General features: G+C 69.4%; 46 protein-coding genes and 1 pseudogene (1 of these 47 running past the window's edge). 24 read left to right on the forward strand and 23 right to left on the reverse strand.

All coding sequences use genetic code 11. From position 1 onward, the window contains the following. Positions 1–363 precede the first annotated feature (363 nt). Positions 364–1,464, forward strand: coding sequence for a DNA glycosylase AlkZ-like family protein (locus tag ACT53R_RS15095; RefSeq protein ID WP_476172726.1), 1,101 nt, complete (start codon positions 364–366; stop codon positions 1,462–1,464). A gap of 4 nt (positions 1,465–1,468) precedes the next feature. Here the strand turns inward: ACT53R_RS15095 and ACT53R_RS15100 are convergent, their stop codons facing one another. The 4 genes from ACT53R_RS15100 to ACT53R_RS15115 form a co-directional block, all read right to left on the reverse strand. Further along, on the reverse strand, positions 1,469–3,022 hold the full coding sequence (locus tag ACT53R_RS15100) for a phage tail sheath family protein (RefSeq protein WP_476172727.1): 1,554 nt from the start codon (positions 3,020–3,022) through the stop codon (positions 1,469–1,471). A 95-nt stretch (positions 3,023–3,117) separates the two neighbouring features. Next, positions 3,118–3,948 (reverse strand): hypothetical protein, encoded by an 831-nt coding sequence (locus ACT53R_RS15105; protein ID WP_476172728.1) that lies wholly within the window; start codon positions 3,946–3,948, stop codon positions 3,118–3,120. A 175-nt stretch (positions 3,949–4,123) separates the two neighbouring features. Beyond that, positions 4,124–4,333, reverse strand: a complete 210-nt coding sequence (locus ACT53R_RS15110) for a cold-shock protein (protein WP_476172729.1) — start codon at positions 4,331–4,333, stop codon at positions 4,124–4,126. A gap of 253 nt (positions 4,334–4,586) precedes the next feature. After that, positions 4,587–5,819, reverse strand: a complete 1,233-nt coding sequence (locus ACT53R_RS15115; protein WP_476172730.1) for a hypothetical protein — start codon at positions 5,817–5,819, stop codon at positions 4,587–4,589. On the opposite strand from ACT53R_RS15115, the gene ACT53R_RS15120 reads away from it, so the two are divergent. After that, positions 5,818–6,003 carry a hypothetical protein gene (locus ACT53R_RS15120; protein WP_476172731.1) on the forward strand — a complete coding sequence of 62 codons (186 nt, stop codon included), beginning with the start codon at positions 5,818–5,820 and terminating at the stop codon, positions 6,001–6,003. The genes ACT53R_RS15115 and ACT53R_RS15120 overlap by 2 nt on opposite strands. Here ACT53R_RS15120 and ACT53R_RS15125 read toward each other — a convergent pair. Then, positions 5,991–7,538 (reverse strand): hypothetical protein, encoded by a 1,548-nt coding sequence (locus ACT53R_RS15125; protein ID WP_476172732.1) that lies wholly within the window; start codon positions 7,536–7,538, stop codon positions 5,991–5,993. The genes ACT53R_RS15120 and ACT53R_RS15125 overlap by 13 nt on opposite strands. 197 nt (positions 7,539–7,735) lie before the next feature. Here ACT53R_RS15125 and ACT53R_RS15130 point away from each other — a divergent pair, with 197 nt between their 5' ends. After that, on the forward strand, positions 7,736–9,451 hold the full coding sequence (locus ACT53R_RS15130; protein WP_476172733.1) for a hypothetical protein: 1,716 nt from the start codon (positions 7,736–7,738) through the stop codon (positions 9,449–9,451). A gap of 95 nt (positions 9,452–9,546) precedes the next feature. Here ACT53R_RS15130 and dbpA read toward each other — a convergent pair whose 3' ends face one another. Further along, the gene (gene dbpA / locus ACT53R_RS15135) at positions 9,547–10,938 is read right to left on the reverse strand and encodes an ATP-dependent RNA helicase DbpA (protein ID WP_476172734.1); all 1,392 of its coding nucleotides are present in this window, start codon (positions 10,936–10,938) and stop codon (positions 9,547–9,549) included. A 130-nt stretch (positions 10,939–11,068) separates the two neighbouring features. Here dbpA and ACT53R_RS15140 point away from each other — a divergent pair, with 130 nt between their 5' ends. Beyond that, positions 11,069–12,472 carry a M20/M25/M40 family metallo-hydrolase gene (locus tag ACT53R_RS15140; RefSeq protein WP_476172735.1) on the forward strand — a complete coding sequence of 468 codons (1,404 nt, stop codon included), beginning with the start codon at positions 11,069–11,071 and terminating at the stop codon, positions 12,470–12,472. A gap of 103 nt (positions 12,473–12,575) precedes the next feature. Here ACT53R_RS15140 and ACT53R_RS15145 read toward each other — a convergent pair whose 3' ends face one another. Beyond that, positions 12,576–14,651: a tetratricopeptide repeat protein gene (locus ACT53R_RS15145; RefSeq protein WP_476172736.1), complete on the reverse strand. Its 2,076-nt coding sequence runs from the start codon at positions 14,649–14,651 to the stop codon at positions 12,576–12,578. Between the two features lie 172 nt (positions 14,652–14,823). Here ACT53R_RS15145 and ACT53R_RS15150 point away from each other — a divergent pair, with 172 nt between their 5' ends. Next, positions 14,824–15,372, forward strand: coding sequence for an RNA 2'-phosphotransferase (locus ACT53R_RS15150; protein WP_476172737.1), 549 nt, complete (start codon positions 14,824–14,826; stop codon positions 15,370–15,372). Positions 15,373–15,394: 22 nt separating this feature from the next. On the opposite strand, the gene ACT53R_RS15155 is transcribed toward ACT53R_RS15150, so the two are convergent. Then, on the reverse strand, positions 15,395–16,858 hold the full coding sequence (locus ACT53R_RS15155; RefSeq protein ID WP_476172738.1) for a hypothetical protein: 1,464 nt from the start codon (positions 16,856–16,858) through the stop codon (positions 15,395–15,397). A gap of 289 nt (positions 16,859–17,147) precedes the next feature. Between ACT53R_RS15155 and ACT53R_RS15160 the strand changes: the two genes are divergently transcribed. Next, entirely contained in the window at positions 17,148–20,831 is a 3,684-nt protein-coding gene (locus tag ACT53R_RS15160) for an alpha-1,6-glucosidase domain-containing protein (protein WP_476172739.1), read from the forward strand. 42 nt (positions 20,832–20,873) lie between these two features. Here the strand turns inward: ACT53R_RS15160 and ACT53R_RS15165 are convergent, their stop codons facing one another. After that, positions 20,874–23,294, reverse strand: a complete 2,421-nt coding sequence (locus ACT53R_RS15165) for a Tle-like phospholipase domain-containing protein (protein WP_476172740.1) — start codon at positions 23,292–23,294, stop codon at positions 20,874–20,876. A gap of 124 nt (positions 23,295–23,418) precedes the next feature. Between ACT53R_RS15165 and ACT53R_RS15170 the strand changes: the two genes are divergently transcribed. Next, positions 23,419–24,429: an ankyrin repeat domain-containing protein gene (locus ACT53R_RS15170; RefSeq protein ID WP_476172741.1), complete on the forward strand. Its 1,011-nt coding sequence runs from the start codon at positions 23,419–23,421 to the stop codon at positions 24,427–24,429. A gap of 84 nt (positions 24,430–24,513) precedes the next feature. Here the strand turns inward: ACT53R_RS15170 and ACT53R_RS15175 are convergent, their stop codons facing one another. Further along, positions 24,514–25,509 carry a thrombospondin type 3 repeat-containing protein gene (locus ACT53R_RS15175; RefSeq protein WP_476172742.1) on the reverse strand — a complete coding sequence of 332 codons (996 nt, stop codon included), beginning with the start codon at positions 25,507–25,509 and terminating at the stop codon, positions 24,514–24,516. Between the two features lie 220 nt (positions 25,510–25,729). Further along, positions 25,730–26,779 (reverse strand): DUF4034 domain-containing protein, encoded by a 1,050-nt coding sequence (locus tag ACT53R_RS15180; RefSeq protein WP_476172743.1) that lies wholly within the window; start codon positions 26,777–26,779, stop codon positions 25,730–25,732. Between the two features lie 148 nt (positions 26,780–26,927). Between ACT53R_RS15180 and ACT53R_RS15185 the strand changes: the two genes are divergently transcribed. Beyond that, on the forward strand, positions 26,928–27,890 hold the full coding sequence (locus tag ACT53R_RS15185; RefSeq protein ID WP_476172744.1) for a polysaccharide deacetylase family protein: 963 nt from the start codon (positions 26,928–26,930) through the stop codon (positions 27,888–27,890). On the opposite strand, the gene ACT53R_RS15190 is transcribed toward ACT53R_RS15185, so the two are convergent. Further along, complete coding sequence (locus tag ACT53R_RS15190) at positions 27,891–28,715, reverse strand: MOSC domain-containing protein (protein ID WP_476172745.1); 825 nt, start codon at positions 28,713–28,715, stop codon at positions 27,891–27,893. 117 nt (positions 28,716–28,832) lie between these two features. On the opposite strand from ACT53R_RS15190, the gene ACT53R_RS15195 reads away from it, so the two are divergent. The 3 genes and pseudogenes from ACT53R_RS15195 to ACT53R_RS15205 all read left to right on the forward strand — a co-directional run bounded on the left by ACT53R_RS15195 (position 28,833) and on the right by ACT53R_RS15205 (position 31,359). Further along, positions 28,833–30,104 (forward strand): putative DNA modification/repair radical SAM protein, encoded by a 1,272-nt coding sequence (locus ACT53R_RS15195; protein WP_476172746.1) that lies wholly within the window; start codon positions 28,833–28,835, stop codon positions 30,102–30,104. Positions 30,105–30,111: 7 nt separating this feature from the next. Further along, positions 30,112–30,918: pseudogene (locus ACT53R_RS15200) on the forward strand (TIGR03915 family putative DNA repair protein); the annotation flags it as partial. A 51-nt stretch (positions 30,919–30,969) separates the two neighbouring features. Further along, positions 30,970–31,359: a VOC family protein gene (locus ACT53R_RS15205; protein WP_476172747.1), complete on the forward strand. Its 390-nt coding sequence runs from the start codon at positions 30,970–30,972 to the stop codon at positions 31,357–31,359. Between the two features lie 13 nt (positions 31,360–31,372). On the opposite strand, the gene ACT53R_RS15210 is transcribed toward ACT53R_RS15205, so the two are convergent. Further along, positions 31,373–32,863 (reverse strand): KAP family P-loop NTPase fold protein, encoded by a 1,491-nt coding sequence (locus ACT53R_RS15210; protein ID WP_476172748.1) that lies wholly within the window; start codon positions 32,861–32,863, stop codon positions 31,373–31,375. Between the two features lie 54 nt (positions 32,864–32,917). Next, positions 32,918–33,688, reverse strand: coding sequence for a glucose 1-dehydrogenase (locus ACT53R_RS15215; RefSeq protein WP_476172749.1), 771 nt, complete (start codon positions 33,686–33,688; stop codon positions 32,918–32,920). 65 nt (positions 33,689–33,753) lie between these two features. On the opposite strand from ACT53R_RS15215, the gene ACT53R_RS15220 reads away from it, so the two are divergent. Then, on the forward strand, positions 33,754–34,545 hold the full coding sequence (locus tag ACT53R_RS15220; RefSeq protein WP_476172750.1) for an SDR family NAD(P)-dependent oxidoreductase: 792 nt from the start codon (positions 33,754–33,756) through the stop codon (positions 34,543–34,545). 48 nt (positions 34,546–34,593) lie between these two features. On the opposite strand, the gene ACT53R_RS15225 is transcribed toward ACT53R_RS15220, so the two are convergent. From ACT53R_RS15225 to ACT53R_RS15255, 7 genes are all read right to left on the reverse strand, one after another. After that, a complete protein-coding gene (locus ACT53R_RS15225) occupies positions 34,594–35,118 on the reverse strand; it encodes a hypothetical protein (protein ID WP_476172751.1) in 525 nt (174 codons plus the stop codon). Positions 35,119–35,197: 79 nt separating this feature from the next. Beyond that, a complete protein-coding gene (locus ACT53R_RS15230; RefSeq protein ID WP_476172752.1) occupies positions 35,198–36,220 on the reverse strand; it encodes a hypothetical protein in 1,023 nt (340 codons plus the stop codon). A gap of 129 nt (positions 36,221–36,349) precedes the next feature. Next, on the reverse strand, positions 36,350–37,447 hold the full coding sequence (gene rodA / locus ACT53R_RS15235) for a rod shape-determining protein RodA (RefSeq protein ID WP_476172753.1): 1,098 nt from the start codon (positions 37,445–37,447) through the stop codon (positions 36,350–36,352). Beyond that, positions 37,444–39,459, reverse strand: coding sequence for a penicillin-binding protein 2 (gene mrdA, locus ACT53R_RS15240; protein WP_476172754.1), 2,016 nt, complete (start codon positions 39,457–39,459; stop codon positions 37,444–37,446). Before mrdA ends, rodA begins: the two co-directional genes overlap by 4 nt. Before the next feature lie 7 nt (positions 39,460–39,466). Beyond that, the gene (gene mreD / locus ACT53R_RS15245) at positions 39,467–39,946 is read right to left on the reverse strand and encodes a rod shape-determining protein MreD (protein WP_476172755.1); all 480 of its coding nucleotides are present in this window, start codon (positions 39,944–39,946) and stop codon (positions 39,467–39,469) included. After that, positions 39,943–41,001: a rod shape-determining protein MreC gene (gene mreC / locus ACT53R_RS15250; RefSeq protein WP_476172756.1), complete on the reverse strand. Its 1,059-nt coding sequence runs from the start codon at positions 40,999–41,001 to the stop codon at positions 39,943–39,945. The genes mreD and mreC overlap by 4 nt, the downstream gene beginning before the upstream one ends. A 186-nt stretch (positions 41,002–41,187) precedes the next feature. Next, positions 41,188–42,234, reverse strand: coding sequence for a rod shape-determining protein (locus ACT53R_RS15255; protein WP_476172757.1), 1,047 nt, complete (start codon positions 42,232–42,234; stop codon positions 41,188–41,190). Positions 42,235–42,571: 337 nt separating this feature from the next. On the opposite strand from ACT53R_RS15255, the gene ACT53R_RS15260 reads away from it, so the two are divergent. The 11 genes from ACT53R_RS15260 to ACT53R_RS15310 all read left to right on the forward strand — a co-directional run bounded on the left by ACT53R_RS15260 (position 42,572) and on the right by ACT53R_RS15310 (position 52,346). Then, positions 42,572–43,504 carry a carbohydrate kinase family protein gene (locus ACT53R_RS15260; protein WP_476172758.1) on the forward strand — a complete coding sequence of 311 codons (933 nt, stop codon included), beginning with the start codon at positions 42,572–42,574 and terminating at the stop codon, positions 43,502–43,504. Positions 43,505–43,645: 141 nt separating this feature from the next. After that, positions 43,646–44,035, forward strand: a complete 390-nt coding sequence (locus ACT53R_RS15265) for an MAPEG family protein (protein ID WP_476172759.1) — start codon at positions 43,646–43,648, stop codon at positions 44,033–44,035. Between the two features lie 502 nt (positions 44,036–44,537). Next, positions 44,538–44,945 (forward strand): helix-turn-helix transcriptional regulator, encoded by a 408-nt coding sequence (locus ACT53R_RS15270; protein ID WP_476172760.1) that lies wholly within the window; start codon positions 44,538–44,540, stop codon positions 44,943–44,945. 92 nt (positions 44,946–45,037) lie between these two features. Beyond that, positions 45,038–47,383: a protein-disulfide reductase DsbD family protein gene (locus ACT53R_RS15275; protein WP_476172761.1), complete on the forward strand. Its 2,346-nt coding sequence runs from the start codon at positions 45,038–45,040 to the stop codon at positions 47,381–47,383. Further along, a complete protein-coding gene (locus ACT53R_RS15280) occupies positions 47,380–47,649 on the forward strand; it encodes a hypothetical protein (RefSeq protein ID WP_476172762.1) in 270 nt (89 codons plus the stop codon). Before ACT53R_RS15275 ends, ACT53R_RS15280 begins: the two co-directional genes overlap by 4 nt. A 25-nt stretch (positions 47,650–47,674) precedes the next feature. Next, the gene (locus ACT53R_RS15285) at positions 47,675–48,268 is read left to right on the forward strand and encodes a TlpA family protein disulfide reductase (protein WP_476172763.1); all 594 of its coding nucleotides are present in this window, start codon (positions 47,675–47,677) and stop codon (positions 48,266–48,268) included. A 294-nt stretch (positions 48,269–48,562) separates the two neighbouring features. Beyond that, positions 48,563–49,015: a roadblock/LC7 domain-containing protein gene (locus ACT53R_RS15290; RefSeq protein WP_476172764.1), complete on the forward strand. Its 453-nt coding sequence runs from the start codon at positions 48,563–48,565 to the stop codon at positions 49,013–49,015. A gap of 340 nt (positions 49,016–49,355) precedes the next feature. Then, complete coding sequence (gene aroQ, locus ACT53R_RS15295; protein ID WP_476172765.1) at positions 49,356–49,805, forward strand: type II 3-dehydroquinate dehydratase; 450 nt, start codon at positions 49,356–49,358, stop codon at positions 49,803–49,805. Positions 49,806–49,859: 54 nt separating this feature from the next. Then, entirely contained in the window at positions 49,860–50,345 is a 486-nt protein-coding gene (gene accB, locus ACT53R_RS15300; protein WP_476172766.1) for an acetyl-CoA carboxylase biotin carboxyl carrier protein, read from the forward strand. 10 nt (positions 50,346–50,355) lie between these two features. Next, a complete protein-coding gene (accC, locus tag ACT53R_RS15305) occupies positions 50,356–51,723 on the forward strand; it encodes an acetyl-CoA carboxylase biotin carboxylase subunit (protein WP_476172767.1) in 1,368 nt (455 codons plus the stop codon). 155 nt (positions 51,724–51,878) lie between these two features. After that, positions 51,879–52,346 (forward strand): hypothetical protein, encoded by a 468-nt coding sequence (locus tag ACT53R_RS15310; protein WP_476172768.1) that lies wholly within the window; start codon positions 51,879–51,881, stop codon positions 52,344–52,346. Positions 52,347–52,349: 3 nt separating this feature from the next. Here ACT53R_RS15310 and ACT53R_RS15315 read toward each other — a convergent pair whose 3' ends face one another. Next, a complete protein-coding gene (locus ACT53R_RS15315) occupies positions 52,350–52,793 on the reverse strand; it encodes a hypothetical protein (RefSeq protein WP_476172769.1) in 444 nt (147 codons plus the stop codon). 263 nt (positions 52,794–53,056) lie between these two features. Here ACT53R_RS15315 and ACT53R_RS15320 point away from each other — a divergent pair, with 263 nt between their 5' ends. Next, positions 53,057–55,297: an AAA family ATPase gene (locus ACT53R_RS15320; protein ID WP_476172770.1), complete on the forward strand. Its 2,241-nt coding sequence runs from the start codon at positions 53,057–53,059 to the stop codon at positions 55,295–55,297. A 33-nt stretch (positions 55,298–55,330) separates the two neighbouring features. Here the strand turns inward: ACT53R_RS15320 and ACT53R_RS15325 are convergent, their stop codons facing one another. Continuing rightward, positions 55,331–57,671 carry the 3' portion of an IPT/TIG domain-containing protein gene (locus ACT53R_RS15325; protein WP_476172771.1) on the reverse strand. The gene runs 317 nt beyond the window's last position, so only the last 2,341 of its 2,658 coding nucleotides appear in the window; the start codon falls outside the window, past its right edge — the gene reads right to left on this strand; it ends in the stop codon at positions 55,331–55,333.

The raw sequence follows: 57,671 nt of genomic DNA on the forward strand, positions 1-57,671 counted from the left end.
AACACCGCCTCGATACCGGCGGCATCCATCGGGCCCGGGATCCACTTCTCCAGCAACTCGGCCGGAATGTCGAGGGGCGCCCCGGTCACTGCGGGTCTCTTCTTGCGTGGCATACGACCTCCTCTGGGTCATGGTATGCCCCGACACACAAAATTCCTGACACCCTCGCAACGTTGGCGAAAAAAGCGGCACGCGCGCCCCTCTGACGCGCACGCGCGACCGTCCGCGGGTCGACGTTGCACCCAAATGGGGCATGCATGGCGAACGTAGGGTGGCGGCGTGTGTGCGCAGCGGACGGGACACGCCTGCGCGCATCGCGTCGGCGGTGAGATGATCCGTGCTCGCTTCGCCCGCGGACCCGCCATGCCCCTCACGCTCGACCACCTGCGCCGCCATGCGGTGGCGCGCACGCTGTTCAGGCCGACGACGCTGATGCGGGCGATCGAGCGGCTGGGGTTCGTGCAGGCGGATCCGATCCGGGCGCCGGCGCGGGCGCAAGACCTCACGCTGCGGCATCGGGTGAAGGACTACCGGGCCGGCGATCTGGAGCATCGTTATCCGACGCTGCCGGTCGAGGAAGACTTCTTCGTCAACTACGGCTTCCTGCCACGCGCGCATCACGCGCTGATGCATCCGCGCACCGGGCGGACGGCGTGGACGCCCGCGCGGCGCAAACAGGCGCAAGCGGTGCTGGATTTCATCGCCGAACGCGGCACCGCGCATCCGCGCGAGGTCGACGCGCATTTCGCGCACGGCAAGGTGACGAACTGGTTCGGCGGGTCGTCCAACGCCAGCACGCAGCTGCTGGACGCGATGCACCATCGCGGCCTGCTGCGCGTGGCGCGGCGCGACGGCGGCACGCGCGTGTATGCGCCGCGCGAGGGCGACGCCGCCCCCGTCGACAGCAACGACGCGGACGCGCGCATGGACGCGCTGGTCGACGTGATCGTGGGCAAGTACGCGCCGCTGCCGGCGGCGAGCCTGGCGCAACTGGTGCGTTTCCTCGGCGGCGGCGTGCCGCAGTGGGAGGCACGACGCGCGTCGGCACTCGCACGCGCGAAGCAGCGGCTCGGCACGGCGCGCAGCGATGGTGTCGACTGGTACTGGCCGGCGGACGAAAGTCCGTCGTCGAAACGCTGGGCACCCGACGACGCGGTGCGGCTGCTCACGCCGTTCGATCCGATCGTGTGGGACCGCCGACGTTTCGAGCTGCTGTGGGGCTGGACGTATCGCTTCGAGGCCTACACGCCCGCGCCGAAGCGGAAACTCGGCTACTACGCGCTGCCACTGCTGTGGCACGACCGCGTGATCGGCTGGGGCAACCTCTCGCTGCGCGACGGCGCGCTGGCGAGCGAGTTCGGCTACGTCGCCGGCAAGGCCCCGCGCGATGCCGCGTTCAAGGCCGGGCTGGAGGCGGAACTGGCGCGGATGCAGGCGTTCCTGGTGCCGGCATCGCGCACCTGACGCATCAATCGGACGGCGCCTGCATCTGCTGTTCGAGCGTGGTGACGAGGAATTCGGCGGGCCGCATCAGGGCCACCCGTGCGGTCAGGCGCATGCAGCCGTCGAGGATGTCCTGTGCGGTCATCGTGGTGCCCAGTCCGGTCGACACCGCGAAGGCATCGGACGGCGTGGTGCCCACCAGCCCGCCCTGCCGCCACAGCTCGGTCAGGAACGCGCTGGCCTGCATGTTCACGAACGACCACGTGTTGGCGTCGTTCGGCATGAACACGCAGGCGCGCATGATGTCGCGCAACGTCGCGTTGATGTAGTCCATGGTGCGGCGCGCGGGGACGTAGCGCCAATCCTGGCTGTTGCCGTCCAGCGTGCGTGCGCCCCAGACCAGGATGCCGCGACCGGTGAACGCGCGGATGGCGTTGATCGATTTCCCGGTGACCGCATCGACGTTGAGGCCCACCTGCTGCGTGTCGTTCAACCGGATCGGCAAGTCGGTCACACCGACGATGCCGACGTTGGCGGGCGCGACCCACACGCCTTGGGTGTTGTCGTTGTTGGCATACACGCCTGCCATCGCGCCGCTGGCAGGCACCGTGCCCGCGGCGGTCTGCACGACCTGCATGATCTGCACGTACGTGCGGCTGGCGGCGAGCAGTTGCTGCTGCAGGGCCGGACGCTCGGCCGGCGTGGCGGTGCCGATCGAGGCGAGGATCGACGCGACGGCCGGATCGGGGCCGTCGCCAAGTTCGAGCAGCGCGGCGAGGCGTCTGGTGTCGCCGCCGAACAGATGCGTGAAGTCGATCAGGTCGTCGAGCACGCCGTTCGTGACGATGAAGGGGTAGTAGCACGCGCCGCGATCGAGCCCGACGGTGCCGGTCGCCTGCCGGAACGCGGCGATGTCCTGCGCGTAGCCATCGGCGGTCGGGTGGTCGCCGTTGATCACGTCGAGCAGGCACAGGACCGTGCCCAGCGTGTCGGCCTGCGCCAGCATGGCCTGCATCAGCACGGCGTTGTCCTGCGGCGACAGCAGCGTGGCATCGGGGCAGACGTACAGCGTCGGCTCGGTCTGGTCGCGCAGTGCGTCCAGTGCCTGCAACAGCGCGGCGAGCGACAGGTTCGGATTGACCGGTGGCGTCGACGCACTCTCGACCGGCTGCCCCGTGGGCGCGCCGCAGAGGCCGGCGGAGACGATCCACGCATCGCCGCCACCGTTGGCGTAGAACAGCGCGACGCTGGCGTGCAGGTGGTACAGCGTGCCGGGATCCGGCAGCACGGCGAAACACTGCGCGCCGATGTAAAGCTGCGGACCGACCTTCGGCGGCGTGGCCTGCGGCACGAGGTGGTACTGCGGGCGCGCCGGCGCGGACGCGGCATCGGGCTCGGCGAAGTACGCCAGGAACTCCGCGTACGAAGTGATCCTGACCGGCGTGCCCACGAGTGACCGTCCATGCCCGTCATCGGCGCGCTGCGTGTAACCCACGAAGGCGGGCACCGCCGTGGCGACCGGCGCCACCGCCGGCGGGCCGGCAACATCGGCGGGCAGCGGGATCACGGGTGTCGACATCGGTGTCACGGCGGAACCTCCTTGCAGGGATGTGGCGCAGGACGCGTCGCGCGGCGACCGGCATGGTGCCGGCCGTCGATCGAAAGCGGATGCGCTTACCGCGCCGCGCGTGCGGATTCTTCCGCCAGGCGCTTGCGCGAGTGTTCGTCGCCCAGTGCGGCGCCGCGTTCCAGCAGCTTGAGCGCGGCCTCATGGTCGCCGTCGGCGGCGCGTTCGAGGCGCATCAGCGCGGCGTTGTAGGCGGCGATGGCGCTGCCCTTGCCGGCGGCGCGCTCGTAAGCGGCCAGGGCCTCGCCGGGGCACAGCATGAAGACATCCTTCGCGACGCCGACGCGCATCAGCAGTTCCGGCTGATCGTCGGGAATCTGGTCTTCGACGTAGGCCGGCCAGCCATCGGCCAGCGCCACCAGCACGTCCTGGCCCTTCGGCACGAAGTACGAGCCCGCGCCTTCGCGCGCGGTGAAGGCCTGCCGCGTGGTGTGGCGCGAGCCGTCGGCGGAGAGCCAGAGGAAGCCGTCCTCTCCCTGCACGGGCAGGCCGTCGAGCGCCGTCGACAGGCGATCGGCCTGTGACGGCACGCCGGCCGCGGGCGACACGCCGGTCCACGAGCCGATCAACTCGATGCGCTTCACCTTGCCGTCGAGTTTGGGGCGCAGCATCGCGGCCAGGTCGTCCACGGTGAGGATGCGCATGTCACCGTCATAGAGATGCCACGGGCTGGCCTGCAGACCGATCGTGTACACCTCGTCGGAATCGGGGACCTTGTCCATGTACGCGTGGACGGCATCACCGGCGTACAGGCAATCGGCGGACTCGGTCGGGCTGCAGGTCGGCACCGTCACCGTGCCGGACAGCGGCAGATGGACGTCGTTGCAGGCGAACGCGGCGGGGCTGAGCAGGCACAGCGCGAGCAGGAGCGGTTTCACCGGCGGTCCGCCTCGGAGATCGTGAAGCGGAGAGCTTACGCGCGCCCGGCGCGATGCGCGCGCGGGAGGCACGCGCGGGAGATCCGGGCGACACCGCTCCCCCGAAACGCAGAAAGCCCGGCCGAAGCCGGGCTTTCCGAAGATTCACGCGTTGGCGCGGATCAGAGCAACGTGATCAGATCACGGTGACCTGGTCGGCCTGCATGCCCTTCTGACCCTGGGTCACGATGAACGAGACGCGCTGGCCTTCCTGGAGGGACTTGAAGCCCGAGCCCTGGATCGAGCGGAAGTGCACGAAGAGGTCGGGGCCGCTTTCCGGGGTGATGAAGCCGAAGCCCTTGGCGTCGTTGAACCACTTCACGGTACCGGTCTGTTTCTGGGACATGTTCTTTTCCTTGGAGCAGGATGGATGTGGAGCCGCACGAGGCGGCAGGAGCTGGCGGCAAGGAAGGAAACGAGGGAAACGACGCAGGGACGATGAAGCTCGGTCTACAGCGGCAGGCCACGATTCACGGTGACCCTTGACATTCAGCGGACGACACTATGGGGCCAGCGGGCCCGCAATGCAAATCGGCCGTCCCGGACCGACCCGGCCGGCGCCCCCGCGGGCGGGTCGGCGCCCGCCTCCGAGGGCCCGTTCAGGGCAGCGATTGCACCTGGAGCGTGATCACCCAGACCTGCTTGCCGTTGACCTGCTGCGCTTCGACCGACTGGACGAGGAAGCCGGTGCCGGGCGCGAAGGTGTACTCGATCTTGGTGGGATCGTCGGACAACGGCGTGATGTAGCTCACGGCCTCCCACACCGCGGTGCCCGGCGCCGGGTTGGCGACGAGCACGATGCCGTTCTGGTACTGCATGGCCTCGTCCATCGAATCGCCGAAGCTCCAGACCATCTTCGTGGTGATCGTGGCGCCCGGCACGATGTACGTCGCGATGGCGTCGGCGAACGGGATCTCCAGCGGCACGCCCGCGGGGCCGGCGTTGAGCGGGCATTGCAGGAACTCGATGCCGAAGTGCTCCATCCCGAGCTGGTAGATGTCCATCTGCCCGCTGAAGAGCTGCGGCTTGGCGACCACGCTGGTGCGCGGCATCGAGGCGAACGCAGCGGCCAGCACGCGGTTCTCGACCTGGCTGAGCTGGTACAGCGACGGCCACACCGCGTCCAGTTGCGCCTGCACGTCGGCCAGCGACGACGCCGGCATCATCATGAAGGAATGCATGTAGTCCGCATTCTGCGGGGTGTAGCTGCCCCAGTTCGATTCCCAGATCGCGTCGGCGATGCTGTCGAGGTCCAGCGGATACGGCGCGATGCCGATGTCCGTGTACTGGAAGATCTTCATCAGCACCATGCGCGTGAACGAGGCCGTGGTCCAGTCGTACAGGCACATCGCCAGCTGGAAGCTGCTGTCGGTGTACGGAAAATACTGCAGTCCCAGCGCGCGGATCTCCTGGTCGCTCTTGCCCGGCGCGTCGGGGATGTCCTGGTAGGGGATGTACTTCTCCGCCATCATCCGGTCGATGAAGGCGATGTCGTCGGGATCGATGACCGGCAGCGGCTTGATCGTGCCGGACACGATGACGCCGTTGCCCAGGTTCGTGGCGATGAACGTGCCGTTGCCCGGCAGCGCCAGTCCGATGGCGATCTCGGGGCTGGGCGTGTAGTCGAGCGTGGCGTCGTTGAGATTGACGAAATCCATCACCGGCCCGGTCGGGAAGCCGTTCTGGAAGTCGGTGAAATCGATGAAGCCCTGCCCGCCGACGATCAGCCGCGACGAGGTGCCGCTGCCGCCGCGCGTGGCGTTGATGGATTCACCGTCGCTGAACCACAGCGGGGCGGAGGTGGGGTTGTCGACGGCTTGCAGTGTCCACATGGCGATCGTCCTTGAAGAGGCGTGGCAGGCATGGCGATGCCGGTTCCATGGCATCGATGCCAGCGTGCGGCAGGCGGCGATGTCCCGCAAGCCCCTGCGCGTGCCGACGGCGGAATCCGGCACGCCTTGCGTCGCGACCGATCGCCACCGTCGATGGCAGGCGGGCGAACGTCAGAAGGTGTAGCTGACGTCGACGTCGTGCTGTTCGAGGCGACCGACGCGATCGACCGCGGCGCGCACATCGTCGCGGGCGAGCAAGGCGCGACGCGAGGCCATGACCGCACGATCGCCCGGCAACGGCGACGGCCGCCGTGTGTCCTGCAGTTCGAACAGCGCATCGGCGCGTTCGTCTTCCGACGCCAGTCGCTCGATGTAGAGCCGCGCCGCGTCATCGACCCGCCCCAGCAGCAACAGCGCGTCGAGGTAGGTGGACTGGGAATCGTCGCGGTGCGTCCGGATGAAGTCGAACGCGGCACGCCGGGCGTCGCGGTCGCCGAGGGCCACCGCGGCATACAGGCGGACGCTGGCGAACTGGGTCCGTCCGTAGTCGGACATGCCGGCATCGTCGACGCGGGCGATGCTGGCGAGTGCGTCCCGCGGCCGGCCGAGCTGGCAATGGAACATGCCGATGTTGATCGCCTGGCTGACGTTGGGCTGGCCGTCCTCGGGATCGTCCCGGATGCGCTCCATCAACGCGAGTGCCTCGTCGATGCGGCCGAGCCGACGCAGCGCGATCGCGCGGGTATTGAGCAGCCAGATCAGTTTGCCCGGATCGTCGTAGGGCGGCGCATCGCCGGCGGTGTCGATGGCTTTCCGCACCTGATCGGACAGGTCGAGCACGTCCTGCAACGCATCGGCCTGCAACAGCGCCGACGCCAGCGCCTGCCGCACGTCGAGGCTGCGCGGATGGCGCTCGGCCTTCTCGCGCAGCGCGGCCACCGTGCGCAACGCCGCCGCCTTCGCGTCGAATGCCGGCGTCCCGCGATCGACGAGCGCGTCGAAGCGCCTGTCGTCGCGCAGCCGGATCACGAACTCGGGCGCGATCACGCGTCCGATGGCGGCCCGCGCGCGCTCGGGTTCGCCCAGGCGCACGCGCGCGAGGGCGAGGTCGTACCAGAGCGACGAACTGTCGTGGAACGGGTCGTCCCACTGCGCGTCGAACAGCGCTTGCAGATAGTCGGCCTGCGCCCGGGGCTGGTCCTTCAGCGCGTTCGCGAGCCGGTACAGGACGGGCGCGTCCAGGTCGGCGAGGACCTCCGGATGGCGCTTCGCCAACGCGATCACGGCGTCGGCCGCCTCGGCGGGACGGTCGAGCCGCGTGAGGAACGTCACCACGCGCGAGACATCGAAGGCTTCGTCCGGCTTCAGGGCCTGCGCGCGGCGCGCGAACGCGAGGCCTTCGTCGAAACGCTGCAATCGCCATGACACGACCGCCGCACGCACCCAGACGGTGTACTGGCGCGACACGCGCAGCGTCGCGAACGCCGGGGATGCGGTCACCGCGGCATAGGCATCGGCGGCGGCCGCGTTGTCACCGGCGTCGTAACGCGCGTCGGCTTCGGCCAGCAGGCCGTCGAACGCGGCATCCGCGACATGGCGTTTTTCCTTGTGCGGCGGATCGCCCGACGGCCCGAGGACACGCACGGGTTCGGCAGCGGCGATCGGCGCCGCGAACAACAGCGCAATGGCCAGCGACAGGGACGGAAGCGGCGATGCCATGGGCAGGCTCCGGGAACGGTGGCGGCACTGTAACGGCCGCGCGCATGCGGCGTCACGGCCTTCGCGCGGAAGGTCGGCGCCGCGATCTCGGGGCCTGCGACGGCATACCGGCATCCTGTCGTGGCCTGCATCGCCACCCGCCACGTCGCGGCGGCGGCGCTGCGTGCACCCATCCGCCATCCCGAGGATCCGACACGATGACATCCCCTTCCGCTGCGCGCGCCACCACCGCTGCCATGCCCGACCGACTGCGTGCCCTCACCCTCGGTTGCATCGCCGCCCTGCTGCCGGCATCGGCCATGGCCTTCCCGGCCGATCGCACGGCGACGTTCGCGCACGGTTTCAGCCCGGCCATGGGCCAGGCCTGGACCGGTGCGATCCAGCCCGACGGCAAGATCCTCTTCGGCGGCTGGGTCGGCAACGCGCCGCCCGGCACGCTGGTGAACACCGACGCGATGCTGGCGCGCCACCTGCCCGACGGCAGCGTCGACACCGCGTTCGGCACCGGCGGCACCGGCAGCGCGCGCACCGACGTCTACGGCTACGGCGACGCGGTGCTCGACATGGTCGAGACCAACGCCGGCCTCTACGCGCTGGGCTACGCCAACGACTACACGATCTTCCACAACGTGCTGTTCCGCTACACCGCCAGCGGCCAGCTCGACACCACGTTCGGCAGCGGCGGCAAGCTGGTGCTCGCACTGCCGTCCACCGATCGGCTGCAATCGCTGTCGGTGCAGGAGGACGGCAAGCTGGTGCTCGTCGGCACCGCGCAGGTCGGCGGCAGCCTCGATTACCTCGTGCTTCGGCTCAACCCGGATGGTGCGTTCGATCCGGGCTTCGTCAACGGCGGTCGCGTCACCTATTCGGCCAGCAGCGGCAACGACGTGGCCTACACCTCGACGCTCCAGACCGACGGCCGCATCCTGGTGGTCGGCGAGACGGGGATGAACGAAGCCGCGGTGATGCGCCTGAACACCGATGGCAGCACCGACACGACGTTCGGCAGCTACGGCATCGCGCGCCTGTCGATGCCGACGCGTCGCCTGATGGGCCGCTTCGTCGTCCACGTGCCGGAAGGCCTCGTGCTCGTCGGCTCCGACACCGTGAACTACGCGAACGGCACCGGCGGCACCTGCGTGTCGCGACTGCGCAACGACGGCAGCCTCGACACGCTGTTCAACGGCAGCGGCCACCAGTGCGGCGCGTATCCCGCCGGCACCGGCAACCAGCTCTCCGGCATGCAGCTGCTGCCGACCGGACAGACGCTGGTCGCCGGCATGATCACGATCGACTACGGCGGCGGCAACGGCAACCGGGTGATGTTCAGCGGTCGCTACACCGAAGGCGGCGCGATGGACACCAGCTACGACAGCGCCGGCACCGGCATGTCGATCGGCGGCTTCGGTTCGGCGCTGAACGTGTCGACCGGCGTCGGACACCTCGGCCTGTTGCCGGATGGCCAGTTCCACATCGGCGGCTTCAGCGATGGGCTGCTCTACGGCATGCGGTTCCAGGGCACGCCGATGGATCTCGTCCCCGACGCGCCGACGGTGCCGGGCGTCGAGAACGTCGCACGCTCGACGGTGCAGACCAGCCCGCTGTTCTACGTCAGCGGGCTGAGCCAGGGCGCGGTCGTGCCGTTCACGGTCAGCAACGGCAGCTACATCCGCAACGGCTTTCCCGCCACCAGCCGCATGGGCTACGTGGCCAACGGCGACTGGATCAGGCTGGTCCACACCTCGGCATCGACCTACAACACCACCGTGACCACGACCGCACGCTTCGGCGGCGTGTCGCCCGCGAACAACCGCACGCGCGCGATCGGCCCGCAGGCAACGGCGAGCTTCACCTCCACCACGCTGCCGCTGCTCTCGCCGCCACCGGGTCGCGACCCGGGCACCGAGCGCTGAGCGCGCGACGTCTCGATCGCCGAGACACCTTCGCGACCATCGCATGACACCCCGCATGGCGCGCCTCCGGGCGCGCCATGCGTTTTCGGGCCGCGTCAGAGCCGGTTCACGCGGAACTTGCGTCCCTTGATCTTGCCGCTGCGCAGGCGTGCGAGCGCGGTGTCGGCGACGTTGCGTGCGATCGCGACGTAGGAGCGCGTCGGATACACGTCGATCTTGCCGACGGCGTCGGCCTTGAGGCCGGCGTCGCCGGTCAGCGCGCCGACGATGTCGCCGGGGCGCAGTTTGTCGGTGCGGCCGGCGTCGATGCGCAGCGTGACCATCGCGGCGGCGGGCACGTGCGGCGGCCGGCCGGCGAGCGGCTCCATGCGCTCATAGCGCAGCGACTTGCCCATGCGCTCGCTGATCGCCTTCTCGCGCGGCAGGTCGGTGGGCACGCACAGGCTGAGCGCGAGGCCGTCGCGACCGGCGCGGCCGGTGCGGCCGATGCGGTGCAGGTAGGTGTCGGCGTCGCTGGGCAGGTCGAAATTGATGACGGCGCCGAGGTCCTCGACGTCGAGCCCGCGCGCGGCCACGTCGCTGGCGACCAGCACGGTGCAGCTGCGGTTGGCGAAGCGCACCAGCACTTCCTCGCGATCGCGCTGCTCCATGTCGCCGTGCAGCGCCAGCGCGGTGAAGCCGTAGTGCGACAGCGAGCCGACCACTTCCTCGGTGTCCTTGCGCATGTTGCAGAACACCACGCACGACGCGGGCTTGTAGCGCAGCAGCAGCGCGGCGAGCAGCGGCATCTTTCGCGCGGGTTCGATCTCGAAGAACAACTGTTCGATCGTCGCCGGTTCGGCACCGCCGTCGATGCTGACTTCCACCGCGTCGCGCAGCATCGCGTTGGCGAGCGTGCGGATGGCGTCGGGGAACGTCGCCGAGAACAGCAGCCCCTGCCGGTTCCTGGGGATGCGCTTGACGAGGTCGCGGATCGCCTCCTCGAAACCCATGTCGAGCATGCGGTCCGCTTCGTCCAGCACCAGCGTGCGCACGCCGTCGAGGCGCAGCGCTTTCTGCTGCACCAGTTCCTGCAGCCGGCCGGGCGTGCCGACGACGACGTGCGGCTCGTGCGCCAGCGAGGCCAGCTGCGGACCCAGCGGCATGCCGCCGCAGAGGATCGAGATCTTGAGGTTCGGAATGCCGGTCGCGAGCTTGCGCAGTTGCTTGCCGACCTGGTCGGCGAGTTCGCGCGTGGGGCACAGCACCAGCGCCTGGGTGCGGGTCGATGCGGGATCGAGCCGATGCAGCAGCCCGAGGCCGAACGCGGCGGTCTTGCCGCTGCCGGTAGGCGCCTGCGCGATCACGTCACGGCCGTCGAGGATGGGCGGCAGGGCCTGCGCCTGCACCGGCGTCATCGTGGTGTAGCCCAGCGCGTCGAGGCCCTGCGACAGGGCGGGCGACAGCGGCAGGCTGGAAAAATTGGGGGCTTCGGCGGGCGTGGTCATCCGGACATGATCGCAGACCGCGGCGGCGCAGGCGCGCCGGGGTGACCCCGGACAGTGACCTCGTGCAGGTCCTGCGGCCGCAGGCGAGGGGCTAAGATCGAGGTCACCCTCTGGTCCCCGGAATGCCCGCATGCGCATCGCCCTGCTCGCCCTGGCCCTCGCGGCCGCCGTCCCGTCCGCACACGCCCAGGCGTCGGCCGATCCCTGGCACGCGAAGGCGCGCGAACTGCTGGGCCATGCCATCGCCGCACCCACCGTCGCCGGCCGCGGCAAGGTGCCGGAACTGGCGCAGTACCTCGGCGACCAGTACCGGGCCGCGGGCTGGGCCGCCGGCGACATCCACGTGCTGCCCTACGACGCTTCGCCCGACAACCACACCGCGGCGCTGGTCGTGCGCTGGCCGGCGGCGGGCAAGCCGAAGGCGAAGCCCATCATGCTGATGGCGCACATGGACGTGGTGGAGGCGAAGCCCGAGGACTGGTCGATGGACCCGTTCGCGCTGGTCGAGAAGGACGGCTACTTCTACGGCCGCGGCACCAGCGACATCAAGCAGGGCGTGGTCGCGGTGACCGCCGCGCTGCTCAAGTTGAAGGCAGAGGGCTTCAAGCCGAAGCGCGAGCTGATCGTGTTCTTCAGCGGCGACGAGGAAACCGGCGGCATCGGCGCGCTGAAGGGTGCCACCGACTGGCGCGCGCTGCTGAACGTGGAATACGGCCTCAACGCCGACGGCGGCGGCGGTGGTTTCGCGCCGGACGGCAAGCCGATCGGCTTCACCTTCCAGACCGCGGAGAAGACCTACGCCGACTACGCCTTCACCGCACGCAATCCCGGCGGCCACAGCTCCAAGCCGCGGCCGGACAACGCGATCTACCAGCTGTCCGACGCGCTGGTGCGGCTGTCGCAGTACCGCTTCGAACCGAAGCTCAACGAGACCACGCGCGGCTACTTCGACGTGCGCCAGCGCAGCGAACCCGGCGCGCTGGGCGACGCGATGCGCGCGTGGCTGAAGAATCCCGCCGACGGCGCCGCGGCCGACGCGATCGAAGCCGACATCGGCGAGGTCGGCCTCACCCGCACGCGCTGCGTCGCGACCATGCTGACGGGCGGCCATGCGCCCAACGCGCTGCCGCAGCTGGCGCGCGCGACGGTGAACTGCCGCATCCTGCCCGGCGTCTCGCCCGACGCCATCCGCGACGAACTGCAGCGCATCGCCGGCGACAAGGTCGAAGTCACGCGCCTCGACCAGGAAGTCGCGTCGCTGGCCTCGCCGGTGCGTCCGGACGTGCTGAAGGCGTACACCGACAGCGTGCACGCGATGTTCCCCGACGCGCCGATCCTGCCGGAGATGAGCACCGGCGCCAGCGACGCGCGGCCGTTCCGCGTGCACGGCATCCCGGTGTACGGCGTCGACGGCTCGTGGGGCATCGTGCCCGACGACATGCGCGCCCACGGCCGCGACGAACGCCTGCCGGTGAAGGCGCTGGACGACGACATCGACCACTGGGTGCGCATGCTGCGCGCACTGGCGGGCTGAACCGCGCGGCACGCATCGCACCCCAACGCGACGGGGCGGCCGAAGCCGCCCCGTTGCATGACCGGCGGGCGCGACGTGGCGCCCGCGATCGTCGGGCCCCGGATCAGGGCTTGCGGTAGAACCGCATCAGCACCGACTGCATCTGCGGGATCGCCGCGTCGCCACCGTAGGCCATGCGCGAGAGGCGCTCGGCCACGGAATTGCCGTCGTTGCAGCGCTGGCCCGGGTTCACCTGCAACTTGGCCAGCGCGACGAAGCCCTTCACGTTCTTCGTCGCCACCGCATAGCACAGCGGGGTGTCGCCAAGCAGCGACTGCTGCGGACGGCCGAGCGCGATCGGATCGCCCCCCGGGGACACGACGCGCAGGACGTCGATCCGCTGCCAGCGCAGCGAGCACACGGTCAGCGCCGTGGCGGTGGCCCTGGGATTCGCCGACGCATCGACGTACAGCTGCGCGATCTTGGCGTCGGCGCCGGCGCGGCAGATCGCCTCGGACAGCGTGGCCGGATCGGGATTCAGCGCAATCGCGCGCTTCATCGCGGCCAGACTGTCGGCCACCGGCGCGCCGGTCTTCTTGTCCAGGCGTTCGGTCGACTTGCGCACCAGCGCGGCCGACAGCACCGCGAACTTGCGCACCGGCAGCCAGGTGTCCGGCACCGGATCGACCACGGCGACGATGCGATCGGACTTGATGCCCGGCGTGGCCATCAGGAAGTCTGCGTAATCCAGGCGGACGTTCCAGTACTCCGGATGCTGCGCGAGGAAGGCGTCGGCCACGCGCGGGAAGTCGGCGGCGCGGTTGCCGCGGCGCATGGCGCTCATCAGGTGCGCCATCGTGGTGTCGTACACGAACGGCAGGCCTTCGGGCTTGGCCAGGGCCGCCTGGTAGTAGCGCATGGCCTTGGTGTAGTCGCCGCTCTCGAAGATCAGGTCCGCGTTGAAGAGGTTGAGGTAGGGATGCTCTTCGTTGATCTCGCCGGCGCGCTGGTACAGCGGCCCGGCCTCCGCGTCGCGGCCCTGCAGGTAGCGCAGGCGCCCCAGCCACATCAGCGTGTCGGCGTCGTCGGGCGCCAGTTCCAGCGCCTTGTTGAGCTCCTGCTCCGCGACGTAATAGCTCGGCGCGTCGATGACCGCGCGCAGCTGGTCCTGCTGCAGCGGCATCGGCGGCGCGCTCTTGATCGCGGCCTCGCCGATGAGCCGGCGCACCAGCGCGTTGCGCGGGTCGATGCGCTCCACTTCCTGCAGCATCGCCAGCGCCTGCGCCGCGGCCGGCTGCGTGCCGACGTTGACCAGCAGTTGCCGCGCCTGGGCGATCACCGCGTCCTTGCCGCCCGGGGCACCGCCGGGGAGTTCGCCCGGCGCCGCGGCTTCGCGCATCTGCTGGTAGAGCTGGCTGTACCAGTCGCCGTTGCGGAAGTCGTAGGCCGCGGCCAGCGCGACGTAGTAGTCCGCACCGGTGGGGCTCTCGGCGAAATTCATGAAGGTCTCGATGTCCTCGTCGGACGTCTTCACCAGCGCCGGCACCAGCCACTTGTCGAGCAGGACGTGGCGGTCGATGCGCTCCTTCGGCGCCGCCGCAGGCAGGCTGAGCACGGCGGCGTCCAGCGCGGCCACCAGCGCGGCGGGCTCGGGGCCGAGGCCGGCGTTGCGGTTCACCTGCACCTGCTCCAGCGCCATCGCGGTGTAGATGTCGCGCATGCGATCGAGCCGCTTGGGCGTGTTGGGCACCGGATCCTCTTCGGACGGCACCGGCGCACGGTTCCAGATCGACTTGTTCACCGCGTGCATTTCCGGGGACATCGACCAGGCGTCGATGGCACGCACCGCGCCGCCCTTGGCGGCGATGGCGGCGAATCCGCAGGCCGCGCGCGCGCGCAGCGTGTCCTGCGAGAACTGCTTGTCCAGCACCGGCTTGAGCTTCTGCACCAGCGCCGGATCACGCTTGGCGAGCTGCGCCTCCACTGCCTTGCGGTAGTCGAGGAAGGTCTGCGTGACCGCGGGCAGATCGCCGGCGCGGTCCATGGCGTGCACCAGGCGCGTGAAGGACTTGACCCCTTCCGGCGGGATCTCCTTGCATTGCGGGATCGGCAGGTTCGGGGTCTTGGGCGCTTCCGCCCGCTTGCAGCCCGACGCCAGCAGGATCGTCGCGATCCCGACGCACACCAACACTGAACGCATCATTCCCCTCCGGTTCCCTGCGGAAGCGTCAGGATACGGCGAAAAGCCCGTGCGATCAGCAAGTTCCGGACGGAGACGGCCGCGGCGACCGGCAAAAGCGTGACGGTTGCCAGCCGCGGAGCCGGCCCCGTCGGCGGCCCCGGACCTGCGGCCGCCGGATATCCTGACGGCCATGTCCGACCCCGTCATCGCCGCCAGCAAGTTCCTGGCGCTCGTGTTGCGCCACCGGCCGGAGGCCATCGGTCTCGTCCTCGACGACGCCGGCTGGGCCGACATCGACACCCTCATCGCCTGCGCGGCGCCGCACCACCCGCTGACCCGCGGCCTGATCGAACGGGCGGTGGCCGGGAACGACAAGCAGCGCTACGCCATCAGCGACGACGGCCGCCGCATCCGCGCGCGGCAGGGACATTCGATCGACGTCGACCTCGCCCTGCCGGCGCTGGCGCCGCCGCCGGTGCTGTACCACGGCACCGCGACCCGCTTCCTCGACGCGATCCTGCGCGACGGGCTGACGAAGCAGCGCCGCCACCACGTGCACCTGTCGGCCGACGTCGCCACCGCCACCCAGGTCGGCGCACGCCACGGCCGGCCGGTGGTGCTGCGCGTGGACGCCGCGGCGATGGCGGCCGCGGGCCACGTCTTCCACCGCTCGGAAAACGGCGTGTGGCTGACCGATGCGGTGCCGGCCGCGTTCCTCGCGACCGACGCCGCCGGATGACACGAGCTGCCTTGCGCGGGCCTCAGGGCACCGGCACCGCGAACACGCCCGAGTTGGACAGCGCGTTGTTCGCACCGCCGGCCGGGTGGATGGCGTAGAGGTAGATCTTTTTGCCCTGGTGCGCCTGGCGCACCGCCTTCGGCAGGCGGATCGAGAACCGGTAGGCCAGGCCATCGGAGCCGCAGGCGCTGGCCACCGCGGGTTCACTGGCGAAATCCGACGGGTAGCCGCCGATGATCGTGCCCGCACCGGGCGGCCCGCCGACGTACAGGTGCACGTCGACCGGAATCCGCGCGCCGTAGGAACAGGCCCAGCCGTTGACGCGATTGTTCGACACGCCGTCGATGACGCCCCGGGTCGCACCGAAGCTGCCGGCGACCGCGGTCACCGAGGTGTTGGCGCGCAGCGCGGCGATCGAGCGCTTCAGCAGGTCGTGGTACAGCGCGCCGGAACGCACCGACGGTTCCAGGTCACGGTTGTACTCGTCGTTGTATTCGTCGGTGAAGAGCCTGTCGCCGTAGGACTGCCCGGTCTGCGGGTCGGTGTAGGACACGCGCTGCACGACCCACTCGTTCCAGCCGGTGATCATCACGTACGGGCGGTTGGAGAGACGGGCGGTTTCCATCTGCTGGAGCAGGGTCATGCCGTTGAACTTCGGCACCGCGGTGGACGAGTAGCTGATCCAGTTCAGCGCGAACGCCGGCACCACCGAGATCTGCTGGCCATCGGCGCTGCCGCGCTGGTTGCAGGCCGCCTGCGCGCGCGCCGCCTTGAATCCGGACCAGTCGGCGCAGCGCGAGATGAAACCCCATTCGTCGGCGGCACCGCCGTTGGGGTCCTGGGCCCAGAACTTCACGGTGGTGAGCGTGGTCGCGTAGCTGCCGATCTTCGTGGTCGCGTAGGCACCATCGCGCGGCGCGACGAAGACCACCGGCTTGTTGTTGAACAGGAACGCCAGCGCGTTGCCGCTCATCTTCTGCCTCGCGTACTCGATCGTGTCGATGGCACCGGCCGGCGGCGCGTTGGCCGACACCGCCACCCACGGCACCACTTTCGGCGCGTTGCCGGCGCCCATCGACCCCCACACCGCCAGCAACCGCTCGAACGGCTTCACGATCATGTTGTCGGCGTCGATGTTCTTGGTGTCGGGCCAGTTGGTGATGTCGACGTAGACGTAGTCGACACCGGCCGACTTCAGCAGCGTGGCGTGTTCGCGCAGCAACGCGTCGTTGGCGGACAGACAGTAGTAGCCGGCGCGCGGCTTGCCCCACCAGTGGAAGGCGCCGACCGGGCCGAGCGCATCCGGCGTGTCGCTTTCGAGGATGTCGGTGAGGTTGTAGCTGCCGGACTGCGACGGGCAGTGCCACAGCGCGTAGAAGATGCCGACGGTCCGCGCGGTCTGCGCGGAAGCCACCGGGGCATGGGTCATGCACAACACCCCGAAAGCCAGCGCCAGCGCCTGCAGGGATGCGGAAACACGGTTCATCGATCGGTCCTTGTCGTCTCGGCGGCAGATGCCGTCGAAGGCAAAGGTCGCCACCTGCACCCGGGACAGGACATCGGGACAGGACGTCCGGCGGTGGCGGCGTTACTCGCTGCGCGGGAATACGTTTTCAACTGCCATGCCGTGTCTTGTCGGTCGTGACGCGATCGTCGACAGTGCATCGCCCGTCGTACCGGCATCGGGAAACCGCTGTTTTTCCCGCGGTTTTTGCTGCATCGCAACATCCGCCCGCCGGCACGGTCTTCCCGATCGGACTCTCCCGGAGGCCAGGATGCGTACGCTCTTCTCCCGCTTGGACCGCGCGCTGCCGGCGCTCGCGATGTGCGCGCTCACGCTGCTGCTGGCGGCCTGCGATCCGCCGTGGAAGGCGTCGCTGACCGGGGACGGGCTGGAAGCCTCGGTCGGCAAGGTCGACGCCGCGGGCCTGCTCGCCAAACACGGCAAGGGCAGCAACGACGATCGCGGCCAGCCGGGCGGCGTCAGCGACATCTGCGATGCAAGCAACACCAGCCTCGTGCTGACGCCGGTGCCGTCGCCACCGCGCGACGGCGCGCCGGTCGACGTGCGCGTGCACTACCACCGCGACGACGGCAACTACGCCGACTGGGGCCTGCATCTGTGGCAGGTGAACGCCGCTGGCCAGTACGTCGCCGACTATCCCGGCGTGAGCTGGGGCGCGCCGTTCGCGCGCACCGGCCTCGACGCCTACGGCGCCTACTTCGATCTGCCGGCAAGCGCCTTCACCGATCCGAACGCCTCCGGCTTCGGCTTCATCGTGCATCCGCCGGGCGGGGCCGGCGATCCCGGCGTCGACCGGATCTGGAACTTCGGCGACGGCGGCGAGTTCTGGCTGCGTTCGGGCGACGCGACCGTGTACCGCAGCAACCCGACCGGCGTGGTGCCCGACATCGACACGGTGCGCGTGCATTACAAGCGCTTCGACAATAATTACGCGCCGTGGGGCCTGCACCTGTGGAACGGCAGCGGCCTGGACACCGCGCGCCTCGCCGGCCTGACGATCGAACAGTGGGGCGCGCCGGTGCCGTTCGCGTCGATGCCCGGCTACGCCGCTGGCAGCGGCGAGATCGTGTTCGACCTGCCGGTACTCAATCCGCGCGGTGATGCCGCGCGCACCGGCGTGGAGTTCATCATCCACGGCCTGCCGTCGAACCCGAACGGCGGCGTCGACAACAAGGACGGCTGGAGCGCGAACATCCGCGTGAGCTACGCGGCGCTGGACATCGACCAGCACGTGGGCCAGGTGTGGCTGGTGCAAGGCACCCCGACGGTGTTCACCGCGCCGCCGGACACGCGCCGCGTCTCCACGATCGACGCGCGCGCCGCGTGGCTCACCCGCTCGCTGCTGAAGTGGCCGCTGGTCGATGCCTTCGGCACGTTCAAGCTGTACCACGCCGCGACGGGGCTGATCGTCGCGCAGCGCGGCCAGCCGGTGCACGGCGCCGACGGCGCGCTGACGCTGTCGATCGGCGGCAGCGTGCCGGCCGATGCGGCCGAGCGCTTCAAGTACCTCGACGCCGGCGTGGTGCTGGCGGTCGCGCCTGCCGACATCCCCGCGCTCGACGCACTGATGAAGGGCCAGCTGGTGCTGGTGCAGGAAGACGCGCAGGGCCGCGTGCTGGGCGCGACCACGCCGCAGCTGGCCGGCTTCCTCGACGATCGCTACGTCGCGGCGGAAGCCATCGACGATCTCGGCGCGGTGACCCGCCACGGGCGCACCGGCTTCGCGCTGTGGGCGCCCACCGCGCGCAACGTCACGCTGTGCACCTACGGCGCGCAGGGCGTCTCGCACGAGACGATCCCGATGACCCGGGACGCCGCCACCGGCGTGTGGCGCGCGACGCCGCGCAGCGAACGCCGGGGCCTGTACTACCGCTATGCCGTGGAGGTGTTCGTGCGCGGCATCGGCGTGGTGCGCAACCTCGTGACCGATCCGTACTCGGTCTCGCTCAACGCGGATTCGGAGCGCAGCTACGTCGCCGACCTGTCCGCGCCGTGGCTGATGCCGCCCGGCTGGCGGCATCGCATGGCGCCGGCGCCCGCGGCGGCGCCGGAAGACATGACGATCTACGAGTTGCACATCCGCGATTTCTCGGCCAACGATCCGACGGTGATCCCGAACCACCGCGGCAAGTACCTCGCCTTCACCGAACGCGATTCCGACGGCATGCGCCACCTGCGCGCGCTGGCTGCCGCAGGCGTGACCGACGTGCACCTGCTGCCGACGTTCGATTTCGCCAGCACACCGGAAACCGGCTGCACGACGCCGACGATCCCGGACGCCGCGCCGGATTCCGACGCGCAGCAGGCCGCCGTCGAAGCGACGCGCGGGACCGACTGTTTCAACTGGGGCTACGACCCGTGGCACTACACCGCGCCGGAAGGCGGCTACGCCACCGATCCGGACGACGGCGCCGCGCGCATCCGCGAGTTCCGCGCGATGGTGATGGGCCTGAACGCCGCCGGCCTGCGCGTGGGCATGGACGTGGTCTACAACCACACCAGCGCCTCCGGCCAGAACGCGAAGTCGGTGCTCGACCGCATCGTGCCCGGCTACTACCACCGCCTGAGCGCGGCCGGCGAGATCGAGCGTTCGACCTGCTGCGAGAACACCGCCACCGAGAACCGGATGATGGGCAAGCTGATGATCGACTCGGTGAAGACCTGGGCGACGCAGTATGGCATCGATTCGTTCCGCTTCGACGTGATGGGCCATCAGCCGCGTTCGGTGATGGAGAAGCTGCGCGACGAGCTGGCGGTCGCGGTCGGGCACCCGGTGCCGTTGATCGGCGAAGGCTGGAACTTCGGCGAGGTCGCCAACGGCGCGCGCTTCGTGCAGGCCTCGCAGCTGTCGCTCAACGGCAGCGGCATCGGCACCTTCAGCGATCGCACCCGCGACCACGTGCGCGGCGGCTCGGGCTTCGACAATGGCGTGTCGCTGCTGCGCAACCAGGGCTACATCAACGGCCTGTGGTACGACGACAACGGCAGCGGCGGCGGCAAGACCCGCACCGACCTGATGTGGTCGGCCGACGTGCTGAAGGTCGGGCTCGCCGGCTCGGTGCGCGACTACGTGATGACCACGCACTGGGACGCCACGCTGCGGCTGGACCAGATCGACTACGGCGGCCAGCCCGCCGGCTACGTCGTCGATCCGCAGGAAGTCGTGAACTACATCGAGAACCACGACAACGCGACGCTGTTCGACAACGACGTCTACAAGCTGCCGCTGTCGACCAGCGGCGAAGACCGCGCGCGGGTGCAGATCCTCGGCGCGGCGATCGACGCCTTCAGCCAGGGCGTGGCGTATTTCCACGCCGGCGTCGACACCCTGCGCAGCAAGTCGCTGGACCGCAACAGCTACGACAGCGGCGACTGGTTCAACCGCCTCGACTGGACGTATCGCGACAACGGCTTCGGCGCGGGCCTGCCGCCGCAGGGCGACAACGGCGCCAACTGGGACGTGATGCGCCCGCTGCTGGCGAACGCGGCGATCAAGCCGACCGGCGCCGACATCCGCTGGACCCGCGATGCCTTCCGCGACCTGATGCGCATCCGTGCCAGCACGCGCCTGTTCCACCTGCGCACCAGCGACGAGATCCGCCAGCGGCTGGCGTTCCACAACACCGGCAGCACGCAGGTGCCCACGGTGCTGGCCGCGCATCTCGATGGCCGCGACTACGCCGGCGCGAACTACAGCGACGTGCTGTATTTCATCAACGTCGACAAGGTGGCGCAGACGCTGACGATCCCGCAGGAAGCGGGCAAGGCGTACCGACTGCATCCGGTGCACCTCGCGGTGAACGCGGCCGATCGCCGCGCCGCGCAGGCGACGTGGGATGCGGCCAGCGGCCGCGTCGTCCTGCCGCCACGCACGGCTGTGGTGTTCGTGGTGCCGTCGACCCTCAAGCGCCTCGGACGCGACGACCGGCGATGAGCCGGTGGCGTGCGGCCCCCGGGGGGAGCCGCACGCAGGCGGTCAGGCCACCTTCGGCGCGCTGCGCGCCGGTTCGCCCTGCTGCTGCGTCGGCTGCGGCGTGGCCTGCTGTTCGGCGACGCGTGCGTTGGTGCGGTCCACCTGCTCCGTGCTGACCGCCAGCGGCTGCTGGATGCCCTGCTGCACGCCGGTGAAGGCCACGCGCTGGTGCGCGGCGTTCGGATCGGGCGTATCGACGGCGAAGATACGGCTGGCGTCGCGGCTCAGCTCGACGCGACCGATCCGGGTGAAGCCGGCGTCGTGCGCTTCGGCGGTCAGCGCCCCGGCGAGCCGATCGCTGCCGGCGTCCGGCGCGCGGTTGAAGCGCTGGTCGATGGCGTGCACGCCCTTCTGCGCATCGCGGAACAGCGCGTGGTTGGGATGCGCGGGATCGTCGAGCAGCGGCGGCGCCGAGATCGGCGCCACCGGCGCGCGCGGCGCGACGCCGTCGGGCTGGCGCGCGGCGGGCGCATGCGCATCGGGCTGCTGCGGATGCGCGGCCAGCGCCTTGCGCGCCGCCTGCTCCTGCTGCTGCACCGAGGCATCGAGGCTGGGGATGACCGAACCGACCATGCCGTGGCGGAACACCGCCTCGCCTGCCACCTGCTTGCCGTTCTGCAGCACGGTGATGGTGTTGTAGAGATTGACGGTGTTGTGCACGTTCACCGGCAGGTGGGTGGCGACGGTGGAACCGATGCCGCCCACGGTGCCGCCGACCATGGTGCCGGCCAGCGGCGCCTTGTCGGTGACGCCACGGATGGTGTGGCCCGCACCGTCCGCGTTCTGCTGCAGCCACGCACCGGTCTGGCGCCCGCTCTCGCGCTGCGCATCGGCCAGGACGGTGGCGCCGTGGTCGATCCGGCCGGCGAGGCCCTGCGTGCCCTGGCGGATGGTGGTGGCATCGCGCTGCGCGGCGTCCTGCGCCTGGCGCGCCTGCTGCTCGTTCTGCTGCATCGCCTGCCGGCCGTAGCTTTCGATGCCCTGCGCCTGCTGGCCGACCCACTTCTCCGAGCCTTCGGGCAGCGGCTTGGCGAGGAAGCGCATCGCGCTCGCGGTCCACGACGTCGCGGTCTCCTGCGCCTTGCCCTGCACGTGATCGATGCCGGCCGACACGTTGCCGGCCTGCAGCCGCACCTGCGCGGTGAGTTCGCCGCCGGCGTTCACGGTGCCGCTGACGACCTTGCCGGTGGTCCCGGTCACGAACGCATTCGCCTGCCCGTGCAACTGCGCGGTGTAGTTCAGGCCCTGGCCGACGACGTGCAGCCCCTGCTCGGTCATCTGGCCCTGCGCCTTCACCACTTCGCCGACGTTGCGGCCGACGCGCGCGCTCATCGCGGTCGCGCTCAGCACGTCGGTCAGCGGACCGGCGTAAGCGCCGAGTTCACTCAGCGCCATCTGGTCGGGACGATTCACCAACCGGCCCTGCTCGTCGCGGGTCTTGGGCGAGAGCAGCGGCTGCAGCTCGCCGGCGGCGGTCGGCAGGTTCTTCAGCGCCTGGTTGCCGGAATGGGTCGACAGGTAGTCGATCGCGCCCATCGCCGATTTCTGCGCCTCCGGCGGCAGCATCCCCGCCAGCTTGCCGGACACGAATTCGCGTGCGCCGGGCTGCGCCATCAGCGAGGTGACGTCGTTCGCCAGCCGCCCAGCCTCGGCGCGGCGGGCCGCATCGAGTTTCTGGATACCGGTCTGGCCGTCGGTCAGCATCTCGCCGCCGACCTGGTAGGCATCGACGTTGCGCCTGGTGTCGTACACCTGCAGGCCGTGTTCCTCGGCATAGCGTTTGGCGGTGTTCGGATGCAGGCCCGCGGCGTTGAACGTGGTGGTTTCCACGCCGGTGACCGCACCGGCCGCCGAGGCCATGCCGCCGCCCAGCGAGTGGCCGGCGATCTCGAACTGGAAGCCCTGCACGCCTTTCAGTCGGGTCGCGGCATCCATCGCGCGATCGTAATAGTCGGTCTTCAGGCCCAGCCCCTGCGGGACGTTGTTGGCCAGGAAGTCCTCGGCCGCGCTCTCGCGCTTGCCGCCCGGCGCCGACGGATCGACGATCAGGCCGGTCGAGCCCTTGAACACGAGGACAGGCTTCGCGTCGGCGCCCAGCACCGACTTGTCGGGCAGGTAGACCTCGGCACGATAGCCGGAGCCCGGCGGGTGCAGCATGTTGTCGATCTGGCGACGATCGAGCCCGGGCGCGAGCGCCTGCAGCATTTCGGGATGCTCGCTGGCCCGGGTCCAGCCCACCGGGGGCTTGCCTTCGCCGCGGGCCGAGACGTAGACGTCGGCGGCCAGATCGGCCATCCGCTGCGCGTGGTAGCCACCGGCCAGCCGGTCGGCGCGACCGGTCTCGCCGGCGGCGCGCAGGTCGGACACCAGCTTCTCCTGCGCCTCGCGCTCGGCGCGGACGCTCTCCCGGGTGGGCTCGGTCATGGCTTCGGTTCCCTGAATGCTGGGTGGACCATCGTCGCAAAGCCCTTCCCGGGCCACAAGCCGGCCGATATCGCCGGTCGGGGTTTTCTGCTATCTAGGCCGCATCCCCCGATCCGATGCCGCCATGTTCCCGTCTTCCGTCCGCCGGGCACCGCCCCGCTGGGCCGCCTCGATCGCCCTGTGCCTGGGGCTCTGCGCCTGCTTCGGCCCGCTGCCCGCGGCCAACGACGCCAGCCGCTCGCAGCACGCCGCCGAACACTACTTCGATGGCAAGGCGCTGGACCTCGCGATCGCGGCCGAGCACGGCGATGCCGACACCGTCCGCCGGCTGATGCGCGACGAGAAGGTCGACCCGGACACGATCTTCGCCAAGGGCGAGATGGGCGAGGGCATGCCGCTGGTCGCCTGGCCGGTCTTCACCGAAAACCCGGAAGGCCTGAAGGCGATGCTGGAGAACGGTGCCGACCCCAACGCGCGCCGGCCCGAGCGCATCGACAAGCGCTACGACGACGGCACCGAAAGCCACAAGTTCCGCTACAACAACGCGCTGATCTACGCGGCGCAGGCCGACGACCCGGTCTACCTGAAGCTGCTGCTCGACCACGGCGGCGACCCGAACACGGTCAACACCAACGACGAACCGCTGACCTTCGTCGCCTTCCTGCACCAGAACCAGTGGCAGAACGTGAAGCTGCTGATCGAACGCGGCGCGAAGGTGAACGACGATTCCGTCTACCCCGGCTCACCGCTGGATTGGTACGCCGGGCGCGGCGGCTTCGAGCAGGTCTACTGGCTGCTGCAGCACGGCGGCGACCCGACCAAGAAGGTGCGGGGCACCGCGCTCGCGCCGACCGACGCCAAGGGCACGCCGCTGCCGCAGCCGGACGCGCCCGCCGACGGCTTCGCCTGGGTCAAGTACGGCAAGGACGGCAAGCCGGTCTACGTCGACGGCATGCCCATCGTCGAGAACATCTACTGGCATCCCGGCGGTCCGAAGACGGTCGAGTGGCAGCGCAAGTGCCAGCACTGGCTGCGCGACCACGGCATCGCGCGGCCGCCGATGCCGGCGAGCATCCGCACGATGCGCAAGGCGTTCGGTTTCCCTACGGAAGAGAAGGATATCCCGCTGCTCTGAGTACTGCATGCGACCGACATCGACATCGCGCACACACGAACGGCGGCCATCGGGCCGCCGTTCGCGTTTCGGCATCCGTTGCGGTCAGTGACCGCAGAACTTGCCGCACTCGGTCGGCACCTGCGGGTTCGGCAGGTCGGGCCGGGTTTCCGGCTGCGCCGTGTCCACGCGCGGCACGTCCTGGACGATGCCACCGTAGTCGGCGTATTCCGGATCGATCAGCACGATCAGATCGCGCGGGTTCTCGATGCCGTCCGGATCGACCGTCGGCGGCTCGTGGCCCTGCACGGTCAGGATCGTCGCCCCGTGGACGCGCTCCCAGGCCTTGATCTGCTCGTCCGTCGGCGGGCCGCCCGCGCCGGTGTCGGCATCGGGATTGACGTACCAGTCGTCGAGGATCTTGCCGTTCTTGTCCTGACGCACACCGTGGCCGTCGGCGCCATCGTAGATCCAGTCGCCGTTGGTCAGCAGGTAACCGGTGGAGCCGTCGTCGTAGTTGAAGATCTTGTCCACCTCCGGCAGATCCAGCGGCTCGTCGTCGGCACCGGCGCTGATCAGGCTGATGTCCATGCCGCCGACGCGGCGGTACGGCGCGCCGCCCTTGCTGTCGAATTCCTGCACCAGCGTGAAACCGTCGCCGACCTCGATGCCGTGCGCGGCCATCAGTTCGGCGGACAGGCCCAGACGCGTCATCGCGTCCTTGCGCTGGCCCAGCGGGAACGTGGCGAGCGGGTCCTGCTGGCCGGCCTCGATCGTCTCCTGCAGCTTCTCCGGATACAGGATCACCTTGCCGAGGCCGAACTCGAAGCTCGGCAGCATCTGCTTGCCGACGAGCGTGGCGATGATCTCCGGCGCGGGACGACTGTTGGCGTCGTGCGGATCGGTGCCGGCGACGAGTTCGTCGGCATCGCAGACGCCGTCGCCGTCGGAATCGACGACGTTCCAGGCGTAGTAGCAGTACGAGGTGTCGCACAGGCGCACGTGGCGCAGGGTCTCTTCCTTCGCCTGGGCAGTGCCCGCGAGCGCGGTGATGGCGATGGCAGCCGACAGGGCGGCCGACAGCGTGGCGTGTCTGGTCATGGTCCTTGATCTCGATCGTTGCGGAAGATGTGTCGCCCCCTGCGACACCCCAACGCAAACGACGAAGTCCCGACGTGCCGGACAGCGCGACACACGATTGCCGCAGGGAAGGCGATCGTCGTCACATCCGCATCGATCGCATGCCGAAGCGTGTCCGCGATCGACGTCGTCTGCCGTTGTGCGCGGGCGCACGGTCTCCGCAGTGACGGCAACGAGGCGACTATCGGTGCGGACGCGCCGCGCGGCCCGGGATGACACGCCCGGGCAACGCCCTGGGCATCGGCTTGCCGGCGCGACACGCCTGGAACTCCCCGCGATCGCGATTCCACACGTCGACATCGGGAATGTCGCCGACGCGCGCGGCCAGCGCCTGCGCCTCCGCGCGATCGCCCGCGAGGCAGGCGAAGCGCGCGAAATTGTTGAGGTTCCAGGCATCCGGATAGCGCGCGAGCACGTCGTGGATGCCGCGCTTCATCGTCGGCCAGTCGACCTTCGACTGCCTGAACAATTCGTCGTGGTACTGCACCTGCGCGGCATACCAGTAGATGCGCGCATACATGCCCTCGCCCTCGGTCTTGCGCGTGCGCTTCACCGCCGCGCGCGCGAAATCCTCGACCGCCTGCGCGTTGCCGCCGGATCTCGGGGCGTAGTACGCAAGCGCCTTGAAGTAGAGGTCGTAATACCCTGGATGCCGGGTCAGGCCTTCGTCGATCATCTTCTCGAATTCGGCGCGCGGCCAGCGCTGGTAGCCCGCGATCTCGGCCATGTATTCGTACCAGCGCGGGTCGACGGCCGCGATCTTCTTCTGCGATTCCAGATAACTGCGCACATTCTGGATCGCGACGAGGAAGGCCTTGCGCTCCGCGGACGAAGCGTCTTCCGGACCCCGGCAGCCGCAATGCGTCCAGGCCCGCTGGATCATCAGCCTCGCCTGCGCGAGGCGCGGCGAGGCAGCCTTCGGATAGGCGGCGATCCAGGCCTCCACGTTCCTGCGGCGCGGTTCCCAGACGGCGAGGCTCTGCGTCCTGCCGCTGAACGCGCTGTCGATGCCCGCGTCGAAGATCGCGAGCTTCCACACGCCACTGGAGGTCCGGGCCTGCGTCGTGCGATAGCCTTCGGCCTGACGCTCCAGGTCGCCATACCGGCGCTCCATGAACGCCTGGAACGCCGTCGAGCTGATGATCCCGCGATCGCGATGCTCTTCGCCGTGCCCGATCACCGGCATCGCCAGCAGGACGAGCGTGCACCACAGAGCGGCCAGGCGTTTCATCGTCGGTGTCTCGCTGCAGCAGGAGGAGTCCGGCAAGGGTAGCGCCGTGCGGCGCGGCGGGCCAATCGATTCGTCGATCGGTTCGCAGGCCGCACACGGCTGCGCTAGAGTCCGACGTCGCCCTGACGTCGGTCCACCCACGATGCGCATGCCCTCGTTGATCCTCCTGTCGCTGCTTGCCGTCTTCGCGACCGCCCGCGCCGCCGAACCCGATCGCCGCATCGCGGTCACCATCGACGACCTGCCCTGGCAGCGGATGGACAGCACGCCGCCGGCGCGGCTGCGCAGCGGGCATGCGGCGCTGATCGCGCAGCTGAAGCAGGCCGGCGTGCCGGTCACCGGCTTCGTCAACGAGGACAAGCTCGAAGTCGACGGCGTCGTGCAACCCGAACGCATCGCGATGCTGCGCGACTGGCTGGACCTCGGCGCGGACCTCGGCAACCACACGTACGGCCACGTCGACGCGCACGTCGTCGGCATTCCCGCATTCGAGGACGCGATCGTGAAGGGCGAGCGCGTGCTGCGGCCGATGATGGCCGAGCGCGGCGCCGCGCCGCGCTGGTTCCGCCATCCCTACCTGCGCGCCGGGCAGACCGATGCGGACAAGCAGGCGATCGTCGACTTCCTCGTCGCGCACGGCTATCGCGTCGCACCGGTGACGGTCGACAACGGCGAATGGGTGTGGGCTTTCGCGTATGAGCACGTGCTCGACGGCCAGCCCGACACGCCCGAACGCGCGGCGCTGCTCGAACGCCTGCGCCTGGGCTACGTGCCGTACATGCTCAACAAGCTCGATTACTACGAGGCGCAGTCGCAGGCGCTGCTGGGTTACGCGCTGCCGCAGGTGCTGCTGATCCACGCCAACGCGCTCAACGGCGACGCCTATGGCGCGCTGGTCGGCGGCATCCAGCGCCGCGGCTACCGCTTCGTCACGCTCGACGAGGCGATGCGCGATCCCGCCTACGCGCGACCCGACGGCTACCACGGCCGCTACGGCCCGAGCTGGCTGCATCGCTGGGCGATGGCCGAGCAGAAGCCGAAAACGTTCTACGCCGGCGAACCGGAAGTGCCGAAGTGGGTGATGGACCTCGCCGGCGTGGACGGCGAGTGATCAGGCCAGCACCTCAACCGCATCGCCCGTGCGCAGCGTGCCGGTGCCGCGGGCGATGAGGTTCATGCCGAAGGTGACACCGGCCGGCGTGCGGCGATAGGCCTTCAGCGTCTCCAGCGGCTCACCGTCGTCGCGACGCCGGCCCAGCGCGGGATCGACCGTCGTGAACACGCAGCGCGTGCACGGCTTCACTGCATCGAACACGACCTCGCCGATGCGCAGCCGCCGCCAGCCGTCCTCCGCATGCGCTTCGGCACCGGCGACAACGAGGTTCGGACGGAAGTGCGCCATCGTCACCGGCGGCCGGCCCGACGCGGCAAGACGTGCGTTGAGGCCGTCCACCGCGGCCTGCGAGATCAGCAGCAGCGGATAGCCGTCGGCGAAGCTGACTTCATCGCCCTCGCAGCCGTAGGCGGGATCGACCGGTCGCTGCACCGCGGCGTCCATCCACACCAGCCGCACGTCGCGCTGCAGGCAGGCCGACAGCCATGCGTGCGCCGCGGCATCGGCGAGCGGCGCGTCGACGCGGTCCTTCCACACGGTGACCGCGATGCGCGGCGCGCCCGACGACGGCGGCGCGACCGCGAGCGACGGCCGTCCCGGTGCGGACAGGCGCAAGCCGTCGCCATCGGGCTCGGCGCGGACCAGCACCAGTTCCGGCACCGCGCGGGCGGTGACGAAGCGACCGTCGGCATCGACCACCAGCCAGCGCCGGTCGAAGCGCGGGCCGCGCGGCTCGATGGCGAGCGCATCGACCGTCAGGCCGGCGGCGGATTTCAGCGGATGGAGATGGAGCGAGTGCAGGTGCAGCGACGGCAGGCGCATGGCGGTCTCCGGTGGCCGCGCATTGTCGCGCGATCGCGCCCGCGGCGCTGCATCCGGACGGCCGCCGCGTACGTACCGTCTCGGCGGCTGAGACGGCCGCGCCGATAGAATCCGCCCATGCAGCTGTCCCGCAAACTCGCCGTCCTGGCCGACGCCGCCAAGTACGACGCCTCCTGCGCCTCCAGCGGCGCCGGCGGCCGCAATTCGCTGAAGTCCGGCGGCATCGGCAGCACCGAGGGCATGGGCATCTGCCACTCGTACACGCCCGATGGCCGCTGCGTGTCGCTGCTGAAGATCCTGCTGACGAATTTCTGCATCTACGACTGCGCCTACTGCATCAACCGCGCCAGCAGCAACGTGCCGCGCGCGCGATTCACGCCGGATGAAGTGGTGCGGCTCACGCTCGACTTCTACAAGCGCAACTACATCGAAGGCCTGTTCCTCTCCAGCGGCATCATCCGCAACGGCGACTACACGATGGAGCAGCTGGTCGAGGTCGCGCGCAGCCTGCGCGAGGACCATCGCTTCGCCGGCTACATCCACCTGAAGACGATCCCCGAAGCCTCGCCCGAACTGCTGGCGCTGGCCGGGCGCTACGCCGATCGCCTCAGCATCAACATCGAGCTGCCGACCGAGGCCGGGCTGAAGGCACTCGCGCCGGAAAAGCAGCTGCCCGGCATCCGCGCGGCGATGGGCACGGTGCACGCGAAGATCGAGGAAACGCTGGACGCGCGCAAGCCGGCGAAGACGAGCAACGCCACGCCGAAGCGCAAGCGTCCGCCGCGCTATGCACCGGCCGGTCAGAGCACGCAGATGATCGTCGGCGCCGACGATGCCGACGACCGCAGCATCCTGCGCACCGCGCACGGCCTGTACGACGCTTACCGCATGCGCCGCGTCTACTACTCGGGCTTCAGTCCGATCCAGGACGCCTCGTCGCGGCTGCCAGTGCAGGCGCCGCCGCTGCTGCGCGAGCATCGCCTGTACCAGGCCGACTGGCTGCTGCGGTTCTACGGCTTCGAGGTGGACGAGATCGCGCCCGCGCCGAAGACATCGGAAAGCACGATGCTCGATCTCGACATCGACCCGAAGCTCGCGTGGGCGCTGCGCCACCCCGAACGTTTCCCGGTCGACCTCAACACGGCGCCGCGCGAGGATCTGCTGCGCGTCCCGGGGCTGGGCACGCGCAACGTCGACCGCATCGTGATGGCGCGCCGCCACGGCCGCCTGCGCATCGCCGACCTCGCACGGCTGCGCGCGCCGATGCAGAAGCTGCTGCCGTTCGTGCAGCTGCTCGATCATCACCCGCGCCGCAGGCTCGACGATCCGGCGACGCTGCGCGCGCAGCTGGCGCCGAAGCCGCGACAGCAGGACCTGTTCGCGGCATGACGCTCGCATGACCCTCTATCGCGCCCGCATCGATCCGCCGTGGGACCTCGACGCCTGGCGCGTGGCCGCGCGCGCCGGCCTGCGTGCGGGGCTGTGGCCGGAGGACATCGACTGGGACGGCGACGCGCAGGGCAGCCTGCTCGCCGCACCCGACCTCGCCACCGCCGAGGCCGTGCACGCGGCGCCGGAAGTCCCCGCGGCGCTGTTCGATCTCGCGGGCGCGGTGCTCTGCCATCGCGAGCCGCAACGGCATGCGCTGCTGTATCGCATCGCCTTCCGCATCGCGCAGGGCGAGCGCCACCTGCTCGCGCGCGTGACCGATCCCGACGTGCGCCGCGCCGCGGAGCTGGCGAAGGCGGTCGGTCGCGACACGCACAAGATGAAGGCATTCGTGCGTTTCCGCGAAGTGCCAGGCGAAACCGATGCGTTCATCGCATGGTTCGAGCCGGACCACCACATCCTCGACCGCGTCGCACCATTCTTCGCGCGGCGTTTCGCGGGCATGCGCTGGGCGATCCTCACGCCGTACCGCAGCGTGGCGTGGGACGGCCACGCGCTCGCGTTCGGCCCGGGCGCGCAGCGCGCCGACGCGCCCGCGGACGATGCGCGCGAAGACCTGTGGCGCACGTACTACGCGAACATCTTCAACCCGGCGCGGCTCAACCCGCGGATGATGCGTCAGGAAATGCCGCAGAAATACTGGAAGCACCTGCCCGAGACGCAACTGCTGCCCGAACTGGTGCGCACCGCCGGCGTCCGCGTCCGCGACATGGCCGAACGCGAAGCGCAGCCACCGCGACGGCGCCGTCCATCGCCGCGCGACACGCCGTAGACTGCGGCTTCCTGCCACCATCGAGCCATCGCCATGCCTGGTCCCGCCCGCGCCGGCGTCCTGATCTACGCCAGCGACCGCGATCGCCTCGAACGCTTCTACGGCGAGGTCGCCGGCATGCGCCGGCTGCACGCCGACGAACACATCGCGGTACTCGAATCCGACGACCTGCAACTCGTCCTGCACCGCATCCCGGCGCACATCGCCGCCGACATCGTGATCACGTCACCGCCACAACGTCGCGAGGACGTCGCCATGAAGTTCTTCCTCACCGTGCCCGACCTTGATCGCACCGCCGAACGCATCGCCGCCCTCGGCGGCGCCCTGTTCGACGAACGCTGGCAGGGCCCGGGCTTCACCGTGTGCAACGCGATGGATGCGGAGGGGAATGTGTTCCAGGTGCGCGCCGGAGTGGTGATCTAAATATATCTATCCACTATTCAAAATAACCGGCATAGCGAACGAGCTTAAAGTATCTAGAAAGCGAACAAAGAACCTCCGCTGTTCCACCACTCCACTGATACGCCTCGTTTACGAGCTGCACATCAATAATTGATTGAATATTTCCGACATCCTCGGAGTACCCACTTTTCTTAATTGAATTCCATGTTTTTCTCGAATTATCCACATACTGACTGATTGCATCAGACAAGTTATAATTTATTCGAGAGAAACCATGTTTTCTTGTGGCGACATATTCAATGTTTTTATCGCCCACCAGAAATTCCCTGCAAATCTTTCTGGAATCCCCTCCATTTTCCAACTCATCAAACATTGATCGATTTTTTTGAAAAAGCACGCAAAGAAAAAACAAGAAAACCGTATGCACAGGCTGACCAATAGATGCGACAGCGGACTCAGCCATTTGAAATACTTGCTTTTGTGATCTCACATCAAGTTCAGAAGCACGAAAAATCCAAGAGATGCCAAGGACAACCAACTCCCGTTTATCCTTTTCCGTTCCTTGGAAGGGCAGGAAGTGCTCCTTTGATGAAAGAATTTCACTAAAATCATAAAGTTCTTCAACATGACTCATGGAACCCAACGAGGGCAGCTCAATCGATTGATCGAAAAAACGTTTCAGATACATCTCGGAATCGAAGCCTTGCCCATAAACCGCGCAAACGGAATGCCTGAGCTGCGAGAGGTTAGTCGATACAACAAAACAGACCTTGTCCATCCCGAAGATGTGCTTGACCTCTTCAAGCATTGAGATCGCATAAGTCGGCCGGCATCGATCCAGTTCGTCGATGAACACGAACAGCGGGTACTTCGCATCTGCCTGCTCGTGAATCAGGTCGATGAGATCGACCAAAGCCTTCTTGAAGTCGCGAATGTCCGACTTCCGCCGTTGGTGCTCCTGGATCGAGACATCGAACACCTTGTCGAGGACTTCCTCTGCAGAGGACGCCAAACTTGTCTTGTGATTCGATTCGCCATTGCCGGCTTTGTCGCTGCTGTCGAGTATTTCCTGAAGGCCAACGCCGATGGCCTTCTGCAGCATGCCAGAAGCAACCACCTTGGCCACCGGCATCACGCTCTTCCTCAGCTTCCTGCCCGCATCAACGACCAACGCGCGCGCTTTCCTCTCAATGGTTTTTGTCTTGGGCAGCTTGCCGATCCACTGCTTCATCTCCTCGTTGATCTCGGCCATCAACGCGACCGACGCCTCTTCGCCGATGTCGTTCTCCCAGGCATCGAAGAGCACGACGGGATAGCCCTGGCGCCGAAGGTCGTCGGTCCATCGCTTGACGAAGAAACTCTTGCCGGCGCCCCATGCCGCATCGAGGGCGACCGTCCATCCTCGCTGCCCTTCCTTGGCCGAAATCAACTCGGTTCGCGCGACCAACGCTTTCGTCAGGAAGTCGGCAAACTCGCGACGACCAAGCAGGTCGTCGCCCCAGATGTCATCGTCGGTTTCGGTCATGCCGCTTCTCCCTGATCGCGGTTGATCATTCCACCATGAGCGACTGCAAAGCCCTTACGCCAGATACCCCCCATCCACCGTCAGGCACGTGCCGGTGACGTAGCTCGCGGCCGGCGACAGCAGGAACAGGGCAGCGGGGGCGATCTCGTCGGGCTGGGCGCTGCGGCCCATCGGGATCAGTTGCGACATCATCGCCATCAGTTTCGGGTTGCCGGTGATGGCGGAGGCGAATTTGGTGTCGGTCAGGCCCGGCAGCAGCGCGTTGATGCGGATGCCGTGCGCGGCGAGTTCCTTGGCGAAGCCTTCGGTCATGTTGACGATGCCGGCCTTGGTCATCGAGTAGATGCCCTGCCCGTGCGCGGGGCGCTTCGCGTTGACCGATGCGACGTTGACGATGGCGCCGCCTCCGTGGTCCTTCATCCGCTTCGCCGCCTGCGCGGTGGTCCAGAAGTAGCCACGCAGGTTCACTTCGACCGTCTTCTCGTAGCTGCCGAGGTCCATGTCGAGCATCGGCCCGAAGTACGGATTCGCGGCGGCGTTGTTGACCAACAGGCTGGCGAACTTGCCTTCCGCATCGAGCGCGGCGAACAGCGCCTCGATCGCGGCCGGGTCGCCGACGTGCAGCGCGCGCGCCTCGGCGGAACCGCCGGCGTCGCGGATGGCCGCGGCCACGGTCTCGCAGGCGTCGACCTTGCGCGAGGTGCAGACCACGTGCGCGCCGTGCGCGGCGAGCAGGTGGGCGATGGCCTCGCCGATGCCGCGCGAGGCGCCGGTGACGAGGGCGGTTCGACCGGTGAGGTCGAAGAGCGGATCATGGGACGACATGCGGGGCTCCATGGCCGGAACCGCCGGCCTGATAAGCTGGGGAGACTACCGCAGGAACCCCCTTCATGACCTCACGTCGCGTCCTGATCACCGGTGCCGGCAGCGGCTTCGGCCTCGCCCTCGCGCAGCGCTACGCCCGCACCGGCGCGCGCGTGGCCTGCGTCGACCTGACCGTCGAACGTGCCGAAGTCGGACGCGCATCGCTGACCGGCGACGGCCACCTCGCACTGGCCGCGGACGTGGGCGACGACGCGGCGATGCAGGCGCTTCACGACGCGGTGATGGCGACGTGGGGCGGCGTCGACGTGCTGGTGAACAACGCCGGCATCGCCTCCGCCGGCGCGTTGGTCGACACCACGATGGACGAATGGCGGCGCATCCTCGAGATCGACCTGCTCGGCGTGGTCCGCGGCTGCCGGCTGTTCCTGCCGCACATGATTGCCGCTGGCCGCGGCCAGGTCCTCAACACCGCCAGCTTCGCCGGCCTCGCCGGCGCGCCGGGCATCATGAGCTACGGCGTGGCGAAAGCCGGCGTGATCGCGCTGTCCGACCAGCTGCGCGCGGAACTGCACGGCACCGGCGTGCGCGTGGGCGTGATCTGCCCGGCGTTCTTCCGCACCAACCTGATGGAAACCGCGATCGCCGACGACGCGACGAAAGCGAAGGTGCAGCGCTGGATGGACCGCTCGCCCGACAAGCCCGAGGCCGTCGCCGACCGCGCCTTCGCCGCCGCCGAGCGCGGCGACTTCCTGATCCTGCCGACGCAGCGCGAACCCGGCCGCTGGCGCATGAAGCGCTGGTTCCCGGGGCTGTATTTCCGGATGCTGCTGAAACTGGCGGCGCAGCGCACGCGCTGACGCGACATCGGCGGCACTTCGCGTGCCGCCGATGTTTGTCGCTCGGGATCACCGCGGGAATCCGTGCTCCCATGCGTGGATGTCGTTCCACCACGGCGGCGGTTCCGGCGGCCACGGGCGCGGCGGCCACGGCCACTGCGGCGGCCATCCAGGCGGTCTCCGCGGCCATCCCGCACCGCGCGGCGGCATCACATCGGGCGGGATCGGCGTCAGCCCGGGGAACGGCGCGCGCGCGGAAAGAAGTCGCGCAGATTCGATCGCGGGATCGACGACCGACACGAGATGCTGCTCGACGGCCTCGACCGCCTCCAGCGCTTCGGCGAGCACCCGACCGTAGCCTTCCTCGGTCTTCGCGGCCTTCGCCGCGGCGATGGTGTCGTTGAGTTCCTTGGCGCAGGCATCGACCGCCGCGGGCGCGACCTGCACCTCGCCGCGACGCAACACGATCGCGAGGTTGCGCAGGTCGATCGCACGGACCAGCAGTTGCTTCTGGAGCTTCGGATTGCTCGACTTGATGCCCGCGCCGGAGACGCCGGCGGAGGCGTTGTTCAACAGCAGAACCAGATCGGTCATGGTGGATTCTCCTCGAAAATCGGGTACCGGCCACTCGTGCGGGCGGTGGAGCCGGTCGGCGGGCTCCAGGGAAGATCGATCAGACAAGCGCGGCGAACTGGAGGTACAACTTCGCCAGACGCATGAAGTTCTCGCGCTGCAGATGCACCAGGCGCGCCTTCTGTTTCGCGCTCAGGTGTCCGTCGATCAGATCGAGGAAGGCGTCGTGCGACTGCCATGCAGCCAGCATGAGGCCCGCTTCCGGCGTGGCGCACAGATCGCGTTCGCTCAGGCCGAGCTTGCCGGTCGGCTGGGTTGACGCGGCCTGCTCGCAGGCTTCGATTCGCTGGCGTTCGTCCTCCATCAGAAAATGCTGTTCCAGCACTTGCCGACGCAGTTCGCGCGCATCGCTGCCGCTCGCGCCGTTGGCGATCACGATCCGTTCGAGCAGGTTCATCTTCGAAGTCGCCTTCTCCAGCGACTTGTCATCCCTGAGCGCGAGGACCAGTGCGCGGAACGCACCATCGACGCGGCCCCGCCGTTCGGCGACGATCGAGCGGATCTCCTCCGCGCTGCGATGCTCCTTCGACAGTTCCTCGACGAAGCCGACCAGTTCGCCGATCGCTGCCGTCTGCTCGTCCGGAATCTTTTCCGCCTTGAATGCGGAAAGCAGCGTATTGAGGTCACCCGCGGCGGCGGTGAAGTCTTCCTTCGCGCCGAGTTCGGGATCGACCGATGCCTTGGCCAGTGCGTCCAGATAGTGCCCGATGAAGGACAGCGCCGCGTAGCGGCTACCCAGATCACCTCGGCCGAGATCGTGGAGCGGCTGATCGTTCGTCCTCTGCCGATCGCCGCTGCAAAGCCGGTTTCCTGGCAGATCGTCACGTACATATGACGGCGCCATCGATTCCGGCTTGCAGGCGGGATCCAGCTGATAGGTCGCGATCCAGAATTCGCGGTCCTGCTGGATGAGGCCGTCGTAGAAGGCACGGCCCTTCGATTGCGCGTCCCTGGCAGCGGCGACGTATTCGCTCGTCTCCAGCCGCAGCAGTTTGTCGTGGGCGCATCCGGGCAGGACCAACAGCGCGGCGAGCGCAATGCAATCGAAACGAACCCGAGCCATGACCGACATCCTTTCGCGTGGAATGTGTCGATCGTTATGCCATCGGTCCGCCTTGCGGATGGCATCCTGCCGGCATCAGTGCGGGCGCGGCCACGCAAGCACCGGCACGGCCCGGAAATCCGGAATCGGTCAGCGCCGATCCTTCATCGCCATCACCACGCCCAGTCCCGCAAGCAGCGACACCGCGGCGGTGCCGCCGTAGCTGAGCAGCGGCATCGGCACGCCGACGACGGGCAGCAGGCCGGAGATCATGCCGCCGTTGATCACGACGTAGACCGAGAACGCGAGGCCGAGCGCGCCGGCGAGCAGGCGGCCGTAGGTGTCGCGGGCTTCGCTGGCGATCCACAGGCAGCGGCCGACGACGAACAGGTACAGCGCGAGGGTGATGCTGACGCCGACCCAGCCGAATTCCTCGGACAGCACGGCGAAGATGAAATCGGTGGTGTGTTCGGGCAGGTAGTCGAGGTGCGACTGCGTGCCCTCACCCCAGCCCTGCCCGGTCCAGTGGCCGGAGCCGATCGCGATCTTCGACTGGATGATGTTCCAGCCGGTGCCCAGCGGATCGCGTTCGGGCTCGAGGAAGGTGAGGATGCGGTCCTTCTGGTACGGCCGCAGCAGCTTGAACCACGCCAGCGGCGCGATCGCGGCCACGGCGGCGCCCGCGGCCGCGAACCAGCGCCACGGCAACCCTGCGAGGAACAGCACGAACGCGCCGCTGATGGCGACCAGCATCGCGGTGCCGAAGTCGGGCTGCAGCAGGATCAATCCCGTCGGCACGGCGATGATGCCGCCGGCGATCAGCACCGTGGACACGCGCGGCGGCAGCGGGCGCTGGTGCAGGAACCACGCAACCATCATCGGCAGGCTGAGTTTCAGCACTTCCGACGGCTGGAAATAGAACACGCCGAGGTTGATCCACAGGTTGCCGTGCTTGCCCTGGCCGATCAGCAGCACCAGCAGCAGCGGCGCCAGCGAGCCCAGGAACACCAGCGGCGTGACGCTGCGCAGCCCGGCCGGCGACACGCGCGACAGCAACCACATGCCGCCGAGGCCGATCACGTAGCGCGAGCCCTGCGCGATGACGAGCTTCGGGTTCTCGTTGCCGGCGCTGTACAGCACCATCAGGCCGATCACCATCAGCGCGAGCAGCGCGCCGAGCAGCGGCAGGTCGATCGTGCGCGTGAAGCGCAGGAACAGGTCGAGCAGCCAGCGGACGAACGCCTTCATCGCGTCACCGCCGGCACGCGCGGGGGCGACGGCAACACCGGCGCCGGCGCGGGCGCGGACTGCGCCGCGGCGGCGGGTGCGACGACGGGCGGCGTCGCCGTCGTCGTTGCGGGAGTCGTGCCGGTCGCGGCGGGCGGCGTCGCGGCATCGACGCTCTCGACGCCCTCCGGCAGCTTGCCCAGCACCCAGGCGTCGAGGATCTTGCGCGCGATCGGCGCGGCGGTGCTGGCGCCGAAGCCGCCGCCTTCCACGACCACTGCCACCGCGATCGTCGGGTTCTCCGCCGGCGCGTAGCCGACGAACAGTGCGCGATGGCGCAGGTGCATCGGCAGCGCGCGCGGGTTGAGGCTGACGTTGCCGCGACGGCTCACGACCTGCGCCGTGCCGGTCTTGCCGGCGATGTGGTACGTCAGGCCGCCGCTGATGTTGCGCGCGGTGCCGCCGGGGCCGTGCACGACGCGCATCATGCCTTCGCGCACCACTTGCAGGTGTTCGGCGCTCTCGGTGATGCGGCGCGGCACGGGCTGCGGCACCATCGTCCACGGCTTGTCGAAATCGGCGCGGGTTTCCTTCACCAGGTGCGGCGGCCGCAACTGACCGCCGTTGGCCAGCGCACCGATGCCCTGCGCCAGTTGCAGCGGCGTGACCTTCCAGAAGCCCTGGCCGATCGCGCTGATCACGGTGTCGCCGAGATACCACGGCCCCTGGCTCTTGGCATGCGCGCGCTTCCACGCCGGCGACGGCAGGATGCCGCCGGATTCACCGGCGAGGTCGATGCCGGTCGGCTTGCCGAAGCCGTACTTGTCCATGTACTGGTCCATGAGGTCGATGCCCATGTCCAGCGACAGCTTGTAGTAGTACGTGTTGACCGAATCGCCGATCGACTTGCGCATGTCGGTCCAGCCTTGGCCGCTGTGCGAGTCGCGATAGCCGCGTTTCTGGCCGGGAATCCGGAATTCGCCGGAGGCGAAGACCTTGTCCTCCGGTGTGCGCTTGCCGCTGTCCAGCGCGGACAGCGCGAACAGCGGCTTGAGCGTCGACCCCGGCGCGACGCCACCCAGCACGTTGCGGTTGAACAGCGGCTTCGCCGGATCGTCCATCAGGAGGCGGTAGTCGGCATGCGAGATGCCGTTGACGAACAGGTTGGGGTCGTAGCTCGGCACGCTGACCATCGCCAGCACTTCGCCGGTGCGCGGATCCACCGCGACCGCCGAGCCGGTGAGATCGCCGAACGCCGCCATCGCCGCGCGCTGGAGGTCGGTGTCGATGCTCAGGCGCAGGTCGACGCCCGGCCGCGCGGGGATGCGTCCGACGCGATCGATGATGCGGCCGTCGACGTTCGTCTCGATCTGCTCGTAGCCGATGCCGCCGCGCAGTTGCGCGTCGTAGAAACGTTCCAGCCCCGACTTGCCGGTGTGGGTGAAGGCCGCGGTGCCGTCGCCCATCTTCTCCAGGTCGTTCTTGTCGACGCGGCCGACGTAGCCGATCACGTGCGCGAACAGGTCGCCGTAGGGATAGCGCCGGGTGAGGTACGGCACCAGTTCGACGCCCGGGTATTTCCAGCGATCGACGGCGAAGCGCGCGGCTTCCTCGTCGGTGATCTTCAGCCGCAGCGTCACCGGCAGGAAGCTGCGGGTGACGTGGCGGGTGTCGTTGAAGCGCTGGATGTCGTCCGGCGTGAGCGCGATGATCTTCGCCAGCGAAGCGACGGTGGCGTCGACGTCGCCGGCCTCGGCCGGCACCACGTCGAGGCGGTACGCCGGCACGTTGTCGGCCAGCACGCGGCCCTTGCGGTCGTAGATCAGGCCGCGGGCCGGCACCTCGGGGCGCTGCTTGATGCGGTTGGCCTGCGACTTGCGCGCATAGTCGCTGTGCTGCAGCACCTGCAACCGGAAATACCAGCCGCACAGGCCGCCGATCGCCAGTACCACGCAGATGAAGCCGAACGCGGCGCGGGCGCGGAAGCGCGCGGCGTCCTGCGCGGAATTGCGGATGTAGCCACGCGGCGCCATCGCCGCCTCAGCGCCTGCGGCCCATGCGCAGGCCGTCGAGCAGCACGAACAGCGGCGGCCACAGCACGGCGCCGAGCAGCGGCGCGAGCCAGTGCATCCAGTGTTCCTGGCGCTGGCCGAGCACGAAGTGGATGGCGGCGACCACGACCTGGTCGTTCAGCAGCAGGCCGCCGATCGCCAGCGCCTGCTGCGCGGTCGGGAAGAACCGCAGCTGCGGACGGAAGCGCTGGAGGATGAAGGTGATCACCGACAGCCGCAGCGCCTGCTCGCCGAGCACGCTGCCGAAGGCGATGTCGGCGATCACGCCGATGACGAACGCGCGACCGAGGCCGACGCGATCGGGATCTTCCAGCAGCCAGTACGCGAGCACCAGCGCCAGCCAGTACGGGCGCAGCGGCTGGAACGCCACGGGAAGCGGCAGCAGCCCGAGCAGCAGCGCCGCGAACACGCTCACCGGGAACAGCCACGGGCGACGGACGCGGCTCATCGCGCGGGCTCCGTCGCAGGCGAGACCGGGGACACGGCCGCGGGCGCGTTCGCCGGGACATTCGCGGCGGCGGCCGGTTTCGAAGCAGACGTCGACGGCGGCTTCGCGGCGGGCGTGCCGGTCGGCGGCTTCGTGCCGGTGGTCGCCGGCGATGCCGGCACATCGGGCGTCGCCGCGCCGGTCGCGGGCGGGGTGGAGGTCGGCGCCGCCGGCACGGGCGGTGCCGGCACGCGACGCAGCAGCAGCACGTCGCGACCACGATCGAGCTGCGCGGCGGGACGCAGGTCGCCGACGAGGAAGATGCGGCTCTCGTCGCGGCGCAGGCGGACGATGGTGCCGACCGGGAAGCCCGGCGGGAAACGGCCGCCCAGCCCGGAGGTGACCACCTGGTCGCCCACTTTCACGTCGCTGGAGGTCGGGATGTTCGCCACTTCGATGCGGTCGCCGCGGCCGTAGGCCACGAGGCGGATGCCGTTGCGCGCGATCGTCACCGGCACCGCGTGGTCGGGATCGGTTAGCAGCAGCACGGTCGCGGTGCTCGGCCGCACCTCGATGACCTGTCCGAGCAGGCCGCCGGCGTCGATCACCGGCTGGCCCATGCGCACGCCCTGGTCGCCGCCGACGTCCAGCACCAGCCGCTGGCGGGTGGGATCGAGCGCGATGTCGAGGATCGGCGCGAGCTGTACGTCCAGGCCGCTGCGCTCGACCGTGCCGAGCAGGCCGCGCAGGCGCGCGTTCTCGTCCGCCGCCGCCTGCAGCCGCGCGATGCGCGCACCACTGATCAGCAGCGCATTGCGCAGGGTCTGGTTCTCGTGCATCAGCCGCGCACGCGTGGCCGCGTCGTCGCGCACGGTGTCGCCGAGCTTGGCCGGCAGCCCGGCCAGCCGCCACAGCGGCTGCGCCAGCGTTTCCAGCTGCGAGCGGATCGAGGTCAGCCAGCTTCCGCGATGGTCGGCGACCATCAGCGCGACCGCGAGCGCCAGCGCGACCAGCAGCCGCAGGGTCCCGGCGATGTCCTCGGAGCGCGATGCGGAAGGGCCGGCGTAGGGAGGCACGTCAGGAAGTCGGGGAAAGGGTCGCGGGCGGGTGGCGATGGGACGCGTGGAGCGGCTTGGCGCGGGCCCCTGCTTCGCCACTTCCCGTGGGCCGCGCAGGAGAAGAGCCGGAGGGCGCCGCAACCGTGGATCATCCTGCTCCACGCCTCCCCGTCGCCGCGGGCGACAGGGAGGAAGCGCACGGACTCACTCCGGCGAGAAGAACTCGTTGCCGTGCATGTCGACCAGTTCCAGCGCGCGGCCGCCGCCACGGGCGACGCAGGTCAGCGGATCGTCGGCGACCTGCACGTGCAGGCCGGTTTCCTCGCTGATCAGCTTGTCGAGGTCGCGCAGCAGCGCGCCGCCACCGGTCAGCACGATGCCGCGTTCGGCGACGTCGGCGCACAGTTCCGGCGGGGTCTGCTCCAGCGCCAGCTTCACCGCGCTGGTGATGCCGCCCAGCGGCTCGCGCAGGGCGTCCAGCACTTCGTTGGAGTTGAGCTTGATCACGCGCGGCACGCCTTCGGCGAGGTTGCGGCCGGAGACTTCCATCTCCAGCACCGTCGCCTGCGGGTAGGCGCAGCCGATCTCCAGCTTGATGCGCTCGGCGGTGGCTTCGCCGATCAGGGTGCCGTGCGCGCGGCGCACGTAGTTGATGATCGCCTCGTCGAAACGGTCGCCGCCGATGCGCACCGACTGCGCGTAGACGATGCCGTTGAGCGCGATCACCGCGATCTCGGTGGTGCCGCCGCCGATGTCGATGACCATCGAGCCGCGGGCCTCGGTCACCGGCAGGCCGGCGCCGATCGCGGCGGCCATCGGTTCCTCGATCAGATACACCTCGCGCGCGCCGGCTTCTTCGGCGGATTCCTTGATCGCGCGGCGTTCCACGTTCGTCGAACCGCAGGGCACGCACACCAGCACGCGCGGGCTGGGTTTGAGGAAGCGCGACTTGTGCACCTTGCGGATGAAGTACTTCAGCATTTCCTCGGTGTAGGTGAAGTCGGCGATCACGCCGTCCTTCATCGGACGCACCGTGGTGATGTGGCCCGGCGTGCGGCCGAGCATCTGCTTGGCCTCGGCGCCGACCGCGGCGACCGAACGGTTGCCGCCGCCGACGCGGTCGTGGCGCACCGCGACCACCGACGGCTCGTTGAGCACGATGCCCTGGCCGCGGACGAAGATGAGGGTGTTGGCCGTGCCCAGGTCGATGGACAGGTCATTGGAGAACATGCCGCGGAACTTTTTGAACATCGGGATGGCGTGCCGGGTGGGAGCGGACGGAGGCGGCGAAGGAGGTGCCGGGGGACGATCAGGCCGCGGAATGCCCGGACGGCGCGCCCGTGGAAAATCAGGCGCGCCTGGGCGATTCTGGGACGCAATAGCGTAGCAAAAAAACGCCGTTCGCCGCGGACTTCCGGCGCATTCCGGAAGCCCGGGCGCAGGTCCGGGACGACCCGCGGCAGGCCTGCGGGCAGGTCGTGGAGGGTGGGCGGAAGCCCGGGGCCGCTGGCCTCGCGGCCGGGCCAGCCTTACCCTATGCGGCCGGCCAAGCCGGCCACCCCACCCACTTACGGATGAAGACGACGCGATGGCAGCCCTGATCTGCGGATCCCTGGCCTACGACACCATCATGGTGTTCCCCGACCAGTTCAAGAACCACATCCTCCCGGACAAGGTCCACATCCTGAACGTCTCGTTCCTGGTGCCGCGGATGCGCCGCGAGTTCGGCGGCTGCGCCGGCAACATCGCCTACAACCTGAAGCTGCTGGGCGGCGATCCGATCCCGATGGCCACCGTCGGCGCCGATTTCGCCCCGTACCGCGAGTGGTTCACGGAGATGGGCATCAACCTGGACCGCATCAAGGAAATCCCGGAGCTGTTCACGCCGCAGGCGTTCATCACCACCGACCACGACAACAACCAGATCACCGCCTTCCACCCGGGCGCGATGATGCGGTCGTACGAGAACCACGTGAAGGACGTGCCGGGCGTCACCTTCGGTATCGTCAGCCCCGACGGCCGCGAGGGCATGCTGCAGAACTCGAAGGAATTCGCCGAGTGCGGCATCCCCTTCATCTTCGACCCGGGCCAGGCGATGCCGCTGTTCAACGGCGAGGAGCTGCGCGCGTTCATCGAGCAGGCCGACTACGTCACCGTGAACGACTACGAGTCCAACCTGCTGCAGGAACGCACCGGCTGGGACGAGAAGACCATCGCCGGCAAGGTGAAGGCCTACATCGCCACCCAGGGCCCGCGCGGCGCCCGGATCTTCGCCGACGGCAACGTGCACGACATCCCGCCGGCCCACGAGCGCCGGGTCACCGACCCGACCGGCTGCGGCGACGCGTTCCGCGCCGGCCTGATCTTCGGCATCGAGAAGGGCTACGACTGGCCGACGATCGGCCGGATCGGCAACCTGATGGGCGCGCTGAAGGTCGAGCACCCCGGCACCCAGAACCAGCGCTTCGACTACGCCGAATTCGACGAGCAGTTCCGCCAGCAGTTCGGCTACTCGCTCTGAGCCGGGCACCGGGGGGCCGCTGATCCGGCCCGCCGATACCGGGCCGCCGGTCGCACCGACGCAACGTCCGGGCGCCGGCGCGCCTCTCCGTACGGGGGCGCCCGCAGGCGCCCGCCCCATCCCCCTTCCACGGAGTCCCGCATGTCCATCGCCTACTGGTGCCTCTTCGTCGCGGCCGCGCTGCCCTACATCTGGGTCGGCCTGAGCCGCGCCGGCCTCGGCCGCTACGACAACCACGATCCCCGCGGCTGGAGCGCCGCGCAGACCAACCCGCGCGCCAAGCGCGGCTATGCGGCGCACCTGAACGCCTTCGAGGCCTTCGCCCCGTTCGCCGCGGGCGTGCTGGCGGCGCAGGCCGCGGGCGTCGACCCGGGCCGGATCGCGACGCTGTCGGTCGCCTTCATCGTCTGCCGCATCCTGCACGGCGTGTTCTACCTGGCCGACCTGCACGCCTTCCGCTCGTTCAGCTGGATGGGCGGCTTCGGCTGCGTGCTTGCCCTGCTGGCGCAGGCGGCGCTCAAGGCGGCCTGAGGCCGCGGCACCTCGCCGATCCCGATCGACGGAAGGGCCCGTCGGCCTCGCGGCCGGCGGGCCTTTCACGTTCCCGGAGCCCGCTTCCGCCGGGCGTTTCCCGGTGCCCGCACTTTTCACGGGCACAAAAAAAGAGCGCGCACATGTAGTGCGCGCTCCCGGAGAAGACCATCCTGACGTCACCCGTGCAGGTGCGTTCCCCCCCTTGCAACCTCCGTATTGCAGCCAGCGTCCCTACCGGCTGGAGTGAGAATACCGATGCAAATTGCACAGGGAAGACCGGGGGGTCGTGCAGAACGGCCAATTCCGGTGAGCGCACTTCAGTAAATGTGGCTATCTCACTGATTTTAATGCTATCTGCGGTGGCATGCCACCAAAAGCAGACAGTGTAATGACAATTTCAGTATCCTCGTGAACGAAACTGGCAATTCGCTTATCTTCGACAAAAGTGTTTCGATAGGAACAAACGCAGCGCGTTCAGTGAACTGAATCACATAAAACCATGCATTCCCAGGATCGAATCCGCCTCGCACGGCGGCACGCCGGATTGTCACAGGCCCGTCTCGCGGAGGCGATCGGCGTCCAGCGCAGCGCGGTCAGCCACTGGGAGTCGCCCCAGGGCAAGAATCCCAGCGTCGACCACCTCCGGGCGGTGGCGATGGTGGCCGGTGTCGCCTTCGAATGGCTGGCGACCGGCCGCGGCAAGATGCAGCTGTCCGAGGACGCCGTGCTGGACTCGGTCTCGGCCGCCGACGCGCTGCTGGTCGAAGACCCGCTCGAACTGCGGCTGGTGCAGGCCTTCCGCGAGGCATCGCCGCGCACCCGCGTGGCGCTGGTGGAGATCGTCGAGGAACTGTCGGCCAAGCGCCTCGGCCGGACCCGGCCCAAGCGGCCTGGCAGCGGCGAATAGACCATACTTCACGCCGTCGCCGCTGCCGGAACCGATCGCGTCCGCACGGGTCCGATGCCTGCCTGTGGATGCCTCACGCCCGGATCACCCCCATGACCGCTTCGCCCCTTCGACGCCTGCTGCCCCCGGGCCCGTCCTTCCGACGCCTGCTGCGGCGTACGTTCGCCGCGCTCGCGCTGCTGCCGCTGTCCGCCGTGCCCGCCTGGGCGATCGACGAATCCGAGCTGCTGCCGGTGGACCAGGCCTACGTGGTTTCGGCCGAGGCCGCGGGCCCGGACAGCGTGCGGGTGCGCTGGAAGATCGCCGACGGCTACTACCTGTATCGGCACCGCACCAGCGTGGCCGCGATCTCGCCCGGCGCCACCGCCGGCGCGCTGCGGCTGCCGAAGGGCGAGCCGCACGAGGACGAATTCTTCGGCAAGACCGAAACCTACCGCGGTGATCTGGTCGCGACCCTGCCGGACATCGCCGGTGCCGCGGGGTCGGTGACGCTCAAGGTGAAGTACCAGGGCTGCGCCGATGCCGGCCTGTGCTACCCGCCACAGACCCGGATGCTGACCGTGGCCCTGCCCGGGGCCACCGCGAACGCCGATGGTCCGTCCGACTTCAACCCGCTGGCCCGCGGCACCGGGCCGGGGGGCAGCCTGCTCGGCGGCGGCAAGGCCGCGCCGCTGCCCGAGGAGCAGGCGTTCGGCTTCGACGCCATCGTCGGCGACGGCAACACCCTGCTGCTGCGGTTCTCGCCGGCGCCCGGCTACTACCTGTATCGCGACAAGACCCGCCTGCGGGTCGACGCCGACGGCATCGCCGCTGGCCGGCCGCAGTGGCCGCCGGGGCAATCGCACCACGACGAACACTTCGGTGACGTCGTCGTCTACTTCCAGCCGGTCGACGTGCCCCTGCCGCTGGTCCGCACCTCGCCCGATGCGCGCACGGTGACGGTGAAAGCCAGCTTCCAGGGCTGCCAGAACGACGGCATCTGCTATCCGCCGATGACCCGGTCGGTGCGGGTCGCACTGCCGCGCGGCCGCGTGCAGACTCCGACGGAAGCCGCGGCGGCGACCACGCCGGCCACGGCGACCGCGCCGATCGGTGTGACTCCGGACCCGGCCGGGACGCCGACGACGGACACGGCCACCATGCCCACCCCCGCGGGCAGCGCGCCGCAGGCCAACGCGCCCGGCGCCGATCCCGGCCCGACCCTGTTCGGCATGCAGCCGAACCTCGCGCTGGCGCTGCTCGCCGCGCTGCTGGGCGGGCTGATCCTCAACCTGATGCCCTGCGTGTTGCCGGTGCTGTCGATCAAGGTGCTGGGCCTGGTCGAAAGCGGCGAAAGCGCGCAGCGGCGACGCGCGCATGCGCTGTGGTACACGGCCGGCGTGCTGGTCAGCTTCGGCGCACTGGGTGCGCTGGCGATGGCGCTGCGGCAGGCGGGCATGGCGCTGGGCTGGGGCTTCCAGTTGCAGCAGCCGCTGGTGGTCGCCGCGCTGGGCCTGCTGATGTTCGTCTTCGGCCTGAGCCTGTCGGGCGTGTGGCAGGTCGGCGGGCGCTGGATCGGCGCCGGCCACGGCCTCGCCAGCCGCAGCGGCGCGGCCGGCGACTTCTTCACCGGCGTGCTGGCGGTGGTGGTCGCGGCACCGTGCACCGCGCCGCTGATGGGCCCGGCGCTGGGCTGGGCGTTCGCCGCCAGCACCGGCCTCGCCCTGCTGGTGTTCCTCGCGCTGGGACTGGGGCTGGCGCTGCCGTTCCTGCTGGTCGGTTTCGTGCCGGCGCTGGCGCGCTGGCTGCCGCGGCCGGGCGCGTGGATGGACACGTTCAAGCGTGTGCTCGCGTTCCCGCTGTACCTCACCGCGCTGTGGCTGGTGTGGGTGCTGGCGAAGCAGCGCGGCGCCGACGCCGTGGGCTGGTGGGGCCTCGCCGCGCTCGCGCTGGCGTTCGCGGCGTGGGCGTGGACGCATGCGCGCATGCACGGCACGCGCGCGGGGCTGGTCGCGGCGGTGCTGGCGATCGCGGGCGCGCTGTGGCCGCTGCAGGCGATCCGCACGCTGCCCGCGCCGGTGCGCGGCGATGCGACGTCGACGCAGGAAGACGGCCGCGTCGCGTACTCCGCGCAGCGCCTTGCCGACCTGCGCAAGGCCGGCCGCGTGGTGTTCGTGAACATGACCGCCGACTGGTGCGTCACCTGCAAGGCCAACGAAAAAGCCGTGTTCTCGCGCGACGGTTTCCGCGAGGCGCTGGCGAAATCCGACGCGGTCTACATGGTCGGCGACTGGACCGACGTCGATCCCGAGATCACCGCGTTCCTGCAGCGCTACAAGGCCGTGGGCGTGCCGCTGTACGTGGTGTTCCCGCGCGGCGGCGGCGAAGGCACCGTGCTGCCGACCGTGCTGACCCCGGGCATGGCGGAGGACGCGCTGGCGAAGGCGGCGGGGCGATGATCGATCCGCAACGCGACCCACTCGCCTGGTCGATGCTGATGTACGAACTGGACGATGCGCACGAGCATCTGGGCAACCTCATCCGCGACATGAAAGCGGACGAAGTCGATTTCCGCATCCAGCTCGCGCATGTCTACGCGCACCTCAACCGCGCCTGGAACCTGCGCGACAAGACGGACGCATGGCACGATCCATCGAATCCGGACCGGGATACGGAATACGAAGCCGCGCGCGCCTTCCCGACCGACCTCGAACCGATCGCATGACACCCCCGGCATCGCACGCCACCGCATGAAGACCCGCACCGTCCTGCTCGTCGCCTTCCTCGCCGCGCTGCTGGGCGGCATCGCCGGCATGGTGGTGCGTGGCCCGGGACCGCTGCTGCACACGCGGCTGGGGCAGGCGATCACGCTGTGGCTGGCGGACAGCAGCGACGTGCCCGCAGGCGTGACCGTGGCGCGCGAAGGCGACGTGGTGCCGCCGCTGCGATTGCCGGATCTCGACGGCCGGCCGATCACCTTGCCGGGCGCGTGGCCGGGCCGGCCCCTGCTGGTCAACGTCTGGGCGACGTGGTGCGCGCCCTGCCTGCACGAAATGCCGGAACTGCAGCGGTTCGCGCGGACGCAGGGCACGGCCGGCGTGCAGGTGGTCGGCGTCGCGCTGGACGATCCGGCGCAGGTCCGCGACTTCCTGGCCCGGCTGCCCGTGACCTATCCGATCCTGATCGACACCCCCGGCCGCGCCGACGCCGGCGTGGTGCTGGGCAACCCGAAGGGCGTGCTGCCGTATTCGGTGCTGATCGGCGCCGACGGCCGCGTGCTGAAGCGCCGGGTCGGGCCGTTCGAGCCCGGCGAACTGGACGGTTTCGTGGCCGACGCGCGCTGACGCAGCGCGTCCGGGCCGCCGCGCCCGGGCAATTCCGACCCGCTGCGGCAGTCCGATGCCGCCCCGCGGCAAGTGTCTCCTGTCGACGTCACTTGGATCGAAGCCATCGATCACGCCACAAGTCGTTGATTTTTATTGACCGACGCCGAATCGACCCCGGCGCGTACCCCGACGCCCTGCCGGACAGGCAGTTGGCACGAAGAATGCTTCCCTGAACACGGGAACGCGAATCGCTCGCCGTTCCCGTCCACGAGGCGTTCCGCGCCCGCCCACTTTCACCCGATCCCGCCCACCATGTCCGCGAACACCGTCCCGTTCCCGTCGCAGAGTCGCCTGTTCGGCAAGTACTTCGAGTACCGCCGCTACAACGACGTCGTGCGCACGATGCACGGCATGCTCGCCGGCATCCCCGATGGCCACGCCTGCGTGCTCTCGAACCTCGAAGGCCACCATCTCGCCCACGCCGCCGCGCCGATGCTCGACGCGCCGCGCCTGGCGGCGGTGGCCAGCGCGCTGTCGAACATGGCCGAGACGCTGACCCGCGATCTGGGCCAGCACGGCTTCACCGACATGACGGTGCAGACCGACGGCGGCATCGCGGTGATCCAGCGGGTGCCGCGCCCCGGCCAGCAGATGGTGATGCTCACCGCCGCCGGCCACGAAACCAACCCCGGTCTGGTGGCGAGCCTCGCCCGCCACTGCGCGACCACCATCTCGACGCTGTGTTCGGCGTCGATGGAGCGCTGACCGGAGGCCTTCCCTCTCCCGCGGCACGGATGCCAGAGCTTCCGGACCGCAGTCGCCGCCGCAATGGCGCGATGTCCGAACAACCCGTGCAGGGCGAACGGCCCCAGGCGGAAACGCCGGGGCCGTAACTTTTTGTGCGTCCATCGTCGGCGATCATGCCGGCTTCACCCGTGTCGTCCCGCATGCCTCCCCGCACGTTGCAGGCGTCCACGGCGTGCCCGCATGGGCCCGGAAAGCCGTCTCGCTTGAAACACGCGCTTGAAAAGTCGTGAACATCGCCGATCTGGACACTTCTCCGGGTTTCGCGCAGACTGCCTTTCCATCCGGATGGATCGAAACGATGTCCCGCATCCTCGTCCTCAACGGTCCCAACCTGAATCTGCTCGGCACCCGTGAGCCGGAGATCTACGGGCGCACGACGCTGGCGGACATCGAGGCCGGGCTGCTGCTGCAGGCTGCCGCGCAAGGACACGCGCTGGAATGCTTCCAGTCGAACGCCGAACACGCGCTGGTCGACCGCATCCAGGCCGCGCGCGGCACGATCGACTTCATCCTGATCAATCCCGCCGCCTTCACCCACACGTCGGTGGCGATCCGCGATGCCCTCGCCGCGGTCGGAATTCCGTTCATCGAGGTGCATCTGTCCAATCCGCACGCCCGCGAACCGTTCCGCCACACCAGCTACGTCACCGACCTCGCGGTCGGCGTCGTGGCCGGCTTCGGCCCGCTCGGCTACGGACTGGCGCTCACGGCCGCGATGCAACGTCTCGCTCCCCCCGCTTCGACCTGACACCCCGTTTCCACGACCGACGCCCGCAGCCGCGGGCAAGCACGAGAACCCACAATGGACCTGCGCAAAATCAAGAAACTCATCGATCTGCTCGAGGAATCGAACCTCGCGGAGATCGAGATCAAGGAAGGTGAGGAATCCGTCCGTCTGGCGCGCATCCCGAAGGGTGGCGTGGCGATGAGCCTGCCGCCGCCGGCGCCGCTGCACCTGGAACATGCGCCTCGTCCCGCCGCGCCGATGCCGATGGCCTCGCCGGTGGAAGCCGCCACCGGCGGCAGCCCGCGTCCGCAATCGGACCTGCCCGACGGCCACGTCGTGCGTTCGCCGATGGTCGGCACGTTCTACGCGTCGCCGTCGCCGGACAAGCCGCCGTTCGTGAAGGTCGGCCAGGCGGTGAAGCAGGGCGAGACGCTCGGCATCGTCGAAGCGATGAAGATGTTCAACCCGATCGAGGCCGAGGTCTCCGGCACCGTGCTCGCGATCCAGTGCGAGACCGGCCAGCCGGTGGAGTTCGATCAGCCGCTCTTCGTCATCGGCTGAGGACCTTCCCATGCTGGACAAGGTCGTCATCGCCAATCGCGGCGAGATCGCGCTGCGGATCCTGCGCGCCTGCCACGCGCTGGGCATCAAGACGGTCGCGGTGCATTCCACCGTCGATCGCAACCTCAAACACGTGGCCATGGCCGACGAGTCGGTGTGCATCGGCCCCGCCGCCTCGAAGGACAGCTACCTCAACATGCCGGCGATCATCGCCGCGGCCGAAGTCACCGACGCCCAGGCCATCCACCCGGGCTACGGCTTCCTCAGCGAGAACGCGGACTTCGCCGAACGCGTGGAGAAGTCGGGCTTCATCTTCATCGGCCCGCGCGCCGAGACCATCCGCATGATGGGCGACAAGGTGGAGGCGATCCGCGCGATGAAGTCCGCGGGCGTGCCCTGCGTGCCCGGCAGCGGCGGCCCGCTGGGCGACGACGCGAAGGAAAACGCGCGCCTCGCCCGCGAGATCGGCTACCCGGTGATCATCAAGGCCGCCGGCGGCGGCGGCGGCCGCGGCATGCGCGTGGTCCACACCGAAGCCGCACTGCATTCCGCCATCCAGACCACGCAGAGCGAGGCCAAGGCCGCGTTCGGCAACGAACAGGTCTACATGGAAAAGTTCCTGGAGAATCCGCGCCACGTGGAGATCCAGGTGCTGGCCGACGGCCAGGGCGGCGCGATCCACCTCGGCGAACGCGACTGCTCGATGCAGCGCCGCCACCAGAAGGTGGTCGAGGAAGCGCCGGCGCCGGGCATCACGCCGGAGCAGCGCGCCGAGATCGGCCGCGTCTGCACCGAGGCCTGCGTGCGCATCGGCTACCGCGGCGCGGGCACGTTCGAATTCCTGTACGAGGACGGCCGCTTCTACTTCATCGAGATGAACACCCGCATCCAGGTGGAGCATCCGGTGACGGAGCTGATCACCGGCGTCGACCTGGTGAAGGAACAACTGCTCATCGCCTCCGGCCAGAAGCTGTCGATCCGGCAGGAAGACATCGTGCTCAACGGCCACGCCATCGAGTGCCGCATCAACGCCGAGGACCCGGATTCGTTCCTGCCCTCGCCCGGCCTGATCAAGCATTTCCACGCGGCCGGCGGCCCCGGCGTGCGCGTGGATTCGCACATTTACGAGGGCTATCGCGTCCCGTCGAACTACGACTCGATGATCGGCAAGCTGATCGTGCACGGCCCGGACCGCGCCACCGCGATCGCGCGGATGAAGGTGGCGCTGAGCGAGATGGTGGTCGACGGCATCAAGACCAACATCCCGCTGCAGCAGCGGATCATGGCCGACACCGGCTTCCAGGCCGGCGGCCAGAACATCCACTACCTTGAGAAGCGGCTGGCCGAGCGCAAGGAAAAGACGCTGTCGATCCTGTGAAGGAACGGCCGCGGATCGCGATCCGGTCGCCGGCGGCGCTGCCGCTGGCGATCGGATCCGCCGCGAGGCCCTGACCTATCGGCCATGCCGGCACCCGGCGTCGCCGCGATAATGCCGCCCCCGATGACGCGGCAGACCCGCCGCAGGAGCGCCCGATGAACGTCCCCCTGCTGCTGCGGGCCATCGGCGGTGCCTTGCTGGCGCTCGCGCTGGTGCTGGGCATCCGGTCGGCGATCTTCGTGTCGAAGGCGACGCATGCCGATGGCACGGTCGAGCAGGTCACGGCCCGCAACGACCGCTGCTCGCGGTCGAGTGGCGGCAAGCACCACACCACCACGCGCTACGACTGCACGCGGTTCTCGGCGACGGTGCTGTTCGCGTACGGCGGCAGCGACCATCGCGTGGTCCTCGACGCCGGCAAGCGCAAGGGCCACGACGCCTCGCCCGCGGACGCCAGCCTGCACGCGGGCGAGCAGGTGCCGATGACGTTCGATCCCGGCCGTCCCGACGCCGCCTTCCGCGGCGGCAATGCCTCGATGCACGTGTGGGGCCTGCCACTGCTGGCGCTGCTGTTCGGCGGGGTGATGCTGTTCGTGTCGTTCGTGCGCATGAAACCGCGCTGAGCCTCAGCCGCCGCGGACCTCGCCGGTCACGGTGTCCACCACCACCTCGGGCACCCCCGGGGCGCCGGTGAAGACGAACTCCGCGCCGCCGCCGGGACGGCCGCGCAGGGTCACGGCCGCGTAGGGATCGATCCACGCCGCCTCTTCCTTGCGGTTGTCGGCTTCGGACAACTCCATCGTCACCGGCCAGTCCAGGCCCGGCCCCTGCAGGCGCACGGTGTCCAGCCGCCGCAGCGGCCCGAAATCGCCATAGCCGGTCTCCTCGGCCAGCAGCACGGTGCCGTCGGCATCGCGGAACAGCACGCGCAGGCGATCCAGCGCCGTCGGCGTGGTGGTGGGCCCGGTCGAGGCGGTGGCTTCGGCGCGATGCGGCAGCGCCTGCGGATGGCGCGCGCGGACCGCGTCGATCGCGATCCCGACACGGGTATTGAAACTGGGCATGGCCATGGCGACGGCATCCTCCGCCGGTACTTCGGGCACGCGGCGTCCGGCCGCGGCGGTGTCACGGCACGGGAGGAGCGTGTCGATGCCGGCGGACGTGTCCACCGGTCCGGCGACCACGTCCCCCTGGCCGTGGCGGTCCGGCGCGAGGCCGGACGCTTCTGTCTGTTCCAGACGCGATCGGCGGCACGGTCCGGCCAGCCGTTCGTCCGGTCACCGCGGATCGCGGGCTATGATGCCGACCGGATACCGACGGGGACGGAGCGCGCGTGAAGGTCGAGCACAACGCCAGGGGAACGGCGGACGCCGGGGACCAGGACCTGCGCGCGCTCGAACAATCGCTGCAGCGGTTCTCGCGCCGGATCGACGGCGTGCTGCGCGGGCATTTCGCGACCCACGGCCTGCATCGGCTGCTGAAGCGGGTCCGCGATCCGCGCGAATACGGCCGCCGTGTCGTGCTGTCGGCACCCGCGGTGTGGCTGGTGGTGGTGGCCGTGCTGCTGGTCGCGGTCGTCGTCGCGCCGATGCTGGTGCCGAAACTGGGGCGCTGGCTGCCGCGGATCGGCCCGTGGCTGGCGGCGACGTGGCTGGCGCTGCTGGTGGTCATCGAACAATGGGTGGTGCCGCGCGTGCTGCTGCTGCGCTACCGGTTCCGGCTGATGCGGCTGGAGCGCAAGGACGGCACCGGCACCTTCAGCGACGTCTACACCGTCTCGCGCATCGACGATGCCGCGACCGGCTTCGGCACGCAGGAATGGAAGCCGCTCTCGGGCATGGAACCCGGCGACCTGGTGGTGTCGGTCAGCGACGCCGACGATCGCGGCGTGGCGCTGATCCCGCTGCGCACCGAGGGCCGCCTGCCGGCGGTGGTGTGGGAGCGCGACCTCTGCCAGCCCAACGCCTTCGGGCCGCTGACCCCGCGGTTGCGCACCCTGGCGCACCAGTTCGACCAAGCCTGCGACCAGAGCGTGCGCCACGCCGGTCGGCTCGAACGCAACCGCACCCTGCGCTCGGGCAACGTGCTGCCGCAGGCGCCGGTCGATCCGCAGCGCGTCTGGGCGCACGTGGCGCTGGCCCCGGCGGTGAAGCAGCGGCTGATCGCGCTGGCCGGGCACTTCGCCGCCGGCAGCGCGTCGGCCACCCGCGGCCTGCTGCTGTACGGGCCGCCGGGCACCGGCAAGACCACCATCGCCCGCGCGTTCGCCGACGGCATGCAGTGCGCGTTCTTCCCGCTCTCGCTGACCGACCTGAAGTCCGGCTACATCGGCCAGAGCGGCGAGAACGTGAAGGCGCTGTGGCAGAAGGCACGCGGCGAGGCGCGGGCGGTGATCTTCGTCGACGAATGCGAAGGCGTGTTCGGCCGCCGCGGTGCCACCGGCACCGACAGCTTCGTCGAGGAAATCGTCACCGCCTTCCTCGCGCAGTGGGACGGCTTCCAGAAGCAGAGCAACGTGTGGGTGGTCGGTGCGACCAACCGCCGCGACCTGATCGATCCCGCGCTGCTGTCGCGCTTCGAGGACCAGATCGAGATCGGCCTGCCCGACGACGCGATGCGCCTGCAACTGCTGGCCGACGCCTTCGCGCGGCTGGGCATCCCGCCGCCGCTGCCGTCGCGCACGACCGCGCTGACCGCGGGGCTGTCCGGCCGCGACCTGGACGCGCTGGCCAAGCGCGTCGCCCGCGAGCACGGCACCCGCCAGCCGCTGTCGGACGAGGCGCTGGAGGCGATGACCACGGCGATGCGCCGCCAGGGCTCCACCGCCACCGACGGCGGCGCGCGCTGGGACACGCTGGTGCTGCCCGAGCCGACGCTGCGCGAGCTGAAGACCACCGCCGGCCTGCTGCAGCACGCCGAGACCTTCCGCAAGCGCGGCATCGGCGTGCCGCGCGGCCTGCTGCTGTACGGGCCGCCGGGCACCGGCAAGACCCAGATCGCGCGCACGCTCGCCAACGAGACCGGGCTGCGCTTCATCGCCGCGTCCACCGCGGACATCAAGCAGGGCTTCCTCGGCCAGAGCGGGCAGAAGGTGCGCGAACTGTTCGAGCGCGCGCGCGAATCCGCGCCGTCGCTGCTGTTCATCGACGAGATCGACATCGTCGCCGCCGCGCGCGGCGGCCAGAACGACGCGATCCTCACCGAGATCGTCGGCCAGCTGTTGCAGGAAATGGACGGCGTGTTCGCGCAGCCGCAGGCGGTGTTCGTGCTGGCCGCGACCAACCGCCTCGACCAGATCGACGCCGCGGTGCTGTCGCGCCTGCCCAAGCAGATCGAGATCCCGCTGCCCGACCGCGACGGCGCCCGCCGCCTGCTCGAAGTGATGCTGCGCGGCAAACCGCTGGCGTTCGTCGCCGAGGACGGCGCGCGCACGCTGGCCGCGCGCGCCGACGGCCGCAGCGGCCGCGACCTGCGCAGCTGGGTGGAATCGGCCGAACACCGCGCCGTCGCCCGCGCGATCGAGGCCGGCGATCCCGACGCCGTCTCGATCGCGCTGGCCGACTTCGACGCCTGAGCCGCGATCGCGGCGCAGGCGTCGACGCTGCGATCAGCCCGACGGCGGCGTGATCGTCACCGTGTACGCACCCGTCGACAGCGTGATCTTCACGTAGGTGGTGTCGCTCGGCGCAAAGAACATGTCCGGATCGCTCGGCCCCTGCAGGCGATCGGTGAACGCCATGTTGTAGCCGTTGGTCAGCGCCTGGAAATCGCTGGCGTAGGTGTTGTACTCGTCCGGCTTGCTGCGCAACGAAGCGCCGAACCACTGCGCCAGCGCCTGCGTCGTCGGTTGCAGCGACAGCAGGTAGAACAGCTGGCCGGTGGTCAGCGCGCCGATCGCGGTGTTCGCCAGCGCGCCGTCCGGCGGGTCGAACACGCTGCCGGCGAGATTCGGCTGCCCGCCCGCCTGGGTGATCGTGTTCGCCTGCGTCGCCACCGTGGTCGTGCAGCCGGCCCAGCCGAAGTTGAAGCCCGCCAGCAGGTCGCCGACGACGCGGCCGGCCAGGTCGTTCTCGATCTGCGCCTGCGGATACGCCGTCGGCCCCGCGGGCGCGTCCTGCCAGTCGACCACGTAAGGCGGATTGGCGCCGTAGATGCCGGTCTGCGCTTCCAGGTCGCTGCGCTGCAGGTAGACCGAGAACGCGCCGACCGTCACGCCGGAACCGGTGATCACGATGCCCGGCACGCCCGCCAGCTTGGGGATGCGCGGATTGGCGCCGCCCGGGTTGAGGTCGGACACCACCGTCGCCGCCAGCGCGTAGTCCTGCTTGTCCGTCCACGACGGGGCGATGCTCGAGGACTTGCTGCCGGCGAAGCCGAACAGCGTGCCCTTGGGCAAGGCGACGCCGGTGTCGACGGTGGTGTAGCTCGCCACCGGCAGCGACGTGCCCGCGGTCTGCAGCGCATCCAGCAGCACGCTCCAGTCGTGGTACGGCACGGCATTGGTGATCATGGCGGCGTCGTACATCGACGGCGAGAGGATGCGCGCGGTGCCGCCGATCGCCAGCGTGCCGCCGTCGGCGGTCGTCACCTGCGTGGTCGCGGCGATGACCGTGCCCGCCGGCACCTGCGTCCCCGCGGTCGTCCCCGACGTCAGCGCGTCGAACAGCGCGGTGCCCGAGGGCGAGGACAGCGGATTGTTCGCCGGCGGATTCACTAGCGCACCGGTGCTGCGGTCGAGCACCGCGATGTCCACCGGGATGGCGACGAAGTCGACGTACGAGGCGTCGATGTTGGTCTGCCCGGCGACGGTCGATGTGAAGATCGACGGCTCGACGTAGGCGTACACCGTGCCGAAATCGGGATCGGACGGATCCTGCGCAGCGGGAATGGTCACCGAATTCAGCTGTGCGCCCAGGCTGAAGTAGATGCGCCCGCCGGCGTAGTCGTTGAGCCGGAACGCGGGCACCGGCGTGGCCAGGCCGGGCACGTCGGCCAGCGTCGTCGTCATCTGCGCGAGGCTGTACGAACGAGCGGCGGTGTCCGCGCCGGTGTCGAGCGGCTTGCCGTCACCGTAGGTCTGCGCGAGCGTGCTGTCGCCGATCTGCGCGCCGAGGAATTTCACGAACACGTGGCTGTCGGGCACGCCGGTCTGGTTGTCGATCACGAACAGCGCGTTCACCGGCGCCGGCGTGTAGTAGCTGAACTGATCCACCGAGGTTTTCGCGGTGAGCCCGGTCGGCAGACTGACCTGCACATCGACCGTCTCGACCTTCGACCCCGCGGGCGACACGGTGGTGATCGTGCTGCCGTCGGCGCTCACCGTGAACGACGGCGCGGGAATGCCGTCGAACAGCACCTGCTTGGCGCCGGCCAGGCCGGAGCCGAAGATCGTCAGCGGCGTACCGCCGGTCAGCGGACCGCTGGCGACCGACAGGCCGGTGATCACCGGTTCGAGGTAGATGAACTTGTCGGCCTGCACCGCCGGCGTCAGCCCGGAAGGCAGGCTCACGCGCACGTCCACCGTGGCGGCCTTTGCGCCACCGGCGGGCGACGTGGTCGTGATCGACGTGCCGTCGGCGCTCACCGTGAACGACGTGGCCGGCACGCCGCCGAACTGCACCTGCGACGCGCCGGTGAAGCCGTTGCCGGTGATCGTCACCGGCGTGCCGCCGCCCAGCGGCCCCTGCACCGGCGACACGCCGGTCACGGCCGGCGCGGTGTACTGGTAGGTGAACTGATCGGCCGGCACGATCGCCGTCAGCCCGATCGGCAGGCTCACCCGCACGTCCACCGGACCCGCGGATGCACCGGCAGGCGACGTGGTCGTGATCGAGTTGCCGTCGGCGCTCACCGTGAACGGCGTGGCCGGCACGCCACCGAACTGGACCTGCTCCGCACCGGCGAAGCCGTTGCCGGTGATCGTCACCGGCGTGCCGCCCGCCAACGGG

The organism is Lysobacter sp. DMC104 (genome assembly GCF_056313665.1).

What these genes read in the sequence shown, in the direction of transcription:
- ACT53R_RS15095 (WP_476172726.1), top strand. Translation starts at nt 364, where the DNA reads ATGCCCCTCACGCTCGACCACCTGCGCCGCCATGCGGTGGCGCGCACG.
- ACT53R_RS15100 (WP_476172727.1), bottom strand. Translation starts at nt 3,022, where the DNA reads ATGTCGACACCCGTGATCCCGCTGCCCGCCGATGTTGCCGGCCCGCCG.
- ACT53R_RS15110 (WP_476172729.1), bottom strand. Translation starts at nt 4,333, where the DNA reads ATGTCCCAGAAACAGACCGGTACCGTGAAGTGGTTCAACGACGCCAAG.
- ACT53R_RS15120 (WP_476172731.1), top strand. Translation starts at nt 5,818, where the DNA reads ATGGCGATCGTCCTTGAAGAGGCGTGGCAGGCATGGCGATGCCGGTTC.
- ACT53R_RS15115 (WP_476172730.1), bottom strand. Translation starts at nt 5,819, where the DNA reads ATGTGGACACTGCAAGCCGTCGACAACCCCACCTCCGCCCCGCTGTGG.
- ACT53R_RS15125 (WP_476172732.1), bottom strand. Translation starts at nt 7,538, where the DNA reads ATGGCATCGCCGCTTCCGTCCCTGTCGCTGGCCATTGCGCTGTTGTTC.
- ACT53R_RS15130 (WP_476172733.1), top strand. Translation starts at nt 7,736, where the DNA reads ATGACATCCCCTTCCGCTGCGCGCGCCACCACCGCTGCCATGCCCGAC.
- dbpA (WP_476172734.1), bottom strand. Translation starts at nt 10,938, where the DNA reads ATGACCACGCCCGCCGAAGCCCCCAATTTTTCCAGCCTGCCGCTGTCG.
- ACT53R_RS15140 (WP_476172735.1), top strand. Translation starts at nt 11,069, where the DNA reads ATGCGCATCGCCCTGCTCGCCCTGGCCCTCGCGGCCGCCGTCCCGTCC.
- ACT53R_RS15145 (WP_476172736.1), bottom strand. Translation starts at nt 14,651, where the DNA reads ATGCGTTCAGTGTTGGTGTGCGTCGGGATCGCGACGATCCTGCTGGCG.
- ACT53R_RS15150 (WP_476172737.1), top strand. Translation starts at nt 14,824, where the DNA reads ATGTCCGACCCCGTCATCGCCGCCAGCAAGTTCCTGGCGCTCGTGTTG.
- ACT53R_RS15155 (WP_476172738.1), bottom strand. Translation starts at nt 16,858, where the DNA reads ATGAACCGTGTTTCCGCATCCCTGCAGGCGCTGGCGCTGGCTTTCGGG.
- ACT53R_RS15160 (WP_476172739.1), top strand. Translation starts at nt 17,148, where the DNA reads ATGCGTACGCTCTTCTCCCGCTTGGACCGCGCGCTGCCGGCGCTCGCG.
- ACT53R_RS15165 (WP_476172740.1), bottom strand. Translation starts at nt 23,294, where the DNA reads ATGACCGAGCCCACCCGGGAGAGCGTCCGCGCCGAGCGCGAGGCGCAG.
- ACT53R_RS15170 (WP_476172741.1), top strand. Translation starts at nt 23,419, where the DNA reads ATGTTCCCGTCTTCCGTCCGCCGGGCACCGCCCCGCTGGGCCGCCTCG.
- ACT53R_RS15175 (WP_476172742.1), bottom strand. Translation starts at nt 25,509, where the DNA reads ATGACCAGACACGCCACGCTGTCGGCCGCCCTGTCGGCTGCCATCGCC.
- ACT53R_RS15180 (WP_476172743.1), bottom strand. Translation starts at nt 26,779, where the DNA reads ATGAAACGCCTGGCCGCTCTGTGGTGCACGCTCGTCCTGCTGGCGATG.
- ACT53R_RS15185 (WP_476172744.1), top strand. Translation starts at nt 26,928, where the DNA reads ATGCCCTCGTTGATCCTCCTGTCGCTGCTTGCCGTCTTCGCGACCGCC.
- ACT53R_RS15190 (WP_476172745.1), bottom strand. Translation starts at nt 28,715, where the DNA reads ATGCGCCTGCCGTCGCTGCACCTGCACTCGCTCCATCTCCATCCGCTG.
- ACT53R_RS15195 (WP_476172746.1), top strand. Translation starts at nt 28,833, where the DNA reads ATGCAGCTGTCCCGCAAACTCGCCGTCCTGGCCGACGCCGCCAAGTAC.
- ACT53R_RS15205 (WP_476172747.1), top strand. Translation starts at nt 30,970, where the DNA reads ATGCCTGGTCCCGCCCGCGCCGGCGTCCTGATCTACGCCAGCGACCGC.
- ACT53R_RS15210 (WP_476172748.1), bottom strand. Translation starts at nt 32,863, where the DNA reads ATGACCGAAACCGACGATGACATCTGGGGCGACGACCTGCTTGGTCGT.
- ACT53R_RS15215 (WP_476172749.1), bottom strand. Translation starts at nt 33,688, where the DNA reads ATGTCGTCCCATGATCCGCTCTTCGACCTCACCGGTCGAACCGCCCTC.
- ACT53R_RS15220 (WP_476172750.1), top strand. Translation starts at nt 33,754, where the DNA reads ATGACCTCACGTCGCGTCCTGATCACCGGTGCCGGCAGCGGCTTCGGC.
- ACT53R_RS15225 (WP_476172751.1), bottom strand. Translation starts at nt 35,118, where the DNA reads ATGACCGATCTGGTTCTGCTGTTGAACAACGCCTCCGCCGGCGTCTCC.
- ACT53R_RS15230 (WP_476172752.1), bottom strand. Translation starts at nt 36,220, where the DNA reads ATGGCTCGGGTTCGTTTCGATTGCATTGCGCTCGCCGCGCTGTTGGTC.
- rodA (WP_476172753.1), bottom strand. Translation starts at nt 37,447, where the DNA reads ATGAAGGCGTTCGTCCGCTGGCTGCTCGACCTGTTCCTGCGCTTCACG.
- mrdA (WP_476172754.1), bottom strand. Translation starts at nt 39,459, where the DNA reads ATGGCGCCGCGTGGCTACATCCGCAATTCCGCGCAGGACGCCGCGCGC.
- mreD (WP_476172755.1), bottom strand. Translation starts at nt 39,946, where the DNA reads ATGAGCCGCGTCCGTCGCCCGTGGCTGTTCCCGGTGAGCGTGTTCGCG.
- ACT53R_RS15255 (WP_476172757.1), bottom strand. Translation starts at nt 42,234, where the DNA reads ATGTTCAAAAAGTTCCGCGGCATGTTCTCCAATGACCTGTCCATCGAC.
- ACT53R_RS15260 (WP_476172758.1), top strand. Translation starts at nt 42,572, where the DNA reads ATGGCAGCCCTGATCTGCGGATCCCTGGCCTACGACACCATCATGGTG.
- ACT53R_RS15265 (WP_476172759.1), top strand. Translation starts at nt 43,646, where the DNA reads ATGTCCATCGCCTACTGGTGCCTCTTCGTCGCGGCCGCGCTGCCCTAC.
- ACT53R_RS15270 (WP_476172760.1), top strand. Translation starts at nt 44,538, where the DNA reads ATGCATTCCCAGGATCGAATCCGCCTCGCACGGCGGCACGCCGGATTG.
- ACT53R_RS15275 (WP_476172761.1), top strand. Translation starts at nt 45,038, where the DNA reads ATGACCGCTTCGCCCCTTCGACGCCTGCTGCCCCCGGGCCCGTCCTTC.
- ACT53R_RS15280 (WP_476172762.1), top strand. Translation starts at nt 47,380, where the DNA reads ATGATCGATCCGCAACGCGACCCACTCGCCTGGTCGATGCTGATGTAC.
- ACT53R_RS15285 (WP_476172763.1), top strand. Translation starts at nt 47,675, where the DNA reads ATGAAGACCCGCACCGTCCTGCTCGTCGCCTTCCTCGCCGCGCTGCTG.
- ACT53R_RS15290 (WP_476172764.1), top strand. Translation starts at nt 48,563, where the DNA reads ATGTCCGCGAACACCGTCCCGTTCCCGTCGCAGAGTCGCCTGTTCGGC.
- aroQ (WP_476172765.1), top strand. Translation starts at nt 49,356, where the DNA reads ATGTCCCGCATCCTCGTCCTCAACGGTCCCAACCTGAATCTGCTCGGC.
- accB (WP_476172766.1), top strand. Translation starts at nt 49,860, where the DNA reads ATGGACCTGCGCAAAATCAAGAAACTCATCGATCTGCTCGAGGAATCG.
- accC (WP_476172767.1), top strand. Translation starts at nt 50,356, where the DNA reads ATGCTGGACAAGGTCGTCATCGCCAATCGCGGCGAGATCGCGCTGCGG.
- ACT53R_RS15310 (WP_476172768.1), top strand. Translation starts at nt 51,879, where the DNA reads ATGAACGTCCCCCTGCTGCTGCGGGCCATCGGCGGTGCCTTGCTGGCG.
- ACT53R_RS15315 (WP_476172769.1), bottom strand. Translation starts at nt 52,793, where the DNA reads ATGGCCATGCCCAGTTTCAATACCCGTGTCGGGATCGCGATCGACGCG.